This is a genomic window from Microbacterium murale (genome assembly GCF_014635185.1).
GTDB lineage: Bacteria > Actinomycetota > Actinomycetes > Actinomycetales > Microbacteriaceae > Microbacterium > Microbacterium murale.
The window spans coordinates 111321-167781 of the sequence record NZ_BMCM01000003.1; the positions used below are offsets into that span (position 1 = coordinate 111321).

The window sequence follows — 56461 nt, forward strand, 5'->3', positions numbered from 1 at the left end:
CGCAGCGCGCCGGCGACGCGGCCGTTCACCAGGACGTGGAGGATGATCGCGCCCTCTTCGCGCCACTCTGCTGCGATCGGGCGCTCTTCAGCGTTCTCCTGCTTGAGAAGGTGTGGGCCGCCGACCTGCACGACATCTCCGTCGACGACGACGCGCACGCCGATCGCGGGGGATGAGGAGAAATCGGATGCTGCCTGGACTCTGATGCCACGCGCCGCGGCAGCGCCGACGATGGCTTTGGCGAGCGGGTGCTCTGAGCCGCTTTCCGCTGCCGCCGCCAGCGCGAGCAGCTCGTCATCGGAGAGATCCGCGGCTGTGTGCACAGCAGTGACAGTGGGCGCTCCCTTGGTGAGGGTTCCAGTCTTGTCGAACAGGACGACGTCGACCGTGCGCATGCTCTCGAGTGCGAGACGGTCCTTGACGAGCACGCCGGCGCGCGCGGCACGCTCTGTCGCGATGGAGACGACCAGGGGGATGGCGAGCCCCAGGGCATGCGGGCAGGCGATCACGAGAACGGTGATCGTGCGGACGACCGCCTGATCGGGCATTCCGAGGGCCGACCACACCGCGGCTGTGATGGCGGCAGCGCCGAGCGCGAACCAGAACAGCCAGCCCGCGGCCCTGTCCGCGATCCGCTGCGCGCGCGACGAAGAGTTCTGCGCTTCAGTGACCAGCTGCTGTATGCCGGCGAGCGCCGTATCCGCGCCGACGGCAGTGATCTCGACGCGAAGACCCGAATCCGTCGCGACGGTGCCCGCGACGACCGGATCACCCGCTGTGCGGCGCACGGGGCGCGATTCCCCGGTGATCATGGACTCGTCCAGGTTCGCGGTGCCCTCGCGAATCGTCCCATCGGCCGGAAGGCGGGCGCCAGGGCGCACCATCACCAGGTCGCCTCGTCGCAGCTCATCCGGGGAGACCGTGGTGATGGTGTCGCCGTCGATACGCTCTGCCTCGTCGGGGAGTAGAGCGGCGAGCGAGTCGAGCGCCGATCGCGTCTGCGCCAGTGAACGCATCTCGACCCAATGACCGAGCAGCATGATGACGATCAGCAGGGCCAGCTCCCACCAGAACTCGAGTTCGTGATGAAGGATGCCGAGGGTCGCGCCCCACGAAGCGAAGAAGGCGACCGTGATCGCGAGTGCGATCAGCAGCATCATGCCCGGGGTGCGCGCGCGGAGCTCGGACGCGGCTCCGGTCAGGAACGGCGCGCCGCCCCAGGCGTACATGACTGTGCCGAGCACTGCGGCGATCCATGTCGTCCACTCGGGGAGTCGATAACCGAGCACCATGCCGAACATCGGCGATGTCGCGACGACAGGGATCGCGATGATGAGCATGATCCAGAACAGACGCCGGAACTGCCCGACGTGATCGGCGTGGTCGTGGTGGCCCTGCGCCGCGCGGGCGGCGTGCTCAGGGGCGACGTTCATGTGGTCGTGGTGACCTGCGTGCGTCATGATCTCATCCTTCCGAAGGGCTCGATCAACCACAACCAGATACCCCCAGGGGTATTCCCGAAGTTCGCCGCACGAAGAAGGGCCCGAGTCTCTCGACTCGGGCCCTCATCTCTTGGGGTGGCTAACGGGGCTTGAACCCGCGACCCCCGCGACCACAACGCGGTGCTCTACCAACTGAGCTATAGCCACCATGTGCCGGCCGGAGCAGGCAACCAGACGATTCTATTACACGTCCGAGGTGAACGACGACACGGTGCGCTCAGAGATCGCTCGGGCCTCATCACTCGAAGGTCCTGGCTCTGCCACGAACACCGCTTCGCGGTAATACTGCATTTCGCGGATCGACTCGAGGATGTCTGCCAGCGCGCGATGTCCGCCATCTTTGGCCGGTGCCTGGAAGAACACGCGCGGGTACCAGCGGCGTGAGAGTTCCTTGATGCTGGAGACGTCGACGTTGCGGTAGTGCAGCCACTGATCGATCTGCGGCATGTACTTCGCCAGGAACATGCGATCGGTGCCGATCGTGTTGCCCGCCAGGGGAGCCTTGCGCTCGAGTGGGACGAACCGTTTGATGTACTCGAGGGTCTGAGCCTCGGCATCCGCCAGCGAGACGCCGTCGGGAATCTCATTGATCAGACCTGACGACTCGTGCATCTTCGTGACGAAATCGTTCATGTTCGCCAATGCCGCGTCGGTCGGCTTGATGACGACCTGGAATCCCGCGTCGAGCGGTCGGAGCTCGAAGTCAGTGACGACGACGGCGATCTCGACGAGTTCATCCACCGAAAGATCGAGTCCCGTCATCTCGCAGTCGATCCAGACGAGTCGATCATTTTCGGACGCAGATACCATGCGCTCAGTCTACTGAGGGCATGGACACTGCGATTCCTTGGTCCCCCAGGCACGATTCGAACGTGCGACCGGCGACTTAGAAGATCGATGCTCTTCCGCTGAGCTACTGGGGGTCGACTTCTAGATTAGCGATACTTTGGCCCGGGGTACTCTCACTCGGCGACGGTTGGTTCTTTCGTCGAGCGCGCCACTCCCGCGCATATGCGTTGCGTCGCTGCCGACACGGTTCGCAGAGGCAACCTCTTCGTCCTTTCGACCCGCCACCATGTGGTGTGAGCGTTCGACGGGTCGGGGTGGCGGGGGCGATAGGTATGGGGATTCCCATTTTCAAGAGGTGTTTCCGGTGACCGGCGCGCTCCGAGGTGCGACGACGGTGGCAATTGGCGCACACGACTTCGCATTTGGCGATCTCGCTCTGGATCAACGACCAGGAGCGGGTTGAAGCGCTTACGGCGCGAGATATTTCAAACTTCTTGTCCGCACCTGGTAGGTGATCGAAGTCGAGGACTACGGGATCTGACTCGCCGCAGTCGGTGCACGAGTGAACGACGAGGTAGTCCATCATTCGTAAGAAGTTCAGATAACGGTGACGCGCCTGCATCGCCTTCAGACGTTCCCCCTTGCTGGGCACAGTTCACCCGTGGCGAAGCGCCTGTACCGCGTCGTCCGGTCGCCAGAATTCGCCCACGATGCGAAATGCGCCGGTCGCGAGATGCAGGCGCTCTGCGCGATATCGCAGTCCGAGCGGATCGGCGACGATGCGAAGGTGGCCGAGGATGCGGCCGGTGGTGTCTTGAACTCGCCACAGTTGTTCGGAGGCTCTGACGAGCTGCTCTCGTTTCGATTCGAGTTGCGGCGTGGCGTATCGCACCTCTGGCAGGTGCAGGATCTGTGTGTCGGACATCTGGTTCTCCTTCCGATTCGAACATATGACCGACCTCGGACATTGCGGTGACAGGAGCGGCAGCATCCTTTCCTCCACTGATCAGGCTTTCGTCCCTTCTCTCCACCGAACGCGGGTTCTGCGCTGCGCACGATGCGCGCGAAGGGGCACTCTGGGGCGATCCGGGCGCGTCCCGGGCACTTGATGGAAGAGGAGATTGACATGAACGACAACGTGACGATCCTGGGGCGCGTCGGCGCTGACCCGAAACGAAGCGAGACCGCGAACGGCGTCGCGGTGGTGAACTTCCGCGTCGCCAGCCCGCAGCGCCGCTTCGACTCGAAGACGCAGACCTGGATCGAGACGGGCACGAACTGGTACAACGTCTCCGCGTTCCGTCAGCTGGCCGATCATGTGAAGGCGTCGCTGCACCAGGGCGATGGCGTCATCGTGACCGGGAAGCTGAAACTGCGCGAGTGGGAGAACGCCGAACGCAAGGGGATGAGCGCCGACATCGACGCGGAGACCATCGGGCACGATCTGCGCTGGGGTGCCAGCGCCTTCGCGAAGGCGAGTCGTCCCTCGGCTGCTGTGCACGACTCTCCCGCGGTCGATGTCGACCTCGTGACTGGAGAGGTGCTCGGTGCCGAGCCTGATGCAGAAGTCGATGACGCCGACAGCCAGCATGCGTCCTCGACGGAGCCGGCGATGGCGCACGTCGGCGGACAGTGGTCGACCGAGGATTGACGCAACCGGACAGTCGCACTGCCTGAGCGCCGTCGCAACGCGGCGAGGCGGGGAGCACGACGGGACACCCTTAGAATCAGAGCGTGCCCCGTCGACTTCCCGCCGTCCGTCTGCGTGGCGCGACAGGAGCGGTGATCCTGATAGCGGGCCTCACGCTGGCGGGGTGCGCCCCTGAAGCGACCGAGACACCGACGACGAGTCCGTCGGCGAGCGTCGAGTCGACGCCATCAGCATCGGCGACCCCGGAAGGGCCGCTCCTCCAGCCGGATGGCTCCGCTGAGGACAACCTGCCGATCTTCTCCGCAGTCACCGAGCAGGTCTGGGCGTCGGAGAATCGCACGTCAGGTCGCGCGTATGTCGACGCCCTGGTGGCAGCCGGGTTCGACAGGAACGCGATGCAGGTGACGCAGGATCTGACGACGGTCGGCAACCCGGTCGAGAGTCTGCAGTTCTCGGTCAGCTGGGCAGGCGAGGAGTGCCTCGTCGGTCAGGTCGGGCCGTCCACGGGGGAACCAGTCACCGTGGTCGTCGACCAACTCGCTGAGGGACGCTGCCTGGTCGGCAACACCCGCCCGATCGACTGGTGATCCTGAGCCGGTAGGCTGGAGTGTCGATCTTCGACGCCTACAAAAGGAGCGGTTCTCAGTGGCTGAGTACATCTACTCGATGGTTCGTGCGCGTAAGGCGGTGGGCGACAAGCTCATCCTCGATGACGTGACGATGTCATTCCTCCCCGGGGCGAAGATCGGCATGGTCGGCCCGAACGGTGCTGGTAAGTCGACGATCCTCAAGATCATGGCCGGCCTCGACCAGCCGTCGAACGGTGAAGCGAAGCTGTCACCCGGGTTCACCGTCGGCATCCTGATGCAGGAGCCGGTGCTCGATGAGACGAAGTCGGTGCTCGAGAACATCCAGGACGGCGTAGCCATCAAGCCGAAGCTCGACCGGTTCAACGAGATCTCCGCTCAGATGGCAGATCCTGATGCCGATTTCGACACGCTGCTCGCGGAGATGGGCGTGCTGCAGGAGGAGATCGACGCGGCAGACGGCTGGGACCTCGACTCCCAGCTCGCCCAAGCCATGGATGCGCTGCGCACGCCCGATGGTGACGCTGCGATCGCGCCCCTGTCCGGCGGTGAGAAGCGCCGCGTGGCACTCGCCAAGCTCCTGCTGCAGAAGCCCGACCTGCTGCTCCTCGATGAGCCCACGAACCACCTCGACGCCGAGAGCGTTCTCTGGCTTGAGCAGCATCTGCAGGCCTACAAGGGTGCTGTCATCGCCATCACCCACGACCGGTACTTCCTCGACAACGTCGCCGAGTGGATCGCCGAGGTCGACCGCGGCCGTCTGATCGGCTACGAGGGCAACTACTCCACGTACCTGGAGAAGAAGGGCGAGCGCCTCGCCATCCAGGGCAAGAAGGATGCCAAGCTCGCCAAGCGCCTGAAGGACGAGCTCGAATGGGTGCGCTCCAGCGCCAAGGGCCGCCAGACGAAGTCGAAGGCGCGTCTGGCCCGCTACGAGGAGATGGCGACAGAGGCGGAGCGCACCAGGAAACTCGACTTCGAGGAGATCCAGATCCCCGCGGGTCCGCGTCTCGGCAGTGTCGTCATCGAGGCGAAGAACCTCAAGAAGGGCTTCGGCGATCGCACGTTGATCGATGGGCTGAGCTTCAGCCTTCCGCCCAACGGCATCGTCGGCATCATCGGCGCCAACGGCGTGGGGAAGACCACGCTGTTCAAGACCATCGTCGGGCTCGAGCCTCTCGACAGCGGAGATCTCAAGATCGGTGAGACGGTCAAGATCAGCTACGTCGACCAGTCCCGCTCCAACATCGACCCGGACAAGAACCTCTGGGAGGTCGTCTCCGACGGGCTCGACTTCATCACGGTCGGCAAGACGGAGATCCCCTCACGCGCCTACGTCTCGAAGTTCGGCTTCAAGGGACCGGACCAGCAGAAGAAGGCAGGCGTGCTCTCCGGTGGTGAGCGCAACCGTCTGAACCTCGCCCTGACCCTCAAGGAGGGCGGCAACCTGCTCCTCCTCGATGAGCCGACCAACGACCTGGACATCGAGACACTTGGTTCACTCGAGAACGCGCTTCTCGAGTTCCCCGGCTGCGCAGTGGTCATCACCCACGACAGGTGGTTCCTCGACCGCATCGCGACGCACATCCTCGCGTACGAGGGCACGGACGAGAACCCGGCCCAGTGGCACTGGTTCGAGGGCAACTTCGAGGCGTACGAGAAGAACAAGATCGAGCGCCTCGGCCCGGACGCTGCCAACCCGCACCGCTCCACTCACCGCAAGCTGACGCGTGACTGACGTCCCGATCGGTGCCACGGCGAGGCTTCACGTCCCCATCCACCTGCGGTGGGGCGATCTCGACGCGTTCAATCACGTCAACAACACCTCGATGCTCAAGCTGCTCGAGGAGGCGCGCGTACGCGCCTTCTGGAAGGCCGAGGAGGGGGAGACGGCTCCGCCCACGGCCGTGCTCAATTCCGGCATCGAGGCGGGGACGCTGACGCTGATCGCGAGGCAGGAGATCGAGTACCTCGCACCGGTGCCGTATCAGCGGCGCCCCCTCGAGGTGCAGATGTGGTTCGGCAAACTCGGCGGGTCCAGTCTCGAGGTCTGCTACGAGGTGTACAACGACCCAGCGAACGAGACGCGCGTGCTGTACGCGCGCTCCACCGCCGTCATCGTGCTCGTGGACGCCGTGTCCGGGCGCCCCACGCGCATCACGCCAGACATGCGTGAAGCCTGGACGCCGTACATCGGCGAGCCGATCACCTACGCGCACCGCTGACGTTCGCGCCGGCGGCATGACCAGCAGGTGGGTTCGATCAGGCGGCCGGAACCCTGATCATGATCTCCTGCGTCACGCTCGCGGCCAGGACGCCGTCCTGCGTGTAGATACGTCCGGTGGCGAGTCCGCGGCCGCCGCGGGCGTTCGGCGACTCCTGCACGTACAGCAACCACTCGTCGACGCGCGCGGGGCGGTGCCACCACATCGCATGATCGAGGCTGGCCACCTTGAGCCCGGGCGTCGCCCACGGCACGCCGTGGGCGCGCAGGATCGACTCCTGGATGCTCATGTCACTGAGATAGGCGAGCGCCGCCCGGTGAAGGCGGGGGTCCTCCGGCATCGGAGCGCGCATCCGCATCCACACCGCCTGCTGCGCCTTGCGTTCGCCGTCCGCCACAACATACAGCGGGGATTCGACGTGGCGCATGTCCACCGGACGGTCCGTCAGCATCCGCAGTGCCTGCGGGTGCACGCCCTCCACGCGCTCTTCATCTGCCGGGATGTCATCCGGCGCGGGAATGCCCTCGGGCATCGGCTGCGCGTGCTCGACTCCCGGCGCCTCGTCCTGAAACGACGCGATCATCGAGAAGATCGGCACGCCGTTCTGGTAGGCCTGCGAACGTCGTGTGGAGAAGGAGCGACCGTCATGGATGCGGTCGACCGCGATCGTGAGCCCCTGTGTCGAGTCGCCGGGGCGGAGGAAGTAGCCGTGCATGGAATGCACCGCACGATCCTCCGGCATGGTGCGTTCGGCTGCGATGAGGGACTGACCGAGCACCTGGCCGCCGTAGATGCGTCCGGTGGGCATGTCGTGCGAGCGCCCGGTGAAGATGTCTTCCTCGGTGCGCGCCTGCGTCTCGTCGAGATCCAGCACCTCGAGCAGGTTGTCGACGGATGCCTGAGCCTGTGCCGCTGCGCTCATAGCGCTCCTCCCTGCGACCGCACGGCCGCCTCGTTGGTAGTTTAGAACGCGTGCCCCCTCGTCTCGTTCTCTCCGATTCCGACACGGCCCGAGACGTTCTCACGTTCCTCGGCCGCGCGATGCAGGTCTCTGACGACGGCATCCGCCTCCAGGGCAGCAACGGCGTTCTCGCCTTGACGGCGTCTGCGCTGGCGCCCAAGGGGCTGTTCGATCAGACGCCGACGGTCCTCGCGATGCGGATCGTGCACGCCGACCCCGAACTGGAGTGCGACATCGTCGTCGACGAGCTCGCGCAGGATCAGGACGAGCGGATGCTGACGCTGCCGGAGACCGGGCGGTCACCTGCCTGGGCGGGGGTGGCGCCGCCGCGCGGCGGTTGGGAGCCTGCCGGGGATCTCGATTCCGCGACGATCGCTCGACGTGCCCAGTGGGGGATATCCGCCGTCGCCCGCGGTGCGACCCCTGGCGCGGGTGAAGAGGCCGTCAGGGCGCTCAGGGCGGCGATCTGGGGTGAGGCGGACGACGATCTCGGAGGTCTTGTGCGCGGCATCGCCTTCGCGGCGCACGCGTTCGGGTTCATCTCCGGCGAAGAGCAGATCCCGGTGACCACATCGGGACGATGGACACGCCTGGCATTCCGCCGCGGCCACGTGCTCGCCCGCGGCCCGATGGCCACCGGGTTGACCGCCGTCCGCAGCACGGGGACGCAGAACTAGATCGTCCGCGCCGCCGCCCGGCCGGCCTGCCGCCCCGAGAACAGGCACCCGCCGAGGAACGTGCCCTCCAGCGCTCGGTATCCGTGCACGCCGCCGCCGCCGAATCCGCTCGCCTCGCCTGCCGAGTAGAGACCGGGGATGGCGGATCCGTCGGCCGCCAGAGCGCGTCCGTCGAGATCCGTCTCGATCCCGCCGAGCGACTTGCGAGTGAGCACGTGCAGCTTCACCGCGATCATCGGCCCGGCGGAGGGATCCTGCAGCCGGTGCGGGCTCGCAGTGCGGATGAGCTTGTCCCCGCGGTAGGCACGCATGGATCGCAGCATCCCGATCTGCGCGTCCTTGGTGAAGTCGTTCCCGACCTCGCGGTCTCGGGCGATCACTTCGAGGCGCACGCGCTCCAGATCGAGCAGATCGTCCTCGTCGGCCCACTTCATCTGCTCGAGCAGCGAATCGAGGTCGTTCTCCACGATGAAGTCCTCACCTTCGTCGAGGAACGACTGCACAGGGCCGGTCGGTCCCTTCGCGAGTCGCGACTTCAGCAGCAGCGCGACGTCCTTGCCCGTGAGATCCGGGTTCTGCTCGCTGCCCGACAGCGCGAACTCCTTCTCGACGATCTGGCGTGACGTGACGAACCAGGAATGGTCGTGTCCGGTGGAGCGCAGGTGCTGCAGCGTGCCGAGCGTGTCGAAACCGGGAAACAGCGGCACAGGCAGGCGCTTGCCGGTCGCATCCAGCCAGAGCGACGATGGCCCTGGCAGGATTCGGATGCCGTGCGCCGGCCACACCGGATCCCAGTTCTTGATCCCTTCGACGTAGTGCCACATCCGATCCCCGTTGATGAGGTGCGCGCCCGCAGTGGCCGAGACGGCGTGCATCGACCCGTCGACGTACGCGGGGACTCCCGTGAGCATGTGCTCAGGTGGAGTACCCAGCCGGTCCGGCCACGCCGCACGCACCAGGGCATGATTGCCGCCGATGCCGCCGGAGGACACGATCGTCGCGCCGGCGGTGATCTCGAAGTCGCCGACGACCTCTCGTGACGTCGACACGCCCCGTGCGGCGGGGTCTTCGGCCAGTAAATGGCCCCTAGCCCCGACCACCGCGCCATCGGTGACGACCAGCTCGGTGACGCGATGGCGGGGGAGGATCGTGAGGGTGCCCGCTTCCTCTGCGCGATGCGCGGCATCCGCGAAGGGCGCGACGATGCCGGGACCGGTGCCCCAGGTGATGTGGAACCTCGGTACGGAGTTGCCCGGCCCGATCGCACCGTATCCACCGCGCTCCGCCCAGCCGACCACAGGGAAGAAACCGACGCCCCGTTCGCGCAGCCAGGCGCGCTTCTCGCCGGCCGCGAACTGCAGGTAGGCATCGGCCCATGCCCGAGGCCAGCGGTCCTCTTCGCGGTCGAAGCCCGCATTGCCGAACCAGTCCTGCGTGGCGAGCTCGAGGGAATCCTTGATGCCGAGCCGGCGCTGCTCCGGTGAGTCGATCAGGAAGAGTCCGCCGAACGACCACCACGCCTGTCCGCCGAGGTTCGAGCGCGGCTCCTGATCGATGAGGATCACGCGCCTGCCGGCGGCCGTGGCCTCTGCGGCGGCGACAAGACCTGCCAACCCCCATCCGATCACGAGAACGTCTGCGGAAGGGGGCGTGGTGGTCATGGGGTCTCCGTTGAATCCTGACTGCTGCTGCGGGTCTCGAGCGTCGATCGCCCCGCGGGTGCCGGACCGATGCCCGACGGCTCCATGGTGTTCACCATGGCATATGCGGCGCGCTCCAGGTAGTCCCAGAGCGTCGCGTCGTGCAGCGGCGGCAGTTGCACCTCGTCGAGCGACGTGCGCATGCAGCGGAGCCAGCGGTCGCGCGCGTCAGGATCGACGTGGAACGGCATATGACGCATCCGCAGACGTGGATGACCCCTCGTCTCGCTGTAAGTCGAAGGACCGCCCCAGTACTGCGCCAGGAAGAGTGTGAACCGCTCTGCGGCGGGCCCGAGATCCTCTTCGGGATACATCGGACGCAGCACGGCATCGAGGGCGACCTCACGGTAGAAGCCGTTGACGATCCTCTCGAACGTGGCATAGCCGCCGACCTCGTCGTAGAAACTCATGACTCGTCCTCAGGCTTGTTCTTCGATGCCGGCTTGGTGTCCTTCTTGCGCCAGATACCGCGAGAGACCGGCGGCACACCGGTCACGGCGTTGGGCTTGGTGGTGGGCGGGTTCGCCCCGCGCACGCGCCGCGCGCCCTCCGGCCCGGTCGGGACGACGGATTCGAGGCTGGGGATCGCGAGCCCCATCTCCTCGATCGCGCTCTTGAGCCGCATGCGAAGCTCGCGAGCGACATCATCCTTCGCGTTCGCACGGGTCTTCAAGACGACACGGATGACGAGGGCCTCACCGCTGATCGATTCGAGCCCCCACACCTCGGGCCGCTCAACGATGCGGGTGCGCCACTTGGGGTCCTTCGAGAGTCCCAGCGCGGCTTCCAGGAGCGCGGCCTCGACGTCTGGCACGACGGCGTCGACCGGTACGCCGAGATCGATGATCGCACGCGCCCAGCCCTGCGACATGTTCCCGATGCGCAGCATCTCGCCGTTGCGGACGTACCAGAGCGTGCCGTTGACGTCGCGCACCTGGGTGACGCGCACGCTCACGTGCTCGACGACGCCGCTCGCGAGGCCGGTGTCGACGACGTCGCCGATGCCGATCTGATCCTCGGCGACGATGAACAGACCGTTCAGCACGTCCTTGACGATGTTCTGCGCTCCGAAGCCCAAGCCCGCACCGATCGCGGCGGTGAGCAGAGTGAGGGAGCTGATGAGATCAGGGGCGATCACCGCCATCACCATCAGCAGCGTCACGATCACGACGGCGACGTTGATGATGTTGTGCAGGATGGTGCCGAGCGTGCGCGTGCGCTGGATCAGGCGCATGTCGGCGAGCGGGGACCGCTCGAGCGCCTGGGTGTCGTCGACGTTGGCCTTCGACTTGGCCGTGTCGACGATGCGGTGCACCACCCTGCGCACGACGAATCGCAGCGCGAACCCGATCAGCAGTGCGACGGCGACGATGATCGCGATGGTGATCGCCTTGCCGCCGATCACCTTGAGAATCTCGAGGAACGACTCCCACACCTCGTTCGCCGTGTCCGGCGCGGAGTCGGTCTCGAAGGGAAGCATCAGCACCCTCCGATCCTAGCGATCGGGCCTCTGCAACGGCTGGACGACAGCGTGGCAGAGGCCCGATCGAAGAGGTGCGTCAGTTGTGTTCCTCGTCGACCTCGGCGTCGCGCGACTGCGCGGCCAGGGCGCGCTCGACGTCGGCGAGCCCTTCGCTGACGAGGCGACGCAGGGCAGGAGCCGCTTCGGTGTTCGCAGAGAGCCAGGCCCGGGTCGCGTCACGCAGTTCGGCGTTCGCCAGCGCCGTCGGGTACAGTCCGACGATGAGGTAGCTGGCGATCTGGTAGGTGCGCGACTCCCATACCGGGAGCAGCATGTCGAAGTAGTCCGGTACGAATTCGCCGAGTACCGCCGTGCTGTTCGGGTGCCCGAAGCCGAGCGCTGCGGAGCGCACGAGCGTGTTCGGCAGGCTGTCGTCGTCGATGAGCGAGGCCCACGCCGCACGCTTGTCCGCCTGGGTCGGCAGGGCAGCACGGGCCTGAGCGGCGAACTCTCCACCCTTGGAGGTGTTGTCCGCGGCGAGGGCGGCGTCGATGGATGCGGCATCCGTCGCGCCGATCGTGGCGAGACCGACGAGCAGCTGCCAGGAGAGGTCGGTGTCGATCTCGAGACCGGGGAGCGTCTCCTCACCTGAGCGCAGACGGCCCACGATGCCCGCGTGTTCGGCGTTCACGAGCGTGTTCGCGAAGGCCGTGACGAACTGCAGCTGGCTGTCGCTGCCCGCCTCCGCGCCGTGTGCGAGATCCCACAGGCCGTCGGCGATCTTCAGACGCGCCGCGTCACGTTCGGACGGTGCGACATACAGAGTCGCCGCAGTGCGCAGCTGCGCGAGCGTGGTGCGCACGGTCGTCGACTCGGACTCCTGCCCGATGTTGCGCAGCACGAGTTCGATGTAGTCGGATGCCGTGCTCTCGGCGTCGCGGGTCTGATCCCAGGCCGCACCCCAGACGAGTGAGCGTGCGAGGGGATCCGCGATCGCGCCGAGATGATCGATCGCGGTGGCCAGTGAGCGCTCGTCGAGCCGGATCTTCGCGTACGCGAGGTCGTTGTCGTTGAGCAGCACGAGGTCGGGTCGCCCCCGGCCCTGCAGCTCGGGAACCTCGGTCCGATCGCCGTCGACGTCGATCTCGGCGTAATGCGTGCGAGTGAGGGCGCCGTCGATCAGGTCGTAGAAGCCGATGCCCAGGCGGTGCGGGCGGATCGTCGGGTAGTCGGCGGGTGCCGTCTGAGTGACGGCGAATCGCGTGATGACGCCGTCGGAGTCCTCGGCGATGACGGGGGAGAGCGTGTTCACGCCGGCGGTCTCGAGCCACTTCTTCGACCAGGTGCTGAGATCGCGGCCGCTGGTGGCCTCGAGCTCGGTGAGCAGGTCGGTCACCTCGGTGTTGCCCCACGCATGCTTCTGGAAGTACTGCCCGACACCGGCGAAGAACGCATCGATGCCGACCCAGGCCGCGAGCTGCTTGAGCACCGACCCTCCCTTGGCGTACGTGATGCCGTCGAAGTTGACCTGCACGTCCTCGAGATCGTTGATCTCGGCGACGATCGGGTGCGTGGAGGGCAGCTGATCCTGGCGGTAGGCCCAGGTCTTCTCCATGGCGTTGAACGTGGTCCAGGCCTCGGTCCACTCGGTGGCCTCTGCCGTCGCGATGGTCGACGCCCACTCGGCGAACGACTCGTTCAGCCACAGGTCGTTCCACCACTTCATGGTGACGAGGTCGCCGAACCACATGTGCGCGAGCTCGTGCAGGATCGTGACGACCCGGCGCTCCTTGACGGCATCCGTCACCTTGCTGCGGAAGACGTAGGTCTCGGTGAACGTGACGGCGCCCGCGTTCTCCATCGCACCCGCGTTGAATTCGGGCACGAACAGCTGGTCGTACTTCGCGAACGGGTACGGAACGCCGAACTTCTCCTCGTAGTACGCGAAGCCCTCGCGGGTCTTGTCGAAGATGTAGTCGGCGTCGAGGTGCTGCCACAGGCTCTTGCGGCCGTAGACGCCGAGCGGGATGACGTCACCCGAGGCGCTGGTCAACTCGGAGAACGTGGACTCGTACGGCCCAGCGACGATGGCGGTGATGTACGAGGAGATGCGCGGCGTGGGCTCGAAGCCCCACGTCGCAGTCGCGTTCTCGTCGTGATTGATGGGCTCGGGTGTGGGGGAATTGGAGACCACCTTCCACGCCTCGGGCGCGGTGATCGTGAACTGGAACGTCGCCTTCAGATCCGGCTGCTCGAACACCGCGAAGACGCGGCGCGCGTCGGGCACCTCGAACTGCGAGTAGAGGTACACCTCACCGTCGACCGGATCCACGAAGCGGTGCAGGCCTTCGCCGGTGTTGGTGTAGAGGCAGTCGGCGTCGACGACGAGGACGTTCTCCTCCTGCAGACCGGACAGCGCGATGCGCGAGTCGTCGAAGACCTCGCTGGGGTCGAGCTGCTCGCCGTTGAGCGAGATCTCACGCACATCCCGCGCGATCAGGTCGATGAAGGTGAAACTTCCAGGAGTCGCACGGAAGCGCACGACGCTGCGGGAACCGAAGACCTCTTCGCCCTTCGTCAGATCGAGCGAGATCCCGTAGGACTGCGTGTCGATGAGAGCGCGTCGCTCCTGAGCTTCGATTCGGGTGAGATTCTCTCCAGGCACAGCTGATTCTCCCAGGGGTTCGGGGTCGGCACCGAGATCCGACGCGGCTGGCGCCGACGGCAACCATGACAGCCTACGCCAGGACCCGGGCGTTGTCGGCGCGCAGTGGTGGAAAGATGGAGGTGTGACTGCATCCGCTCCTGACGTCGTTCCCTTCGCATCCGCCGCTGCCGCAGACGGCCCCGAGTTCGTCGAGACGCCGGTGGCGTACGACGCCCTGGTGCTGGCCAGCTTCGGTGGGCCGGAAGGGCAGGACGACGTGATCCCGTTCCTGCGCAACGTGACGAGAGGCCGCGGGATCCCGGACGAGCGGCTCGAAGAGGTGGCGCACCACTATCGACACTTCGGCGGAATCAGCCCCATCAACGCGCAGAACCGTGAGCTCAAGGCCGCACTCGAGGCGGAGCTTGCCGGTCGCGGCATAGATCTTCCGGTCTACTGGGGCAACCGCAACTGGGAGCCGTACCTCGACGACGCGTTCACCGCAGCCGCCGATGACGGGCATTCGACGCTACTGGTGCTGGCCACCAGCGCATACAGCTCGTATTCCAGCGACCGGCAGTACCGCGAGGACATCGCCCGTGCGATCACGGACGCGGGCCTCGAAGATCGTGTGACCGCTGACAAGGTGCGTCTTTACTTCGACCACCCCGGCTTCGTGCAGCCCTTCCAGGAGGGCGTGGATGCCGCGGTCGCCGGGTTCCTCGAGCAGGGGATCACGGCATCCGATATCCACGTGCTGTTCTCGACCCACTCGATCCCGACCGCAGACGCCGAGCGCTCAGGCCCGCGGGATGTCGACTGGGGCGAGGGCGGCGCGTACGTCGCGCAGCACCGCGCCGTCGCGGCGCACATCATCGAGAACCTGGCCGCGGTCACCGGTGGTGCGACGGTTCCGTGGCAGCTGGTGTTCCAGTCGCGCTCCGGTCCTCCCACGCAGCCGTGGCTGGAGCCGGACGTCAACGACGTGATCGCCGAACTGCCTGCCGCCGGCGCGAAGGCCGTCGTGATCGTGCCGCTCGGATTCGTCAGCGACCACATGGAGGTCATGTGGGATCTGGACACCGAGGCCATGGAATCCGCCGCCGAGGCGGGCCTGCCCGCGACGCGCACACAGACGCCAGGGGTGCATCCCGCGTTCGTCGCTGGTCTGGTCGATCTCGTGAACGAGCGCATCGAGGGGATGCCGGCATCCGAGCGCCCGCACCTGACCGACCTCGGACCCTGGTACGACGTGTCGCGCGCAGGGGACTGCGAGAACGTGCGGCTGGGCTTCAAGCCGGCTGCCGCCGGTCTCGTACCCTGACGCGGGCGGTCGCGCTGACGCTTCTAGGATGGTGAGCATGCGCATCCATATCGCCACCGACCACGCGGGACTGGAATTCTCCACGAAGCTGCAGGACCACCTGCGAGCCGCGAACCACGAGGTCATCGACCACGGTCCGCTCGAGTACGACGCTGTCGACGACTATCCGGCGTTCTGCATCCGTGCGGCGCAGGGCGTCGTCGCCGATCAGACGGCGGGCGTCGAGGCGCTCGGCATCGTCTTCGGCGGCTCGGGCAACGGCGAACAGATCGCCGCGAACAAGGTGCAGGGCATCCGCGCCGCTCTCGTATGGAATCTGTCCACCGCCGAGCTCGCGCGTGAGCACAACGATGCCAACGTGATCTCGATCGGTGCGCGCCAGCACACCTTCGAAGAGGTCACTTCGTTCATCGACCGCTTCATCTCCACGCCGTTCTCCGATGAGGAGCGCCACGTGCGCCGGATCGGCCAGATCGCGGATTTCGAACGCGACGGCTCGCTTCTGCCCGACCCGCGCCAGCTGCCCGACACGCAGGCCTGAGATGCCAGAGGGTCACTCCGTCCACCGGATCGCTCGGCAGTTCGAGCGCAACTTCGTCGGCAAGCAGATGCGGGCATCGAGCCCTCAGGGGCGGTTCGCCGAGGGAGCGGCGATGCTCGACGGCCGCGAAGCCGTGAGCGTCAAGGCCGTCGGCAAGCAGATGTTCCTCGAGGCCGAGGGCGACCTCTGGCTGCGCGTGCACCTCGGCCTCTACGGCGCATGGGACTTCGCCGGCGAGATCCTGATCGATCCGACCATCGCCTCGGCGAACGGGCGGATGGGGCAGACCAATCAGCGAGGCACCGATCTGGATGCCCCGATCGTGGACGCCCCGATCCTGGATGCCGCGGGTGAGAACTCGCTGGCCTCGATCGGAGCACCGAGGCGGGCACGCGTGCATGTGCGGATGTCCGAGCAGACCAAGGGCCTCGCGGATGAGGGATCCGAGTGGCCCCCGCCCATCGTCGGTCAGGTGCGCCTGCGCCTGATGACCGACATCACCGCGGCAGATCTGCGCGGACCGACGGCGTGCGAGCTCCAGACCCCGGACGAGATGCTCGCGAGCGTGGCCAAACTCGGCCCCGACCCCCTCGTGGGCGACCCGATCGAGAATGAGGAGCGCTTCGTCCAGGCCGTGCGCAAGAAGAAGGCGCCCATCGCGCTGCTGCTGATGGATCAGTCGGTGGTCAGCGGCATCGGCAACGTGTACCGCGCGGAGATGCTCTATCGGGCGCGCCTCAACCCGCACACCCCTGGCCGAGACGTGCCGGAGGAGATCGTGCGGCAGCTCTGGCACGACTGGGTGAGGCTGCTGGCCATCGGCGTCGAGACCGGCCAGATGATGACCATGGACGACCTGTCGCCGACCGACTATCGCGCCGCCATGGCGAGTCGCGATGACCGGCACTGGGTCTATCACCGTGCCGGCCTGCCGTGCCGGGTCTGCGGTACCGAGATCGCGCTCGAAGAACTCGGCGCGCGCAAGCTCTACTGGTGTCCGAGGTGCCAGGCCTGACTAGTGTGGTCCTTCAAACAAGGGACACCTAGACGGGAGACGTGATGGACCTCACAGGCTTGCAGAGTGCGCTGGAGACATTCAGTGGTTGGATCTGGGGGCCGTGGTTCCTCATCCCGCTTCTGCTCGGCACCGGACTGTATCTCACGATCCGTCTCGGTGGACTGCAGTTCATCCGTCTCGGCTCGGCGCTGCGCCTGGGCCTCTTCACCCGAAAGGACCCTGGCTCCGAAGGCGACATCTCTCAGTTCCAGGCGCTGACGACCGCCCTTGCGGCCACGGTCGGTACCGGAAACATCGTCGGCGTCGCCACCGCCATCGGCATCGGCGGACCAGGAGCACTGTTCTGGATGTGGGTGACGGGTCTGCTCGGCATGGCGTCGAAGTACTCCGAGGCCTTCCTCGGCGTTCGCTTTCGCGTCACCGACTCGGCCGGAGAGAAGAACGGCGGACCGCAGCAGTATCTCGAGCGCGGGATTCGCGGCTGGTTCGGCAAGACGCTCGCGCTGTTCTTCTCGATCGCTGCGGTGATCGCCTGCTTCGGGATCGGCAACATGACCCAGGGCAACTCGATCGCGACGAACCTCGAATCGAGCTTCAACGTTCCGACATGGGTCACCGGAATCGTGCTGACCGCGTTCGCGCTGGTCGTGCTGGTCGGCGGCATCAAGTCGATCGGCCGCGTCACCGCCGGTCTCGTGCCGATCATGATCGTCTTCTACGTACTCGGCGCCATCTACATCCTGATCGCGAACGTCGGTGCGCTTCCCGCCGCGTTCGCGCAGATCTTCACCGAGGCGTTCACTGGCACCAGCGCCATCGGTGGGTTCGCTGGTTCGGCGATCATCATCGCCGTGCAGTTCGGCGTCGCCCGCGGCATCTTCTCCAATGAATCGGGCATGGGCTCGGCGGCCATCGCGGCCGCCGCAGCGCAGACCAGCCACCCCGTCCGCCAGGGCCTCGTGTCCATGACGCAGACCTTCATCGACACGATCATCGTCGTGAGCTGCACCGGCCTCGTCATCATCGCCACCGGCACCTGGAACCAGATCGACCCGGAGACCGGCGAGCAGATCAGCCCGGCCCTGATGACCGGCGAGGCGTTCTCGCACGGGCTCCCGGGGGACTGGGGTCACATCATCGTCACGCTCGGCCTGGTGATGTTCGCTGGGTCCACGATCCTCGGCTGGTCGTACTACGGAGAGCGCAACGTCGAGCGCCTGTTCGGACGACGCGCGGTGATGCCGTTCCGCATCATCTTCTCGCTGGTCGTGTTCATCGGCTGCACCGTGCAGCTCGGCGTGGTCTGGGCGTTCTCCGACGCCATGAACGGCTTGATGGCCTTCCCGAACCTGATCGGACTGCTCGTGCTGTCCGGGCTGGTGGCGCGGGAGACCAGACAGTACCTCAAGCACGACCCGAAGCTGCGGGCGAGCCGCGAGGAGGTCGACGCGTTCATGGCGGGCACACCGGGGTGGGAGGAATGGAAGACCGAGGGGGTCGGGTCGCCCGCACTGCCCGGTCGGAAGGACTGATGCCGCGCGCGGCCGTAGGCTGAGAACATGCGTCAGAATCCCAGTTTCACGCTCGCCGATGTCGCGGAGATGCGGCGCGTCATCGAGCAGAATCCGTGGGCGACGATCGTCAGCGCCGCCGCCGACGGGCAGGTCGCGTCGCACTACGTGATGATGCTCGACGAGGACCGCGACGACCTCACCATCGTGGGGCACGTCGGCCGGCCTGACGACCTGATCCACGGCATGGGCGAGCGTGAGCTGCTGGTCGTGTTCCAGGGCCCGCACGGCTACGTGTCGCCCGGTTGGTATGGGCCGGACACCCAGGCCGTGCCGACCTGGAACTACATCGCGGTGCACCTCGCGGGTGTGCCCGAGATCCTCAGCGACGACGAGAACCTGAGAGTTCTCGACCGGCTCGTCGAACGCTTCGAAGCGCGCAAGTCGGACCCGCGATTCATGTGGGAACGGCCGAACGACGAGGCCTTCGTGCGCAGGCTCGCGGCAGGCACGGTCGGATTCCGTCTGACGCCGACGCGGGTGGTGGCCAAGCGCAAGCTCAGTCAGAACAAGGATGCCGCGACCGTCGAGCGCGTCATCGCCGAGCTGCAGGGCGACGGCGTCTATGCGAATCCCGCGCTGGCCGGCGAGATGCGCCGGGCTCAGGACGCGCGCCCCGGTCGAACGGCATGACGGAGGTCGGCGCCGACGTCGCGGTGATCCGGAACGCGCGGATCGCGGGCCCAGGGCGTGAGTTCCTCGTCGATGACGAGCCTGTCGACATCCACATCGATGGCGGCCGGATCGTCGACATCGCCCCCGCCGGTGCCCTGCCCGCACGTGGCGGGGTCATCGACGCCGACGGCGCATGGGTCGTTCCGGGCCTGTGGGACAACCACGTTCACACCGTGCAATGGGCTCTGGCCTCCGAACGGGAACAGCTGGGCGCCGCTGTCTCAGCCGTCGATGCGGCCTCGCGGATGTCGGACGTCGCCCCGCTGGCAGACGGCCGCCGCGTGGGCACGGGGTTCCGTGACGCGTTCTGGGCGGATGCACCCTCGCTCGAGGTCCTCGACACCGCCACGGGAGACGTGCCGACGTACCTCATCAACGCCGACGTGCACAGCGTGTGGCTGAACTCCGCCGCGCTGGCTCGCGAGGGATTCATCTCTGCCGACGGCGTGCTGCGTGAAGAGGACGCCTTCGAGATCTCGAAGCGCGTGAACGCGGTGGAGCCCGCGCACGGCGACCATGCGGTGCGTTTCGCAGGCGTGGCCGCCGCAGCCAGGGGAGTGACGGGGATCGTCGACTTCGACATGGCCTGGAACGCGGATGCCTGGGCGCGCCGCGCCCGCGCGGGATTCGGCACGCAGCGGGTGGAGTTCGCGGTGTACCCGGCGGATCTCGCACGCGCCATCACAAGTGGCCTTCGCACCGGTGAGGTGCTGCCCCAGACCCACGGCCTCGTTCGCGTCGGACCACTCAAGATCATCTCGGACGGGTCGCTCGGCACCCGCACCGCGGCGTGCTCGCACGCCTACCCGGACGACACTGCGGACTTCGGCGTGCTGAACATCCCGCCCGCCGGCCTGATCGGTCTTCTGACGGATGCGGTCGGTTCGGGGCTCGCCGTGGCCATTCACGCGATCGGCGACCGCGCCGTGTCGTCGGCATTGGACGCGGTGACCGTGACCGGCGCATCCGGAACGATCGAGCACGCGCAGCTGGTGCGCCATGCCGACCTCGCCCGTCTCGCCCGTCTCGGCCTCGCCGCCAGCGTGCAGCCGGTGCATGCGCTCGACGATCGTGATCTGGTGGACGCGTACTGGGCGGCTCAGACGGCTGTCGGGTACCCGATGGCGTCACTGCTGCGCGCGGGCGCCGAGCTGAGGCTGGGCTCCGACGCGCCTGTGGCGCCGCTGGATCCATGGCAGGCCATCGCGGCGGCGGTGCATCGGACGAACGACGAGCGCGAGCCGTGGCATCCCGAAGAACGGCTGAGCGTCGGTGAGGCGCTCGATGCGAGCGTGCGCAGCGCCGTCCGTCCTGGCGAGCCTGCGGATCTGGTGCTGTGCGGTGCTGATCCGCATGACGCGGGCTCGTCGACGTTGCGCACGATGCCGGTGCTGGCGACGCTGCTCGGCGGACGGATCACCCACCTGAAGTGATCGCGGTGCATGCGTCACCCCTTGGCGGTGCGCGTGATCGCGGCGTGCGCACGATACCGTTGTAGCCGTGAACTCCACAGCGCAGACTCCGCCTCTCACCCGGTCCCAGCGTCGTCGTGACCGCTCACCGGAGCATGCGGCATCCTCGCGGTTCATCCCGCACGTGCAGGGGCTCAGGGCGATCGCCGTCCTCTTCGTCGTGCTGTACCACTTCTGGCCCGCCCGTCTCAGCGGCGGTTACGTCGGCGTCGACATCTTCTTCGTCATCTCCGGCTTCCTGATCACCGCGCATCTGGCGAGGGAGCTCACCTCCACAGGAACGGTCAAGCTCGGACAGTTCTGGGCGCGCCGAGCGCGCCGTCTGCTTCCCGCGTCACTACTCGTGCTGCTGTTCTGCGCGATCGTCGCGGCGATCCCGTTCCTCACACCGACCTCGGCACTGCCCGCCGAGGTCAAAGAGATCATCGCCTCCACGTTCTACGTGGAGAACTGGTACCTGGTGTTCAACTCCGCCGACTATCTGGCGCACGCCGGAGACCCGACGACCGTGCAGCATTACTGGTCGCTCTCGCTGGAGGAGCAGTTCTACGTGCTGTGGCCGCTCATCATGCTGCTCGCGGCGTGGATCGCGGTCAAATGGTTCCGCGGCGATCGGCTGCGGGCCGCGGCGATCGCGATCGGCGCCGTCTCGGTCGCGTCGTTCATCTTCTGCGTGGTGTACACGATCACGGATCCGGCGCCGGCGTACTTCATCACCATGGGGCGGATGTGGCAGTTCGGCGTCGGCGCGGTCATCGCGCTCGTGCCGATGCTGCGCATTCGCAATGCCGCACTGAGCTTCGTGCTCGGCTGGGCGGGAATCATCGCGCTGCTGTACACCGCCTTCCGTTTCGACGGTCAGACCCCGTTCCCCGGATATGCGGCGCTGCTGCCGACTCTGGGCGCCGCGGCCGTCATCATGGCGTCGAACACCGACCGCTGGTGGTATCCGACCAGACTGCTGTCCATCCCGCCGATGCGCTTCACCGGCGACATCTCCTACAGCCTGTATCTCTGGCACTGGCCGCTGATCATCATCGCGCCCTCCGTGCCGTTCTGGGGTCTCACGATCTACCACCGCGTCGCGCTGCTGGTCATCTGCTTCGTTCTCGCATGGCTCACCAAGCGGTTCGTCGAGGATCCGGCTCGCTCTTGGAAGCCGCTCACCACTCGCCCGCCGAAGGTCACACTGTGGTCTGCGCTTGCGGCCATGCTGCTGGTCGGTGCGGTCGCGGCAGGAGGCTGGGCGATCAACGCCCCGGCGTATCAGCAGGGCGTGCAGGCGATCGAAGACGTGCGCGAGAATCCGCCTGCGTGCTTCGGTGCGGCATCGGTGCTGGACGAGTCGTGCGCAGGCACCGAGCTCGACACGATCCTTCCGGCTCCCGGGTTCGCCGGCGTCGATCGCCCATCGGATGAGCAGTGCTTCATCCAGCTGAACGACTCGCGGCCCAAGTCGTGCGAGTTCGGCTCTGACGACGCGGACGCACCCCAGGTGGCGCTGGTCGGAGACAGCCACGCGTTCCAACTGCTGCCGACGTTCCAGGGCATCGCCGAGCGGGAGGGCTGGCACCTCACGACGTACTTCAAGGGCGCCTGCCCGTGGAACGCCACGCCGCTGGCGACGGGCGGCTCTTTCGGCGCCGCATGCTCCGACTGGCGAGCGGGGGTGGACGCGCAGCTCGCGGACCGCGACTTCGATGTCGTGTTCACATCTGCGATCTCGAACACGCCCTACTCGTCGGCCGGGTTCGAATCCGCGCACGATGCCGCGGTGGCCGGTTACCAGAAGGCGTGGTCGACCATGACAGACCGTGGCATCCCCGTGGTCACCGTCGTTGACAACCCGGTCTTCGAGACCGATCCGAACAAGTGTCTGCGCACTCGTGATCAGACGGAATGCACGGGCGCTCGTGCAGATGTACTGCTCGAGGACGACCCGCTGCGCGACGCGGCTGCAGGCGCAGACGATGTGACGCTGCTCGACTTCACCGATGTCTTCTGCGATGAGGACACCTGCAAGACGGTCATCGGCGGCGCGAACGTGTATCGCGACCAGGATCACCTGACGGTGACGTTCGTCGACACGCTGGCTCCTCAGTACACCCAGGCGTTGAAGGATGCGATGGCGGCCGCGGGCTGATCCGCCGCATTCTCATCCAGACACGCAGAAGGGCACCGGACGGATCCGGTGCCCTTCTGCGTGTGCGCTGTTGTTACTCGGCGACGTGCGCGACGAGGAACCAACGGTCCTTCTCGAGGCCGCGCATGATCTCGATCGCCACGTCCTGGCTGGTGAGGTCGATCTCGTCGAGACCGTCGATCGCGGCCTTGGTGTCGACGAGGATCGCATCGATGTCAGCGACGATGTGGCGGATCAGCTCGGCCGACTGCGTGAATCCCGCAGGCACTGCAGACGCGCCGGCCTTCGAGGCGACGGCGCTGAGGCGCGCATCGATCGGGAGACCGAGAGCGACGATGCGCTCCGCTGCGGTGTCGGCGAAGGCTCCGGCGTTCGCGACGACGGAGTCGAGCAGTTCGTGGACGCCGATGAAGTTGGCGCCGCGCACGTGCCAGTGCGCCTGCTTGCCGTTGACCGTCAGAGCCTGCAGCCCGAGTACGACGGGGGAGAGGAACTGTGCCGCGGCCGCGGCGACCGTCGGGTCACTGGCGGTGGTGGAGATGGTCTGTGCCTTGCTCATGTTTCTGCCTCCAGAACGGCGAATTCGAACCTGATGCAGACAACGCTACTCAGCCTGAAACATTCCGCAAGCAAGCTGAGGCTCGGCTCACTTCCGCGGAATGACGCGGAAGTGAGGATAGTCTCGCCTCATGAGCATCTCGACGTCAGCATCCGTCCTCGCACTTCAGAACAAGACGCCGCACATCGCCGATGACTCTTTCGTCGCCGACGGCGCGCGCATCGTCGGCGAGGTCACTCTCGAAGCCGGTGCGAGCGTCTGGTACAACGCGGTGCTGCGTGCCGATTCAGCGGCGATCACGGTCGGGGCCGGAAGCAACGTGCAGGACAACGTCTCGGTGCACGTCGACAGCGGACATCCCGTCGTCATCGGCGCGAACGTGTCGATCGGTCACAACGCCGTCGTGCACGGCTGCACGATCGGCGACGGCTCGCTGATCGGGATGGGCTCGGTGATCCTCAGCGGTGCGGTGATCGGCAAGGGGTGCCTGATCGCCGGCGGCGCGGTCATCCTCGGCGGCACCGAGGTTCCGGACGGATCACTGGTGGCCGGAGTGCCGGCGAAGGTGCGCCGTGAACTGAGCGACGAGGAGCGTGCCGGCCTCATCGCGAACGCCGAGATCTATCACTCGCACCTCGAGACGCACCGGAGTGCCACAGCACTCTGACGCCGACGTGCACCGCTAGGCTGTTAACCCTGCGGGGCGGTGGCCAAGTTGGTTAAGGCAGCGGGCTCATAACCCGACGATTCGTGGGTTCAAGTCCCACCCGCCCTACCGAGGACCCCGACGCGCTACGGCGTGGGCGATCCGCCGTTGACGTTGAGCGTCTCACCGGCGACGTAACTGGACTCGGCAGATGCGAGGAAGACGTACGCCGGTGCGAGTTCAGCGGGCTCGCCCATGCGACCGAGTGGAGTCTGCGTGCCGAACTCGGCGATCTTCTCCTGCGGCTGTCCGTCCGTGACCTGAAGGGGCGTCCAGATCGGGCCCGGTGCGACTGCGTTGACCCTGATGCCCTTCGGAGCCAGCTGCTGCGCGAGCGCCTTCGTGAAGGTGTTGATCGAGGCTTTCGTCGTGGCGTAGTCGACCAGGATCTCCGACGGCGTGTACGCCTGGATCGACGTCGTATTGATGATCGTCGACCCCGGCTTCATGTGCGGCAGTGCAGCCTTGGTGATCCAGAACATCGCGTACACGTTGGTCTTGAACGTGTCGTCGAACTGTTCGTCGCTCAAGGTCGTGAGATCTTCGTTGAAGTTCTGTTTGCCGCCGTTGTTCACCAGGATGTCGATGCCACCGAGAGCCTGCACCGCCCTGTCGACGAGGTCACGGCAGTAGGCGTCATCCCGCAGATCCCCTGGCACGGTGAACGCCTGTCGTCCAGCCTCCTGGATCAGTCCCGCGATCCGCTGAGCATCCTTCTCTTCGCTCGGAAGATAGGACAACACCACGTCTGCGCCCTCGCGAGCGAAGGCGATCGCGGTAGCCGCTCCGATCCCGGAATCGGCGCCCGTGATCAGCGCCTTGCGTCCCTTCAAGCGATCGGTGCCCCGGTAGGTTGCCTCGCCGAGATCCGCCTTCGGAGTGAGCTCCGCATCGAGCCCCGGCTCGGGCTGGTGCTGCTTCTGGGGCTCTTTCTCGCTGTAGAGCGCGGTCGGGTCTGCGAATGTGTACTGGTCCTTCGACATGGGATCTCCTCCGGTTCGTCCTGTCGAACATAGGGACAAGGTCCGTTTCGTTCGAGGGGGTTGCGCCGGGACCGGGTCTTGCTCAAGGCTCCTCCCCATGAGTGATGACGCCCCGGTCTCTGCATCCACGCCGCTCGCCGACTGGCTGGCGGAACTCGCGCAACCCACCGGTGCACCGGGCGGCGGCGCTGCCTCGGCGGTGTTGCTCGCGACGTCTGCAGCCCTGCTGCGGATGGTCGCCGAGTACACACCCGACGACGCGCGTGCGTCGGAATGCGCGGAGCGGCTCGCGAGCCGGCGCACCGAGGTTCTGGATGCCGCGCACACTGACGGTCTTCGTTCAGCGGAACTGGGCGCCGCGCTGAACCGGTCTGCCGATGATCCCGATCGCGACGTCCGCGTGCGCGACGCCGCGTGCGCCGCGGCTCGCGCTTCGCAGCTGATCGGACATGTGGGTCATGCTCTGGTGTCCGAGTTGCGGTTGCTCTCGCAGATATCGAAGCCCCCGCTCGCGGCCGACGTCGCGGTCGCCGCCGCGGCACTGGCCGCAGGCATCTCCGGCGCCGCGATCAATCTGCGCGCCGACCTGCAGCTGGCGCGCAGGCACGGTGCGGCTTCGACTGCGGTCACCGAGTTCCAGGCTGAGGTGCGGTCCCTCGGGATCGCCCGATCTGCCGCTGCGGACATCTCCGAGCAGGTTGCGGAGATCCTCGACCGCTGACACGTCGCCCGCTGACGTCACAGCGGACGCGCGGTGATCGCCTCATTCCCCAGGTCCTTGCGCGCGGTGCGCAGGCACTTCGTGCAGAGCAGCTCAACTGTGCGCGGATGGTTCTCGCCGCACGTGCAGTCGATCGTCACACGCCACTTGGCGCGGCGCCCGCACGCGGCATACGCCTCTTCGTCACCATGGTCGCATTCGCACTCCAGCGGCACGTCGGCGTCCCATCCGAGTGAGATGTCCTCGAATGCCTGGTCGACCGGATCAGCGGCCTTCGGCGTGGCCGGTGCATCGGTATGAGTCTTCTGTCGCATCACATCACGTTCCCGATGTAGGAGTATTTCACGAACACCTCGGCGGCGATACCCGATTCCTCCAGCACGCCCTGCAGCGCGCTCATCATGTAGTTCGAATCCCAGCCCATGTAGAGGAAGTTCTCGTCGTCCAGAGCATCCCACTGCCCCTTCCACGCCATCTCGTCGTAGATGGGGCCGCCGTGGCTCCTGCTGTACGCGAGTGCAGAGGGCCGGGCGTCGGTCCATGCCCGGCGGAAGACCCGGTTGAAGAGCGCGCGGACGTCCTTCACCTCCCAGTGCTCGCCGCGGTACTCGACGTAGTCGAACTCCCGGTCCCAGCCCGCCGGCCAGCCGCGCCGCCGCACAGCGTCGAGCACGGGGGTGAGGGCGTCGTCGTCTATCTCGGGGAGTGCCGGGCGGGCCCAGATGCGCACCAGCTGCTCGGTGAGCCGCACCGTGCGCGCCGCGATGGCCGCTGTGCCCCAGGATTCCGTGTTCACGAGCGCGCGCGTCTCCTCGACCGCGCTGCGTGCATACGCATCCCGCCGCTTGTCGTCGTAGGAGGCACCGAAGACGCGTTCCGTGAGGGACTGCTCGAGCAGAGTGAGGTTGCCGAGCGTCGGCGCGAGCGCCCTGTGGCTGTTGCGTTCGTCCTCCGAGTAGTCGATCCAGGGCCGCGTGCCGTCGCCGGACCAGGCGTCGCTGGGCACGAGCGGAACGATGTGCTCGACGTCGTGGTCTGACGTGTCCTCGACCTGTTCGAGCCGGCCGAGCACGTACGCCGCGTGCGGGAGCTCGGCATACTTCAGCACCGCGCTGACCCGTTCGTCGGACGGAGTGATGCGCGCGAACGCCCGCATCAGCGCATCGCGGCCCTCGGAGCGCGCGCGGCAGAGCCGTGCGATCAATCGCTCAGCGGGCAGGCCGACCAGTGCACGCCGCAGATAGAGTGCCTGAATCCACTCCAGCGTCTCGATCAGCTCCGCGCGCGGGATGAGGCCGCGCGCATGGTCGCTGTACGCGCTCATGGCCAGGGGATATGCCGCGCGTCCGAACGTGTTGATGTACTCGAGCTGCGTCCGGATCTCGGCATCCTTCTCGGATGACGGATCGAGCAGGATGCCGTAGATCTCGGCGTAGTGTCGCCAGATGTCTGCATCCGCCTGCAGGTGCTCCACGTCGACGCGCGGGAACGAATGCCGGAACGCGCTGTACACGCCGTGCTCGCCGTTCGCGGCGACCTCTCTGCCGGTGGTCATCACGAGGTAGTGGCGCCAGAACGCCCCGATGGTCTCGCCGGTGTGGCGTTCGATCGGCAGCCAGTAGCGCTCTTCGACGTCGAGCTGCTCCGCGTGGGTGAGTCCCATCAGGATGTAGTTGTGGATCAGCTCATGGTCGCGCAGCGGCTCGCCGGTGGAGTTGAGGCTCTCGAAGATCTGCTGCGCGTTCGCCTCGGGTCCCAGCGTGATCGACACGTGCTCGATCCGTTGCAGTCCCCGCCAGATCGTCGGAGCCTCGTCGGCATGCACCTGGCTGCGGAAGAATGCGTAGTTGTCATCGAAGCGCGATTCGCGGTCGGCGTCGCCACGCTGATCGAGCACCACTGATTCGTAAAGCTCCGCCCACGCGTGGTGAGGGCGCAGCTTGGTGCGAGAGGAGTCGTCCGCACGCACCAGCACCCGTTCGAGATCTGCGGCCATGGCGGGGTCGGAATCGCGAACCGCGTGATGCAGAGCGGCGACGAGCAGCATGAGCGTCGTGATGCGCTGCTGTCCGTCGATGAGGATCAGATCGACCTCTGAGGCATCCTGTGCCGAGAGGATGGAGCCGATGAAGTGGCGGTGCGTCTCCCCTTCGCTGGCGACGGCCCGGATGTCGGAGAGCAGGCGCTCGCATCCGCCGATGTCCCAGCGGTACTGACGCTGGTAGACCGGAACGACGATCGTCGTGTCCGGAGCAGAGAGCCACTCGATCGTGTTGACGGCGGTCGCTTCGACATTCGTGGCGGTTGCCATGTTCTTCGCTCTTGCTCCTCACGGCGGTGCGATCCCGCGCCCCGCCGTCAAAGAGTCTAGTCGCCGCCGAATCGCCGACGGCGGGCCACGCTGGTGCCGCAGAACACGCTGTTAGGCTTGCCTTATCAGGGCCTGTTAAAACGTGCTGGCCCCCGATGAAAGGACATGACCTAGATCATGGGATACATCAAATCCGCTGCACTCGAGGAAAAGGGCTTCGTCGTCCTGGACAGCTACAACCAGGACCTCGATCCCAAAGAGTGGCTGGACATCGAGTACAACGACTGGAAGTCGTCGGGTGACACCCGGTTCGCTCCGCTCGCCAGCGCCTTCGGCGACATCGAGTGCAACGGCTTCTGGAACCACAAGCCGCCGCGCACCGACAAAGACGGCGTGTGGATCGACTCACAGGTCGCCAAGGCCCCGAACCTCACGCGTCGCGCGCAGGAGCCGGGTGCCAACGTCGGTCGCTGCCGAGTGATCGAGCTGCAGCCCACGCCGTACGGCGAATGCCTCTACAACCTCCACCAGGACGACAACAACCGTCTGAACCCCGATGGCACAGGCTGGGTCGTCCGCGGATTCTTCAACCTGACCGATGACAAGGACAGCTTCTTCGTCCTGCGCGAGAACCGCACCGACCCGGCAGGCGAGGTGCGAATCGCCCTTCCGGCCGGCGCGCAGCTCATCATCGACACGCAGCGTCTGTGGCACGCCGCGACCCACGTCGGCTCCGAGCCCCGGTACAACCTCATCACGTCGTGGACGTCGGGCCCCGAGCTCGACGCCTACATCGAGAAGTACAACGGCACCGACCAGATCGAGAACTTCGACGTCCCTCAGGACGTTCTCGAGGCCGGTTATGCCGAGCAGGCGCGCAAGGATGCTGCACGCGCCGCGTACTACGCGGCCAAGGGCCAGCAGGTCAAGCAGGCGATGAGCGAGGCGTAATCCGCTCATCAGCATCTCGTTGAACGCCCCGGCCGGAAGGTCGGGGCGTTCTTCATAATCACACGCTTGTGATTTCCGTCTGTCTGGGCGATAATCAGCGTATAACCGCATATTCTCGCCACACTTCGTTGGCTCAGGTCGTTGGGGAAGACGCACCTGAAGAAACGGAGAGATCATGGCGACGGCTTACGCACGCGGAGTGGTGTATATCCACTCTGCACCTCGCGCGCTTTGCCCGCACCTGGAATGGGCGGTCGGACGCGCTATCGGTCGTGCGGTGAACTTCGAGTGGGCCGAACAGCCCGTGCTCGAAGGCTCTCGTCGTGCCGAGTTCTACTGGGACGGCCCAGTGGGCACCGGCGCTGCTCTCGCGACCGCGATCCGCGGCTGGGAGCATCTTCGTTTCGAGGTGACCGAGGATCCGACACCGCGCAGCGACGGCGGTCGATGGTTGCACACCCCTGATCTCGGCATCCACTATGCGCAGGCCGACGCGGCCGGCAACATCGTCATCGGCGAGGATCGCATCCGCTACGCCATGGAGATCGCGGCTGGAAGCGCGCTCGAGCTGCAACGTGAGCTCGATGTCGCCCTCGGGTCGGCCTGGGATGAAGAGCTCGAGCCGTTCCGGCATGCCAGCGACGATTCCACCGTCGTGTGGCTTCACAAGGTCGGATAGCCTCCGGCCTCCCGTAGACCCGGGGCGCAGGAGGCGTCAGTATCGGATGCCGGTGAATCATCCCGGACTCCGAGAACGCGAATCCCGCCCCCCGCACGACGAAGGCCTCGCTCCGAGGAATCGGACGCGAGGCCTTCGTCGTGTTCACCAGTCAGTTCGGGTCGCACTTTCTGCCGTTATCGACGCGCGAAAGCGACAGGAATTGCGACCTGAACGCGGCTCAGTCCTCGTATGACGCGAACGCGGCGACGGCGTTGTGGCCGCCGAAGCCGAACGAGTTGCTGATCGCCAGCTGCGGACCGTCGCCCAGCGGCTGCGCGTCGCCGGAGACGAGCAGCGGGATCTCCGGGTCCTGCGTTGTGAGGTTGATGGTCGGGGGAGCGATGCGGTTCTGGATGGCGAGGATCGTGAAGATCGCCTCGAGTGCACCGGTGCCGCCGAGCAGGTGGCCGGTGGATGCTTTGGTCGCCGAGACCGGGATGTCGTGCACGCGGTCGCCGATGACGCTCTTCAGCGCGGCGTACTCGTTCGGATCGCCGACCGGCGTCGAGGTCGCGTGCGCGTTCACGTGGGTGATCTCATCCGGCGTACGACCGGCGGCTTCGAGCGCGAGCGTGACCGCACGCGCCGCACCCTCTGGTGCGTTGGCTGTGATGTGGAACGCGTCTGCCGTGACGCCGCCGCCGACGAGCTCGGCATAGATCTTGGCGCCGCGCGCCTTGGCGTGCTCTTCGGTCTCGAGGATGAGCACTGCCGCGCCTTCACCCATCACGAAGCCGTCACGGTCTTCCGAGTACGGGCGCGAAGCGGTGGCTGGGTCGTCGTTGCGACGAGAGAGCGCCTGCATCGACGCGAACGACGCGATCGTGATCGGGTGGATGGCCGATTCGGTGCCGCCGGCGATGACGACATCCGCGAGCCCTGCCTGCAGGTGCTCGTAGGCGTTGACCAGAGACTCAGTGCTGGATGCGCAGGCGGAGGCGACGGTGCGGGCGAAGGCGCGCGCGGTGAAGTGGAGGGAGAGATTGCCGGCGGCCGAGTTGGGCATGAGCATCGGTACCGTCATCGGCATGACGCGGCGGGGGCCCTTCTCGCGAAGGGTGTCCCACGCGTCGAGCAGGGTCCACACGCCGCCGATGCCGGTCGCGAAGTCGACGCCGAGGCGTTCTGGATCGACATCGGGCGAGCCGGCGTCCTCCCATGCCTCCATGGCCGCGATCAGCGCGAACTGGGAGGAAGGGTCGAGCCGCTTTGCGACCGGACGCGCGAGGACCTCTTCCGGACGCACGATCGCCTCGGCGGCGAACGTCACGGGGAGCTGGAGTTCTTCGACCCACTCGTGTTCGAGGGTGCGGCCCCCGGACATACCGGCCAGCAGGTTGGTCCAGTTCTCCGGAGCCGTGCCGCCGATTGCGGAAGTGGCGCCGATACCGGTGACGACGATGCGCTTGGTCATTGGGTGTGGTTCCTGTCGAAGGGGACGAGAGCGGTCTCTGGAGAGGGAAGGCAGAGGATGCCACGCCTCGCGGCTCGCGAGGGTGGCATCCGTCAGGTCTTACGCCTGGCCGGCGACGATGAAGTTCACGGCGTCACCGACGGTCTTGAGGTTCTTGACCTCGTCGTCGGGGATGGTGACGCCGAACTTCTCTTCTGCGTTGACGACGATCGTCATCATCGAGATCGAGTCGATGTCGAGGTCGTCGGTGAAGGACTTGTCGAGCGCGACCTCGGAGCCGTCGATGCCGGTCTCGTCGGTGATGAGCTCGGAGAGGCCGGCGAGGACCTCATCGTTGGTGAAAGCCATGTGGTTTTCCTCTTTCTTGCGGGTTGTATTCGGAACCGATGAACAGTTTAGGAGGTCGACGGACGTGATCAGGGAAGGACGACGACCTGCGCGGCGAACACCAGACCGGCGCCGAAGCCGATCTGCAGCGCGAGTCCGCCGGAGAGTTCAGGATGCTCGACCATCAGACGGTGGCTCGCGAGCGGGATGGACGCCGCCGAGGTGTTGCCGGTGGTCTCGATGTCACGGGCGATCACCGTGGTCTCGGGCAGCTTCAGCTGCTTCGCGAATTCGTCGATGATGCGCATGTTGGCCTGATGCGGGATGAAGGCGGCGAGGTCTGCCGCCTCGATGCCGGCGACTTCGAGCGCCTCACGCGCGACCTTCGCCATCTCCCAGACGGCCCAGCGGAACACCGTCGGTCCCTCCTGACGGAGCGTCGGCCACGGCACCTCGCCGTCGCGGAACTGGGTGAGCGTGCCGTTCATGCCGACGGCATCCGCCTTCGAACCGTCCGAACCCCACACGGCCGGCGCGATGCCCGGCGTCTCGCTGGGACCGATCAGTGCCGCGCCTGCACCGTCGCCGAGCAGGAATGAGATGCTGCGATCGGCTGGGTCGACGACGTCGGAGAGCTTCTCCGTCCCGATCACGAGGGCGTAGCGAGCTGCACCGGCACGGATCAGGGCGTCGGCCTGCGCGATCGCGTAGGCGTAGCCGGCGCACGCGGCGTTGACGTCGTATGCCGCAGCGGGGTTCGAGCCGACGCGGTCGGCGACGATCGCAGACACGGAAGGTGACTGCTTCGGATTGCTGATGGTCGCCACGATCACGAGGTCGACCTCGGATGCTGCGACACCGGACTTCTCGATGGCCTCGGCGGCCGCGATGGTGGCGAGATCGATCGCGTCGGTCTCCTTGACCGCTCGTGCACGGGTGATGATGCCGGTGCGCTGGCGGATCCACTCGTCACTGGAATCGATCGGTCCGATGAGGTCGTCGTTCGGGACCGCGTTCTCACCGCGCGCAGCGCCGAAAGACAGGATCCGGGTGAACTGCGGGCCGGTGGCCTGCTTCAGGGTGGCGCTCATGCGGCTGCTCCGTTCAGCAGCTCAGCCGCTGCGTCGAGGTCTTCTGGTGTCTTGACGGCCACGACGGGCGTGCCGCGCAGGCCCCGCTTGGCGAGACCGGCGAGGGCTCCTGCCGGGGCGAGTTCGATGAGGCCGGTGATCTCGTTGTCGGCGAAGGAGCGCATGCAGAGGTCCCAGCGCACGGGCGAGGAGACCTGGTTGACGATCAGGTCGAGGGCCGTGGCGCCGGACGTGACGATCGAGCCGTCCTTGTTGGTCCAGAGCGTGATCTGCGGGTCGTTCGGGGCGATCTCGCCGACGGCTGCGCGCAGCGCTTCGACGGCGGGCTCCATGTACGAGGTGTGGAAGGCGCCGGCGACCTGCAGCGGGATCACGCGGGTTCCCTTGACGGGCTCCTCGGCCAGTGCGGCCAAAGCGGGAAGGGCGCCCGCGACCACGATCTGGCCGCCGCCGTTGTAGTTGGCCGGTGAGAGCTCGAGCTCGGCGAGGCGGTCGAGCACGGCCTGTTCGTCACCGCCGATCACGGCGCTCATCCCGGTCGGTGCCTGTGCCGCGGCATCCGCCATCGCACGTCCGCGGACGCCGACGAGACGCATCGCCTGCTCTGCGGAGAGGACGCCGGCGCCGACGAGTGCGGCGAGTTCGCCGACCGAGTGCCCTGCAGTGCCGTCCGGGGCGCGTCCGGCGCGCTCGGCGAGTGCAGCGGACGCGATCAGTGAGGCTGCGACGATGAGCGGCTGCGCGATGCGCGTGTCGCGGATCGTGTCGGCGTCGGACTGCGTGCCATGCAGGACGAGATCGACTTGGGCGGCCTCGGAATAGGCGGCGAGGCTGTCGGCGACGCCGTCCAGTTCGAGCCAGGGGGAGAGGAAGCCGGGGGTCTGTGAGCCCTGTCCAGGGCAGCAGGCGACAATCACCTACTCAGTCTGCCAACGTTCACGCCAGAACGGTGGATGAACCATCACAAGATTCCGAGATTCCCTTGTGTGTGGCGTACAGCATTCGTCGGCGAGTCAGCGTGCGCGGCGGTTGGTCGGCCGGCGACGCACCGGGTCCGTGGCGCCGATCGAGCCGATGATGAGTGCTGTCTGCAGGATGAGAGCCTCGCGGGGGCCGGTCGCATCCCACCCGATGACCTCGCTCACGCGCTTGAGCCGGTAGCGGACCGTGTTCGGGTGCACGAACAACTCTCGCGCCGTCGCTTCGAGCGAGCGGCCGTTGTCGAGGTAGCTCCAGAGCGTGGTGACGAGGTCTGTCGAATGCGCCTGCAGGGGACGGTAGATGCGCTCGATGAGTGTCTGCTTCGCCAGCGGGTCACCGGCGAGCGCACGTTCCGGCAGAAGATCGTCGGCTTCGACCGGACGCGGAGCCGTGCGCCATGCGCGGGCGACGGCGAACCCTGCGAGGGCGGCGCGTGCGCTCTGTCCGGCATCCACGAGTGCCGCGACCGGCGGGCCGAGCACGACGTAACCGGGGCCGAACGACGGCTCGAGACGCGCCGCGATGTCTTCGAAGGCGAGTTCATCCGCGACGTCTTCGCGGCCGGGGACACGGGCACGCCCGAGGACGAGGACGAGCCGCGAGCCCTGCACGCCGATGAGCACGTCGACCGCGAGCTTGCGTGCGGTGCGGCGCACGTGATCGACGTCGAACTGCGGGGGAGTCGTACCGACCAGCACGCAGACCTCACCATGGCCGTGCCAGCCGAGCGCGGCGATGCGGCTGGGCAGCTCCTCATCGGCCTCGCCGGTGAGGATGGAATCGACCACCAGTGCTTCGAGCCGTGCGTCCCACAGACCACGTGCCTCGGCGGCGCGGGCGTACACGTCGGCGGCGGCGAAGGCGACTTCGCGCGAGTAGAGCAGAATCGCTTCGCGAAGGGCTTCGCCCTTACCCGCGACCCGCTCCTCCGTGACCTCGACGGTCACCCGGATGAGCTGCAGGGTCTGGGTCAGGCTCACGCTGCGCAGGAGTTCGCGCGGGGCGGCGGCGAAGATGTCCGCCGCGATCCACGGCGTGGAGGTCGGATCGTCGAACCACTGGATGAACGACGTGATGCCCGCCTGGGCCACCAGCCCGACCGCAGAGCGGCGGGCCGGTGGCATGTCGGCGTACCAGGGCAGCGTGTCATCGAGACGCTGGATGGTCGCCGTGGCGAGATCGCCGGAGATCCGGCGCAGCCAGGCGAGCGTCGTCGTCTTGTCCATCGATGCCACAGGCGATCCGGTCACACCGGGCTCAGCTCTCGCCGCCGGCGTTTCCGCTCGTGCCGGCGTTGACGTTGTGCAGGTCGTACTTCGAGATCGCCTGTGCGATCACGGAGCGCTCGACCTGCCCCTTGTCTGCGAGACCCTGGAGCGCGCGGACCACCATGGAGGGGCCGTCGATCTTGAAGAAGCGACGTGCCGCTGCACGGGTGTCGGCGAAACCGAAGCCGTCCGCGCCGAGCGTGTAGTAGTCGCCCGGAACCCACTGACGGATCTGATCCTGCACGGCGTGCATGAAGTCGCTGGTCGCGACGAACGGACCCTCGGCTCCCTGCAGCTTCTGCGTGACGTAGGCGACCTGCGGCTCTTCCTCGGGGTGCAGGAAGTTGTGCTCGTCGGCGGCGAGACCGTCGCGGCGCAACTCGGTCCAACTGGTGACGGACCAGACATCGGCGGCCACGCCCCAGTCCTTCGCGAGGAGTTCCTGGGCCTCGAGTGCCCACGGCACGCCGACGCCGGATGCGAGCAGCTGCACGCGAGGTCCGTCGCCCTGGCCCTCGGAGACGCGATGCAGACCCTTGAGGATGCCCTCGACGTCGACGTCCTCCGGCTCAGCGGGCTGCTTGAACGGCTCGTTGTAGACCGTGAGGTAGTACATGACGTCGGGGTCGGGGTGCGATCCGCCGTACATGCGCTCGATGCCGGCCTGCACGATGTGCGCGACCTCGTAGCCGTAGGCCGGGTCGTACGTGACCGTGGCCGGGTTGGTCGACGCGAGCAGCGGCGAGTGGCCGTCAGCGTGCTGCGTGCCCTCGCCGGTCAGCGTCGTACGGCCGGCCGTCGCGCCGATCACGAAGCCGCGCGCCATCTGGTCGGCGGCTGCCCAGAAGGCATCGCCGGTGCGCTGGTAGCCGAACATCGAGTAGAAGATGTAGATCGGGATCAGCGGCTCGCCGTGCGTCGAGTACGCCGTGCCGGTGGCGGTGAACGCCGCGGTGGCACCGGCCTCGTTGATGCCGACGTGCATGATCTGACCCTGCGGGCTCTCCTTGTAGGCGAGGAGCAGTTCGCGGTCGACGGCGGTGTAGTTCTGGCCGTTCGGGTTGTAGATCTTCGCGGTCGGGAAGTAGGCGTCCATACCGAACGTGCGCGCCTCATCAGGGATGATCGGCACGACCCGCTCGCCGAAGCCCTTGACCTTCATGAGGTCCTTGAGCATGCGGACGAACGCCATCGTCGTGGCGACCTCCTGGTTGCCGGAGCCCTTCTTGGGGAACGCGTAGTCCTTGTCCTCGGGGAGCGTGAGCCCCACGTGGGTGGTGCGCCGCTCAGGCAGGAAGCCACCGAGCTCGTGACGGCGGTCCAGCATGTACTGGATCGTCTCGTCCTTGGCTCCGGGGTGGAAGTACGGCGGCTGGTACGGGTTCTCCTCGAGCTGCGCGTCCGTGATCGGGATCTGCATGGTGTCGCGGAAGAGCTTGAGGTCTTCCAGCGTCATCTTCTTCATCTGGTGCGTCGCGTTGCGACCCTCGAAGTGCGGGCCGAGGCCGTAGCCCTTGACAGTCTTCGCGAGGATGACGGTCGGCTGGCCCTTGTGCTCCATGGCGGCCTTGTACGCGGCGTACACCTTGCGGTAGTCGTGGCCACCGCGGCGCAGCTTCCAGATCTGGTCGTCGGTGTAGTCCTTGACCAGGGCGGCGGTGCGCTCATCGCGACCGAAGAAGTTCTCGCGCACGAAGGCGCCGCTCTCGGCCTTGTAGGTCTGGTAGTCGCCGTCGGGGGTGACGTTCATGAGGTTCAGCAGCGCGCCCTCGGTGTCGCGGGCGAGCAGGTCGTCCCACTCGCGGCCCCAGACGACCTTGATGACGTTCCAGCCGGCGCCGCGGAAGTACGACTCCAGCTCCTGGATGATCTTGCCGTTGCCGCGCACCGGTCCGTCGAGGCGCTGCAGGTTGCAGTTGATCACGAAGGTCAGGTTGTCGAGGCCCTCGTTCGCGGCGACCTGGAGCTGACCGCGAGACTCGACCTCGTCCATCTCGCCGTCGCCGAGGAATGCCCACACGTGGGAGTCGGCGACACTCTTGATGCCGCGGTTCTCGAGGTACTTGTTCGCCATCGCCTGGTAGACCGCGTTGATCGGGCCGAGGCCCATCGAGACGGTCGGGAACTGCCAGAAGTCGCGCATCATGCGCGGGTGCGGGTACGACGGGATGCCGTTCGGCGCGCCGGACTTCTCCTGGCGGAACGCATCGAGCTGCGACTCGCTCAGGCGCCCCTCGAGGAAGGCGCGGGCGTACATGCCGGGGGAGGCGTGACCCTGGTAGAAGATCTGGTCTCCGCCAGACGAGTCGTCCTGCCCGCGGAAGAAGTGGTTGTGACCGACCTCGTAGAGCGAGGCTGCCGAGGCATATGTCGAGATGTGCCCGCCGACGCCGATGCCTGGTCGCTGTGCCCGGTGCACCGTGATCGCGGCGTTCCAGCGGATCCAGTGGCGGTAGCGGCGCTCGAGTTCTTCGTCGCCGGGGAAGTCCGGCTCGTTCTCGGACGCGATGGTGTTGATGTAGTCGGTGGTCGGAACCATCGGCACGTTGAGGTGCAGCTCTTTCGAGCGCTTGAGCATGCTGAGCATGATCTCGCGCCCGCGGCCGTGACCCTTGGAATCGACCAGCCCGTCAAGTGACTGCTGCCACTCGCCGGTCTCCTCCGGATCGCTGTCGAGGGGGCCCTGGGAGTACGGATCCTGGTCGTGAACGGTCACAAGGAGCCTTTCGTCAAGCTGGCAGGTCTTGCCAAGGAAACGGGAAGCGACGCGGGGAGCCTTGTCGGCTCGGCACAACGCGCGCCGCATTCAGCCTAGCCCTCTTCACAGACTGCGTCGCGCATCCGAGGCATGGATAGACTGGATGCACCAGGGCCTTTAGCTCAGCTGGTAGAGCGCCACGTTTACACCGTGGATGTCGTCGGTTCGATCCCGGCAGGGCCCACTCCATGGTCATTCTCCGCGACGCGGATGAGCACCTTCCCGATCGCGCCCTGCTGCACCGCGTCGTGCGCAGCGGCGGTCTCCTCTAGCGGAAACCAGGTGAGGGGAAGGCCCGCCGCCTCTCCGACGGGAAGCGCGTCGTCCTCCAGCGCGGCCGTGATGTCTGCGACCGCGGCGGCGAGAGCATCCTCACCGACCGTGTAGAGCAGCAGCCCCTGCCACCGCACGTTCTTCGCGAACGTGGCGATGATCGGGATGGTGATCCTGTCGCCCTTGTCATTCGCGTAGAACGCGATCGAACCGTGGTTCGCGACCACGGCGACGTCCAGTGCCGCGTTCATGGCGGGGGAGACCTCGACGATGTGGTCGACGCCCGAGGGTGCGACGTCCAGAATCCGCTCGGCCAATCGATCGTCGGGATAGCGGAACACGTGGTGCGCGCCCGCTGCTCGGGCGAGGACCTCCTTCTCCTCGCCGCTCACGGTCGTGAGAACCGTCGCTCCCGCCCAGACGGCGAGCTGGATCGCCGCATGCCCAACGGCGCCTGCCCCGCCCTGCACGAGAACGATGCGGCCGGACAGCGCGCCGGGGGAGAGCCGCGACGGGCCGAACTCGTGCACGGTCAGCGCGCGATGCGCGGTCATCGCCGGAACACCGAGGCTCGCGGCGACGTCGAAGCCGATGCCATCAGGAAGCCGGACTGCGCGCGTGGCGGGGACGATCGTGACGTCCTGCGCAGTACCGGTCGGCCGTTCATGCGCCGCAAGGTAGACCCACACCCGATCTCCGACCCGCAGGCTCGCGACATCGTCGCCGACGGCATCGACGACGCCGGCGCCGTCCTGATTCGGCACGATCTGATCGAACGGCATCGGCGTGCCCGATGAGGCGCGAGCCTTCCAATCGGTCGGATTGACGCCGGATGCGTGAATGCGGACGCGCACCTCGCCGGGACCCGGCTGTCCTGCCTCGCGCTCGATCAACGTGAGCGTCTCGGAGCCGCCCTTGCCCGTGTACACGATTGCTCTCATGTCGGATGCAAGGCGGAGGCGCGTGCGGGTATTCCGCGCCTATGCGGTCAGCCGAGTTCGGTGAGAGCCGCGCGCAGACGATCGAGCGCCGCTGCCGTCAGGGGCGCCAGCTCTTCGCCTTCCCCGGAAGACCAGGCAGCGAACGCCTCTTTGAACGCGAGCACGCCGAGTTCGGCGGCCGTCGCTGCCACCGGTTCGCTGACGCCTCGGTTTCGCAGCGCTTCGCTCATCGCTGCGGCCATTCCGACCTTCTTGAGCACGGCCCGTTCCTGCAGCTCGCTGCTGGTGGCGATCACGGCTTCGAGCCGTGGACCCAGTTCGCGGTTGAAGGGAGTCATCGCTGCGGCAGCACTCGCGAGCCCGGCGGCGACGGCAGCAAGTGGCGTCGCATCCGCCGGTGCTGTCGTGATTCCCTCGGCGAACAGCGCCGACAGCGTCTCCTGCCCTGCAGCGAGCACCTCTCGCTTGTCGGTGAAGTGCCGGAAGAACGTGCTGCGGGTGAGTCCGGCGCGGTCTGCGATCTGCGCGACTGTCGTCTCGTCGTATCCCTGCTCGGAGAACAGGTGCAGCGCGGCGGAGACGAATCGCTCCCGCGCATCGGGCTTCCAGCGTGGCATGACCCCATGCTATCTGATGAGACACATGTCGCATCAAAGTGCTACCGTGATGAGACAACAGTCGCATCACCTTCCAGGACAAGGAGCAACTCATGCATGTCTTCATCACCGGAGCATCCGGCGGAATCGGCCAGGTCGTCACGGAAGAGCTCGTGGCGCATGGCCATGAGGTCACCGGACTGGCTCGCTCTGACGCGTCCGCGCAGAAGATCCGTGCAGCCGGAGGCACACCGCTGAAAGGCGACCTCGGCGACCTCGACGTGCTCACCGCTGCTGCCCGAGCCGCCGATGGCGTGATCCATCTCGCCTTCAGCAACGACTTCACCGATCTTGCGCGGAGCATCGCCGAAGAGGGTGCCGCGATGGATGCCATCGGTTCTGCTCTCGTGGGAACCGGCAAGCCGTTCTCCATCGTCTCGGGCACGCCCGTCGCGAGCGGCCGAGCCGCCACCGAGCAGGATCCGATGTCGACAGTCGGCCCCGTCGGCGGGCGCGGCATCAATGCCGACCGGATTCTCGGGCTCGCGTCGCAGGGCGTGCGCACATCGGCCGTGCGGCTGCCCCGTTCCGTGCACGAGCGTCACGTCGCATACGGCTTTGCGGGGATGCTGATTCAGGCCGCGCAGCGATCGGGTGTCTCGCCGTACGTCGGCGACGGCAGTCAGCGCTGGCCGGCCGTGCACCGCCGCGACGCCGCATCGCTGTTCCGGCTCATGATCGAGTCGGGCGAGTCTGGCACGGCCGTGAACGCCGTCGGCGACGAGGGCGACTCGATGCTGGCGATCGCCACGGTGATCGGAGAGCAGCTCGGGGTTCCCGTCCAGCAGGTGCCCGCTGAGATGTTCGGCCCGCTCGGAGAGATCTTCGCGACGGATCAACCGGCATCGAGTGCCTGGACGCGAAAGACCTATGGATGGGAGCCCACTCGCCCGAGTCTTCTTGACGATCTCGCCGCAGGCGACTACCCGGCGCTCGACGTGCGCTGAGGCGAAGGCCGGACCCGGCTTGCGGCGTGTGGGTCTACGGCGGGTCGCCAACCGTCGTCCTGCCTGATGGCGCCCAGGATCAGACGACTGATCTCCTTCAACTGCGTCAACTGCGCCGTCGTCAGTGGGTCGATGACCAGTCTGCGCACTGTGTTCACGTGCCCGGGACTCGCCTGCTCGACCTTGGCCAGCCCGGCATCCGTGAGGATCGCGAGCGTGAAGCGACCGTCGGCCGGGTCGGGGGTCCTGCGCATCCAGCCGCGCTTCTCCAGACGTGCGGCCGCGCGCGAAAGCCGTGACAACGAGCTGTTGGCGTAGCCGGCGAGCACACTCATGCGGAGGGTCGCCTCCGGAGCGTCGGCGAGGGCGTACAGGATTCCGTACTCGAAGTGCGACACCTCCGAATCACCGAGCAACTGTGCGTCGAGTGCGGTCGGCAGCCATTCCAGGAGCGTGGCCAGAGACGACCAGGTCGCCAACTCATCGCCATCGAGAACCGCGGGGCGGGAAGGATCGGACATGCCAGCAGGCTATCCGATTGACTTGCGCAGTCAAGTCAAATAGTGCAACATGACTTGACTGAGAAAGTTAAAGGAGTGTCATGGAGCTGAAACTGAGCGGCAGAAGAGCGTTCGTGAGCGGGTCGACGCAGGGGATCGGATACGCGATCGCGAAGGGGCTGCTCGCCGAAGGGGCCTCCGTCGTCATCAACGGACGAAGGGGGGAGAAGGTCGACGCGGCGGTTCTCCGACTGAAGGCGGGGGATGCCGACGCACCCGTCTCGGGACTCGTCGCCGATTTCGAAGACCCACGTCAGACGGCACAGTTGATCGAGGAGCTCGGAGACGTCGACATCCTGGTCAACAACGTCGGACTCTTCGGACTTGCCTCCTTCGGCGACATCGGCGATGACGACTGGCAGCGGTATTTCGACATCAACGTCATGAGCGGGGTGCGACTCTCCCGAAACGCGTTGCCGCGCATGCTCGAGAACGGCTGGGGGCGGATCCTCTTCATCGGCAGCGAGTCCGGAGTCAACATCCCCGCAGACATGGTGCACTACGGCGTCACGAAGGCCGCGATGCTGGCGCTGAGCAACGGTCTCGCGAAACTCACCCGCGGCACAGAAGTGACAGTGAACACGATCCTGGGCGGCCCGACATACTCCGATGGCGTCGCCGACACCGTGACCACGCTGTCGCAGGCGCAGGGAATCCCGGCGGACGCGTTGAAGACGGCCATCATCGGCGAGAACAGGACGTCGCTGCTCGAGCGATTCATCGAGCCCGAAGAGATCGCCAACCTCGCGCTCTACCTGTCGAGCCCGCTGTCGTCTGCGACGAACGGTGCGGCGCTGCGGGCAGATGGCGGCGTGCTAACGACCACCACCTGACTACAGGGTCGCCGCCGTTCAGGACTCCTCGTGACTCCTCGGGTCGGCGTCGAAGAGGCGACCGTCGGGTCGACCCAGAGCAGTGATCGCGGCGACCTCGGCGTCATCGAGGAGGACGGATGCCGCGGCGAGGTTCGCGCGCTGGTGCTCCAGCGACGATGCCTTCGGAATCGCGACGCTCTGCCGTGCGACATGCCAGGCGAGCACAGCCTGCGCCGGCGAGATCTCGTGTGCCGCGGCGACCTCGACGATCACCGGCTCCTCCAGCAGCGCCTTCGCGCGGCCGATCGGGCTCCAGGCTTCGGTGATGATGCCGTGCTCCAGGTGATAGGCGAGCTGCTCCTCCTGCGGGAAGTACGGGTGCAGTTCGATCTGATTCACCACAGGGCGCACGCCGGTCTCGTGCTCGAGCCGTTCGAGGTGCTCCGGCAGGAAGTTCGACACACCGATCTGTCGCACGACGCCGCGCCGCTGCGCCTCCACGAGTTCTGCCCATGCCTGCACATACTCGTCCTGACTGGGGTTCGGCCAGTGGATGAGATGCAGATCGGTGGCATCGAGCCCGAGTCGGAATCGGCTCTCCTCGATGCTCGTGCGCGCCTTCTCTGTGGGGTGGTGGCGGCCGGGCAGCTTCGTGGTGACGATGACTTCTGCGCGATCCGTCGCGGCATCCGCCACGCCACGGCCCACGGTGCCCTCGTTCTCGTAATTGAACGCGGAGTCGACCAGGCGATAGCCGGCATCGATGCCTGCTGCGATCGCCGCCGCGCCCTCGGCGCCGTTGAGGCGGTACGTTCCCAGCCCGATGGCGGGGAGGGTGAAGCCGTTGTGAGCTGTGCGCGTGGGTAGAGCGGTCATCGTGGTCTCCTTCGAGGTCTGGAATCAGCGTACGCGGCACAATGGACTCATGCGATGTCCCTGCTTGTCCGGCGACACATTCGAGTCGTGCTGCGGTCCGGTGCTCGCCGGAGAGGCGACCGCGCCGACTGCAGAGCGCCTGATGCGGTCGAGATTCACGGCGTTCGCGGTCGGTGATTCGCCATACCTGCTGCGTTCATGGCATCCGTCGACCAGGCCGGGTGATCTCGAACTCGACACCGACATCCGCTGGACGCGACTCGACATCCTCGAGACCGAGGCCGGCGGTCCGTTCGACACGAGTGGGTTCGTGGCGTTCGAGGCGTTCTATCGGGAGCGCGGAGTGCAAGCCTCGCTGAAGGAACGCAGCCGCTTCGTACGCGAGGTCGGGATCTGGTCGTACGTAGACGGCGCGCCCGTCGGATGACACGATCGTCGGATGTCCACGGCCGCGGGTAAGTTGGAGACGTGAACGCCACCCCCGAGCACCAGCGCATCCTTCTCGACGTCGCCGACCTGGATCGCCGTATCCAGCAGGCCGAGCGTGCGCGCACCACGCCGGCGCAGGGTCCACGCATCAATGAGCTCGTGAAAGAGCGCCAGGAGCAGCTTCGCGAGCTGACCATCCTGACCGGTGCGCGTGACGACGCTCGTACGGAGCTCGCCCGGTTGGAATCCGATGTGAAGCTCGTCGAACAGCGCCGCACCCGTGATTCGGAGCGGCTGGCCGCCAGCACGAACTCGAAGGACGCGCAGGCGCTTGAGCATGAGCTCGCGAGCCTCGCCAAGCGCGTGAGCGACCTGGAGGACATGGAGCTCGAGGTCATGTCGCGCGTGGAAGACGCTGAGGCTGCCGTCGCCACGCAGCAGGCACTCATCGACGTGACCACGGCAGAGGGAACCGAGCTCACCACGCAGGCGAAGGCCGCGGTGGCTGCGGCGACGACCGAGGGCGAGCACCTCACACGTGATCGTGCGGCGATCACCGCAGACCTCCCCGCCGATCTGCTCGCCGACTACGAGCGCCGCGCATCACGCGGCATCGGCGTGGGCCTGTTACTCCGCGGCACCTGCGAGGGCTGCCGCATAATGCTGTCGGGAACGCACCTGAACGAGGTCCGGCGGGCCGCGCCCGACGCGGTGCTGTCGTGCCCCGAGTGCGGCGCCATCCTGGTGCGCACCGACGAATCAGGCCTGTGAAGGCGGCGTCCGCATCGGACGCGAGAACTCTGCTGGCCTCTGTCGGCGGCGGTGACTTCTTCGCCATCGAGCTCGACCCCGATGGCGAAGAGCGAGAACGTGTCGAACTCGCGGGTTCTGACCTCGTCGACTGGGTGCGCGACATCGAGCAGCACAGATCGCCGCGTTGGGTGATCCGCAGCGCGAGGGAGCTGTATCCCCGGTTGCTGGCGGCCGGCGTGTTCCTGACGAGGGCGCATGACCTGCTGCTGTGCCATGCGATCCTTCGAGACACCGACCGCGTGGCGCGCCCGCTCGTACCTTCAGAGGACTGGCTTCCGCGCGAACCGGATGCCGGCGAACCGGCGCTGTTCGACCTGCTCGCGCGACCCTCCGGCGATTCCGTGGACGACCTCCTTGAGCAGTACCGCGAGCAGTGCCGCGTGATCGCCGCCGACAAGACGGCGCGACTGCCGCTGCTGTGCGCGGCCGAATCCGCCGGCGGGCTGATCGCCGAGGAGATGCGAGCGGGCGGAGTGCCGTGGGATGCCGACGCGCACGACCGCATCCTCGTCGATGTGCTCGGTCCTCGGGCACCGGGCGGCGGACTGCCCACACGCATGGCCGAACTCGCCGAGAAGGTGCGTTTCCATCTCGGCGACCCGCAGCTCCATCTGGACAGCCACATGAAGCTGCTCCGTGCGCTGCACCGCGTCGGGGTGAACGTCGAATCGACGAGTCAGTGGGAACTGAGCGAGGTGGCGCACCCGGTGATCGAGCCGCTGCTCGCGTACAAGAAGCTCTCGCGCCTTCTGAGCGCGAACGGCTGGGCGTGGCTGTCGGATTGGGTGCACGACGGTCGGTTCCGGCCCGTGTACATCCCCGGAGGCGTCGTCACCGGCCGCTGGGCGTCGTCGGGTGGGGGAGCGCTGCAGATCCCGCGGATCCTCCGGCCGGCGGTGCAGGCGGACGACGGCTGGATGCTGGTCGTCGCGGATGTCGCGCAACTCGAACCGCGCATGCTGGCGGCCATGGCAGGAGACAAGGCGATGGCAGAGGCGGCGCGCGGCCGCGATCTCTACGCCGGTGTCGTCGCATCCGGGGCGGTGGCCACGCGAGAAGAGGCGAAGTACGCGGTGCTCGGGGCGATGTACGGAGCGACGACCGGCGACAGCGGTCGGCTGGTTCCGCGGCTGCGCAAGGTCTATCCGCGCGCGATGCGCCTCGTGGACGATGCGGCGCGCACGGGCGAGGACGGCGGGGTGGTGTCGACGAACCTCGGCCGTTCCTCGCCTCGCCCCGATGCGGCGTGGCAGGCGGCGCAGAGCGAGGCCAGCGGCGCCGACGCCGATCCGGTCGAGGTGAAGCGCGCACGGCAGAGTGCGCGCGAGCGCGGCCGTTTCACGCGCAACTTCGTCGTGCAGGGCACCGCCGCCGAATGGGCGTTGATCTGGCTGGCGGAGATCAGACACAGGTTGCGGGGGCTTCCTGAAGCGGAGACGCCGGCCACGGCATCCGGTCCGTTCGCACGCAACGCGCACCTGGCCTTCTTCCTCCACGACGAGGTCATCCTGCATGTGCCGGCCGAGTCGGCGGATGCCGCGGCCGAAGCCGTGCGTCAGGCCGCTGCCGTGGCCACCCGTCGTCTGTTCGGCGACTTCCCGATCGATGTGCCGCTTGACCTGCGAATCGTGCAGACCGCGGAGAAGTAGACTGAGAGGGCGAATGGGTCGGCTGGACGGCCGCGTTGCGGGAGACCGCACCGAGGAACGTCCGGGCTCCACAGGGCAGGATGGTGGGTAACACCCACCCGGAGCAATCCGCGAGACAGTGCCACAGAGAGCAGACCGCCGTTCGGCCTCCGGGTCGTGCGGTAAGGGTGAAAGGGTGGTGTAAGAGACCACCGGGGGTCATGGTGACATGACCCGCCAGGTAAACCTCGTCCGGAGCAAGGTCAGACAGAGGATGTTGACGCGGCTCGCCGAGTCCTCGGGTAGACCGCTGGAGCGGCACGGCAACGTGTCGCCGAGAGAGATGGCCGTCGAAGGGATCCCTCGAGAGAGGCCCCGGAACAGAACCCGGCGTACAGGCCGGCCCATTCCACCACGTCGAAGGGCTCGGCGACCGTGACAGGTCGCCGAGCCCTTCGTGGGTTCTGTGTGGGGATCAGTCGGCTGCGAGCGAGGCGGCGCCGATGATTCCCGACGAGTTGCGGTGGATGGCCGGGATGATGGGCGTGTTCAGCTCGAGCAGCGGGATGAACTTCTCCGGGTGCTTGGACACTCCTCCGCCGACGACGAAGAGGTCGGGGCTGAACAGGAACTCGACGTGCGAGAAGAACACCTGAAGGCGCGCCGACCAGTCCTCCCAGGAGAGCTTCTCGCGCTCCATCGCCGAGTATGCCGTCCACGTCTCGATGGAGGCGTCCTTGATGGTCGTGCCGTTGTAGAGCAGGTGTCCGAGCTCTGTGTTCGGCAGCAGCACGCCGTCGTAGAGGAACGCCGAGCCGATGCCGGTGCCGAGGGTGGCGAGGATCGTGAGGCCGCTGACGTCTCGCGCAGCACCGTGTCGCACCTCGGCGACGCCGGCAGCATCCGCGTCGTTCACGAACGTGATGTGGCGGCCGAGACCGTCTTCGAAGAACTTCTCGGCTTCGAAGCCGATCCACTCCTCGGAGACGTTGGCTGCGGACAGGGTCTTGCCGTTCTTCACGATCGCGGGGAACGCCACGCCGAGAGGCAGATCGGAATCCCGTACTTCGAGTGTGTCGAGCACCTCGTTGACGGCCTTGAGGACGTCTTCAGGCGATGCGCCCTTGGGGGTGTCCACCCGGACGCGATCCGAATCGAGCGCACCCTTCTTGAGGTTGACAATGCCTGCTTTGATGCCTGTGCCGCCGATGTCGACGCCGATCGCTTTTGCCATGCTCAATAGCCTAGCGAGCGCCCGGGACGACAGTAGGATCGTGACAGAAGCTTACGAAGGGAGCTGCCATGTCTCACGGTGAAGATTCATACATGTCCAGCGGGGAGCGCAAGTACTGGTACAACACCAATACGGGCCAGGTCGAGCACGGCTACGAGTCGCCCGCTGTCTACCGCGTCGGCCCCTTCGACACAGCAGAGGCTGCAGCCAACGCGCTCGAGACGATTCGTGCGCGCTCTGAAGCGTGGGCTGTGGAAGAAGCCATCGACGAGGACTGGCGCAAGGCGACCGACGTACGCAAGGCGACTGACGTGGATGGGAAGCACTAGGCATATGGGCATGGACAAGCAGCGAGACTTCGTGCTGCGCACGATCGAAGAACGTGGTGTGAAGTTCGTCCGGCTCTGGTTCACCGACGTGATCGGCACGCTGAAGTCCGTGGCCATCGCGCCGGCCGAGGTCGAGGGCGCGTTCGCCGAGGGGATCGGGTTCGACGGCTCGGCGATCGAGGGCCTCACGCGAACCTACGAGTCGGATCTGCTCGCGCAGCCCGACCCGACGACATTCCAGACGCTGCCGTGGCGGGGCGAGGTCGACCCGACCGCCCGCATGTTCTGCGATCTCACCACTCCGGACGGCCAGCCCGCCGTCGCAGACCCGCGGCACGTGCTCAAGCGCACGCTCGCCAAGGCCGCCGACGCCGGATTCACGTTCTACACTCACCCCGAGATCGAGTTCTACCTGCTCAAGTCCTCGGTGATCGGACCCGAGGGTCCCGTGCCCGTCGACTCCGCAGGATACTTCGACAACGTGCCCGGCGGGACGGCTCACGATTTCCGCCGACGCTCGGTGCGGATGCTGGAAGACCTGGGTATCTCGGTCGAGTACAGCCACCACGAAGGCGGACCGGGTCAGAACGAGATCGACCTGCGCTACGCGGACGCGCTCACCATGGCTGACAACATCATGACGTTCCGCACGGTCGTCAAGGAGGTCGCGATCGAGCAGGGCGTCTACGCGACGTTCATGCCGAAGCCGATGAGCGACCAGCCCGGTAGCGGGATGCACACGCACATGTCGCTGTTCGAGGGCGACCAGAACGCCTTCTGGGAGGAAGGCGCCCAGTACCAGCTCTCCAAGACAGGTCGGCATTTCATCGCCGGCCTCCTCAAGCACGCCAACGAGATCGCCGCGGTCACCAATCAGTTCGTGAACTCGTACAAGCGACTGTGGGGCGGTGACGAAGCGCCCAGCTTCGTGACATGGGGCCACACCAACCGCTCCGCCCTCATCCGCGTGCCGATGTACAAGCCGCACAAGAGCCAGTCCTCGCGTGTCGAGTACCGGGGCCTCGACTCGGCCGCCAACCCGTATCTCGCTTACGCGCTGCTGCTCGCCGCAGGTCTCAAGGGCATCGAGGAGGAGTACGAGCTGCCGCCAGAGGCCGAGAACAACGTGTGGTCGCTGAGCGATGCGGAGCGCCGTGCGCTCGGTTACTCCTCACTGCCGGCCAGCCTGGACCATGCCCTCGAGTACATGGAGTCATCGGAGCTCGTCGCCGAGACGCTCGGCGAGCAGGTCTTCAACTACGTGCTGCTCAACAAGCGCAAGGAGTGGGAAGCCTACCGCGGTCAGGTCACCCCGTTCGAGCTGAAGAGCAACCTCGAGCTGCTCTGAGCCGATGGCTCGATCGGACTCCACCTCTTCGCTGTCGTCACTGGCACGGGTCGGCTTCACCGGCCTGAGTGCTGCCGCCGAGGTGCTCGACGAGCTGTCGACGCTGACCGGCATCGAACGCTCGACACTCGTCGATGGCGTGGTCGCTGCGGACCCAGACGGTGCAGCCGGTGGGATGCTCAGGGTCGCGCGCCGCGACCCTGACGCGCTGAGGCGCGTGCTGCGCGATGAAGATGCCAGGGGCATCTGCTGGCGCGTCTTCGGCGCGTCGACCGGTCTGGCCGACTTCTTCCTCCGCCATCCCGACCAGCTCTCCGTGCTCACCGAGATCGGACCGCTCGTGCCGAGCGCAGCGACGCTGCAGGAGCGCCTGCTCGACTCGGTGGGTGCGAAGGAAGGTTTCGCGGAGACCGCGGACGATTCCGCGCTGGTCGCCCTGCGGATCGCATATCGCCGCTCGCTGGCTGAGATCGCCGCGGTCGACCTGTCAGCACCCGAACCCGCGTTGCGGATCGCTGCGGTGTCCGCTGCGCTTGCGGATGCCGCGGGCGCAGCACTGGAAGCATCGCTCGCTGTCGCCCGCACCAGGGTCGCCCTCACCCGCCCGCGCGAGGAGGTCGCTCTCACCCGGCTGGCGATCATCGGGATGGGCAAGGCGGGCGCTCGCGAACTCAACTACGTGAGCGACGTCGATGTGATCTTCGTAGGCGGCACGGCAGACGAAGAGCGCCTCGAAGAGGGACGCTCCATCGACATCGCCACGAAGCTGGCGATCGAGACGATGCGCGGGCTGGAGGGCATCGAGGTCGAACCACCGCTGTGGGAGGTCGACGCGAACCTTCGTCCGGAGGGCAAGCAGGGCGCGCTGGTGCGCTCTCTCGGCTCGCACCTGGCCTACTACGACCGGTGGGCGAAGAGCTGGGAGTTCCAGGCCCTGCTCAAGGCGCGTCCGCTCGCCGGAGACGCGAGCCTGGGCGACGCGTACATCGAGGCCGTGCAGCCGAAGATCTGGTCGAGTGCCGCTCGCGAGAACTTCGTCGACAGCGTTCAGCGGATGCGTGAGCGCGTCACGGAGCACATCGGTCCCGAAGACGCCACCCACCAGATCAAGCTCGGCGTCGGTGGGTTGCGGGACATCGAGTTCACCGTGCAGCTTCTGCAGCTCGTGCACGGCCTCACCGATCCGAGCCTGCGCACGCGAGGGACACTGGAGAGCCTGGACGCTCTCGTAGCGGGCGGCTACATCGGCCGGGAGGATGCCGCGACCTTCGCTTCCGATTACCGGACGCTCCGGCTGCTGGAGCACAGGCAGCAGTTGCGCGAGCTGTCCCGCACGCATCTCATGCCGAGAACACCCGACGGATTGCGCATCCTCGCCAGGGCCACCGGACTCGCCGACACCGGCGACGGCATCTGGGCGCTCTGGGAGAGCGTGCGCCGTGAGGTGCGCGACATCCACACCCGCCTGTTCTACCGACCGCTGCTGAGCGCTGTCGCCGCGCTGCCGGAAGAAGAGCGCACGCTCTCGACAGCGCAGGCTCATGACCGGCTCGCCGCCATCGGTTTCCGTGACGCCGCAGGGGCTCTGCGCCATATCGGCGCGCTCACCTCCGGGATCAGCCGCAAGGTCACGATCCAACGTCATCTCATGCCGATCATGGTGCGCTGGTTCGCCGACGGCAGCGACCCCGACTACGCGCTGCTCGCCTTCCGGAGGATCAGCGAGAGGCTGGGGGACACGTCCTGGTTCCTCCGGATGCTGCGCGACTCCTCAGGCGCGGCCGAGAGCCTCACGCGGCTGCTGTCGGCATCGCGGTACATCGGCGAGCTCATGGAGTGGATCCCGGAGTCGGTCGCGTGGCTGGACACCCCAGAGCGGCTTCGCCCACGCGCCGCATCGCAGCTCTACGAAGAGGCGAGGGCGATACAGACGAGGCACAAGTCCGTCGGGCCCGCCCTGAAGGCGGTTCGCGCGCTGCGGCGGCGCGAGCTGCTTCGCACGGCGATGGGCGCCGTGCTCGATGTGCTGACGATCGAAGAGATCGCGACCTCTCTCACCGCGATCACCGACGCGACCATTCAGGCAGGTCTCCGCGCAGTACGGCGGGAGGTGGTGCCTCCTGAGGACGACGATCTCGACTTCGCCGTCATCGGAATGGGGCGCTTCGGCGGCGCGGAACTGGGCTTCGGATCGGATGCCGACATCCTCTACGTGTATGACGCGAACGGGATCGATCCGCAGCGCGCTCAGACCCTGTCGACGCAACTGGTCTCCGGCCTCCGCGAACATCTGACCGACCACCGTGTGCCCCTCGATCTTGACGCCGACCTGCGTCCTGAGGGACGCCAGGGCCCTGTGGTGCGATCGATCGCGGCGTACACCGAGTACTACCGGCGCTGGTCTGTGTCGTGGGAGGCGCAGGCGCTGCTTCGCGCGCGCGGCGTCGCAGGCAGTGCACAGCTGATCACGAAGTTCATGGCATTGGCGGACAGCATCCGCTATCCGGAACAGGTCGACCAGCAGGGGCTGCGCGAGATCAAGCGGATCAAGGCCCGTGTCGAAGGGGAGCGGCTTCCCCAGGGCGCCGATCCGCATAGACACCTCAAACTGGGCCCCGGGTCGCTCAGCGACGTCGAGTGGCTGGTTCAGCTCGTGCAGCTGCAGCACGCTCACGCCGTGCCGGCGCTGCGCACGACATCGACCCTGGACGCACTTCACGCTGCGGTGGATGCGGAGCTGGTGCCGGCCGACGATGCGGAGAAGCTGCGCGAGGCGTGGCTGCTGGCGAGCAGGCTGCGTTCAGCGATCACGCTGCGCACGGGGCACACCGCGGACATGCTCCCGGCCGACCGTCGTGAACTCGACGCACTCGGCCACCTGCTCGGCTACCCCGACGGCTCGGCCACGGCCGTGGAGGAGGACTATCTCGGCGTCACCAGACGCGCTCGACGAGCGTTCGAGAACCTCTTCTACGGCTGAGTTGCGCTATCTCCGCCGCTGGCTCAGGCTGAGCACATGACAGCGACCAAGATCGGCATCATCTGGAACCCCTCGAAGATCGATGCGGACGTACTGCGTTCGGCGGTCGCTGAAGCGCTGGACGGCGACGTGCAGTGGTGGGAGACGAGCGAAGAGGACCCCGGACTCGGGATGGCGAAGGATGCCGTCACCGCCGGATGCGGAACAGTCATCGCGGTCGGTGGAGACGGCACGGTGCGTGCGGTCGCCGAGGCGCTGGCCGGCACCGAGGTCGTGCTCGGCATCGTGCCTCAGGGGACCGGCAACCTGCTCGCCCGCAACCTCGAGGTGCCGTTGGACGACATCCCGGCGGCATTGGCACGGATCAGCGCGGACGAGCCCCAGACGGTCGATCTCGGCTGGGTGAGCGTGAACGGCGAGGAACGCGCATTCACCGTGATGGTCGGTTTCGGTATCGACGCGCAGATGCTCGTCGAGACGGACGACGATCTGAAGGACCGTGCCGGCTGGCTCGCCTACGTCGAAGCGATGGGGCGTGCCATGGCCGGCACCGAGATGACGGGTATCACGCTCGCGCTCGACGGGGGAGATGCCCAGGAGGTGCGCGGTCACACCCTGCTGATCGGCAACTGCGGCATGGTGCAGGGCGGCGTGCGCCTGCTGCCGGACGCCAAGCTGGATGACGGGCTGCTCGACCTGCTGCTGGTGAGCGCCGACGGCGCACTGCAGTGGCTCGACACCGTCCGCTCCGTCGTCTGGGACAACGGCATCCGTCGCCTGCTGACCCGTGATGAGACGGCAGTGAGCACCGAGTCCACGCGTCACCTGACTGCGGAGCGCATCAGCGTCGAGCTTGAGCAGCCGCTGGCGTTCGAGGTCGACGGCGAAGAACTCGGCGACGTGTCATCGTTCGAGGTGCGCGTACAGGCAGGGGCACTGCGAGTGCACTGAGCGGCTCATTCCTCCTCCACGCGGACGAGGTTCTCGAGCACCAGCTCGCCAGTGGCATTGGTCGCATGCATCATGTCTTCGAGTCGCTTCGAGTTGATCGATGGCAGCTCAGCGCTGTCGAACATGAAGACCAGGGGTACCGCGGGGTGGATCCAGGCGCTCATCCGGCCGTTGGGACCGCCGCCGATGGGAAGCCACGTCATCATGAAGCTCTCCTGCCGACGCAGCTTCGTCGCCACGACGACCTTCAGGTGCGCCAGTGTCTCGTCTTCGATGCCGATGGCCTCAGCGGTGTGGTCGTATTTGAGTCTGCCCATACTGCACCTTAACGCGCACCCGTGAACATCAGAAGAGCCCATTCCGCGATGGTGCGGAATGGGCTCTTCTGAATGTGCTGAACGGTGTCAGACCCCGTAGTACAGCTCGAACTCGAACGGGTGCGGACGCTGCGCCATCGGCAGGATCTCGTTCTCGATCTTGTACGAGATCCAGGTCTCGATGAGTTCAGGTGTGAAGACGCCGCCCTCGAGCAGGAACTGGTGGTCGTCGCGGAGCGCGTCGAGCGAGTCCAGCAGCGAGTTCGGCACCTGCGGGATGTTCTTGGCCTCCTCGGGCGGAAGCTCGTAGAGGTCCTTGTCGACCGGCTCGTGCGGCTCGATGCGGTTCTTGATCCCGTCGAGGCCCGCCATCAGCTGTGCGGCGAACGCGAGGTACGGGTTACCCGAGGCATCCGGAGCGCGGAACTCGATGCGCTTCGCCTTCGGGTTCGAGCCGGTGATCGGGATGCGGATCGCTGCCGAGCGGTTGCCGGCGGAGTAGACCAGGTTGACCGGAGCCTCGAAGCCCTTGACCAGACGGTGGTAGCTGTTCAGCGTCGGGTTCGTGAAGGCCAGCAGCGCCGGCGCGTGTGCGAGGATGCCGCCGATGTACCAGCGGGCGATGTCGCTGAGCTGGCCGTAGCCTGCCTCGTCGTAGAACAGCGGCTTGCCGTCGCTCCACAGCGACTGGTGCGTGTGCATGCCAGATCCGTTGTCGCCGTAGAGCGGCTTCGGCATGAACGTCGCCGACTTGCCCCACTCTTCTGCGGTGTTCTTGACGATGTACTTGAACTTCAGGATGTCGTCGGCCGCGTGCACCATCGTGTCGAAGCGGTAGTTGATCTCCTGCTGACCGCCGGTGCCGACCTCGTGGTGCGAACGCTCGAGGATGAATCCGGCTTCGATCAGCTTGAGCGTGATGTCATCGCGGAGGTCCGCCGTCTTGTCGACGGGGGCCACGGGGAAGTATCCGCCCTTGTACGGCGTCTTGTTGCCGAGGTTGCCGCCTTCTTCTTCGCGACCCGTGTTCCAGGCGCCCTCTTCGGAGTCGACGCTGTAGAAGCTCGAGTTCGAGGTCACCGAATAACGGACGTCGTCGAAGATGTAGAACTCCGCCTCCGGGGCGAAGAACGCCGTGTCGGCGATGCCGGTCGAGACGAGGTACTTCTCCGCCTTCTTGGCGACCTGACGCGGGTCCTTCGAGTAGATCTCGCCGGTGCGCGGGTTGTAGATGTCGAAGAGCATCACGAGGGTGCTCGCCTCGCGGAACGGGTCGACGTACGCGGTCGTGACGTCGGGGATGAGCTGCATATCGGATTCGTGGATGCTGGCGAATCCGCGGATGGACGAGCCGTCGAACAGCTGGCCGTCAGTGAAGAATGCCTCGTCGACCGTCGACGCGGGGATGTTGAAGTGCTGCTGGACACCGGGCAGATCAGTGAAACGGATGTCAAGGAACTTGACGTCGTTCTCCTTGATATAGCTCAGAACCTCGGACGAATCGGTGAACATTTATCACTCCAGATGATGCGGATCGGGGCCTTGAAGGCTGCAAGCAGGCTATGGCCGAGGGGTTACCCGGCCATGTCCTCTATGTTTCCGCCATGTTACAGACCGCCGATAGACTGGACTTGTGACGGATGCTGAGAACACGTACCCCGGCGAACGTCTCGGGCTCCCCGTGAGCGGTACGCGCAGCATCGCGAGAGTCGGCAAGCGCATCGGTGCTCTCGTCATCGACTGGGCAGCGGCCGTCGTCATCTCCATCGCGTTCTTCCAGTACGACTCCATCGCCACGCTGGTGATCTTCGCCGTCGTGCAGATCGTCTTCATCCCCACCATCGGCGGCAGCCCTGGGCACCGAATCCTCGGTATGCGCCTGGTGATGCTCGGCGGCGGCTGGGTCGGCCTATGGCGGCCGATCGTGCGCACGTTGCTTCTGGTGCTCGTGATCCCCGCCGTCATCTGGGATCCGGACCAGCGCGGTCTGCACGACAAGGCCGTCGGCACGATCCTGATCCGGGCCTGAGGGCCTGCGTTCCGGCCCCTGAGCTTGTCGAAGGGTCAGTGTCGCCCGCGATTGCGCCGGCGGGTCTCCTTCGGCGCACGACCGCCGAGGAACGACCGGGCGGGGTCGACGATGAAGCCGCGTCGTAGCGCCTCCCGACCGATCAGCATCCGGAAGCCCATCTCGTCGCGGTTGCTCAGTGTGACCTCCGAGACCACGAGCTGATCGACGATGCGGATCGCCAGCAGCACGACGAGCCGGTGCTGCGCGTGTCCTGAGGAACTGCGCACCGCACGTCTGTCGTGGACGGGACACTCGACGATCGTGGCATCCGCATTGGTGTGCTGCCAGGGGTTCACCCTGAATCGCACCCACGCCTCGCCCTCGCGCTCGAACTCCTCGACGTCGAATGCGTGCAATGACGACGTGCGCGCGCCGGTGTCGATCTTTGCCTTGATCCAGTCGACGCCGGCGTCGGGCAGGCTCACCCATTCACGCCACCCCGTAAGAGTGTTTGAATGAGATGTCTTCGTCACTCGATACATCTTGGCAGGAAACATACGTGAAGCTCGCAGTTCTCTCCCGCGCTCCGCAGGCGTACTCGACGCAGCGCCTCCGCGCGGCCGCTCTTCAGCGCGGTCACAACGTCAAGGTGCTGAACACGCTGAAGTTCGCGATTGATCTGACCGCTGACGAACCCGACCTGCATTACCGCGGCCGTCCGCTGAGCGACTACGACGCGATCCTGCCCCGCATCGGCAGCTCGATCACCTACTTCGGCACGGCCGTGGTGCGCCAGTTCGAGCAGATGGACGTCTACACGCCGAACACCGCGAACGGCATCTCCAGTGCCCGCGACAAGCTCCGCGCGAATCAGATCCTCTCGCGGCACAACATCGCGATGCCGGCAACCGCGTTCGTGCGCAACCGCGCCGACGTGCGACCTGCCATCGAACGCGTCGGCGGTGCCCCCGTGGTCATCAAGCTCCTGGAGGGCACGCAGGGCATCGGCGTGATCCTCGCCCCGCAGGTGAAGGTCGCCGAGGCGATCATCGAGACGCTGCACTCCACGAAGCAGAACGTCCTCATTCAGAAGTTCATCGCCGAGAGCAGAGGCCGTGACATCCGCGCGCTCGTCGTCGGCGACCGTGTCGTCGCCGCCATGCGCCGCGTTGCCGCCGGCGATGAGTTCCGCTCCAACGTGCATCGCGGAGGCAGTGTCGAACCGGTGCAGCTCGACCCGGCGTACGAGCAGGTCGCGGTGCGATCTGCGCAGATCATGGGACTGCGGGTCGCGGGTGTCGACATGCTCGAGGGCGACGACGGGCCGCTCGTCATGGAGGTCAATTCCTCGCCCGGCCTTCAGGGCATCGAGCAGGCGACGAATCTGGACGTCGCGGGCGCCATCATCGACCACATCGCGGATCGGGTCGCGTTCCCCGAGATCGATGTCCGTCAGCGCCTGACCGTCTCGACGGGCTACGGCGTGGCCGAGCTGCTCGTGCACAACGCCGCCGAGCTCGTCGGCAAGACTCTGGGGGAATCAGGTCTGTGGGAGCGCGACATCACGGTGCTGACGCTGCACCGCGGGGTCAGCGTGATCCCCAATCCGCGCAAGCA

The 56461-nt window shown here is 66.6% G+C and carries 53 protein-coding genes, 4 tRNA genes and 1 other RNA gene (2 of these 58 only partly in view); 30 read left to right on the forward strand and 28 right to left on the reverse strand.

Features of this window, described 5'->3' with window-relative positions; all coding sequences use genetic code 11:
* From IEV67_RS10100 to IEV67_RS10120, 5 genes are all read right to left on the reverse strand, one after another.
* Positions 1–1460 carry the 5' portion of a heavy metal translocating P-type ATPase gene (locus tag IEV67_RS10100; protein WP_188436465.1) on the reverse strand. Its footprint begins 580 nt before the window's first position, so 1460 of the gene's 2040 nt are visible here — the first part of the coding sequence; the start codon lies at positions 1458–1460; its stop codon lies off the left edge, out of view.
* Between the two features lie 113 nt (positions 1461–1573).
* Positions 1574–1649, reverse strand: a tRNA-His gene (locus IEV67_RS10105).
* A 36-nt stretch (positions 1650–1685) separates the two neighbouring features.
* Positions 1686–2312 (reverse strand): oligoribonuclease, encoded by a 627-nt coding sequence (gene orn, locus IEV67_RS10110; RefSeq protein WP_188436466.1) that lies wholly within the window; start codon positions 2310–2312, stop codon positions 1686–1688.
* A gap of 38 nt (positions 2313–2350) precedes the next feature.
* Positions 2351–2425: transfer RNA gene (locus tag IEV67_RS10115), tRNA-Arg, on the reverse strand.
* A gap of 521 nt (positions 2426–2946) precedes the next feature.
* Positions 2947–3216: a hypothetical protein gene (locus IEV67_RS10120; RefSeq protein WP_188436467.1), complete on the reverse strand. Its 270-nt coding sequence runs from the start codon at positions 3214–3216 to the stop codon at positions 2947–2949.
* Positions 3217–3417: 201 nt separating this feature from the next.
* Here IEV67_RS10120 and IEV67_RS10125 point away from each other — a divergent pair, with 201 nt between their 5' ends.
* The 4 genes from IEV67_RS10125 (at position 3418) to IEV67_RS10140 (ending at position 6754) form a co-directional block, all read left to right on the forward strand.
* Positions 3418–3942: a single-stranded DNA-binding protein gene (locus tag IEV67_RS10125; RefSeq protein ID WP_188436468.1), complete on the forward strand. Its 525-nt coding sequence runs from the start codon at positions 3418–3420 to the stop codon at positions 3940–3942.
* 83 nt (positions 3943–4025) lie between these two features.
* Positions 4026–4529 (forward strand): DUF6993 domain-containing protein, encoded by a 504-nt coding sequence (locus IEV67_RS10130; protein ID WP_188436469.1) that lies wholly within the window; start codon positions 4026–4028, stop codon positions 4527–4529.
* 58 nt (positions 4530–4587) lie between these two features.
* The gene (ettA, locus tag IEV67_RS10135) at positions 4588–6267 is read left to right on the forward strand and encodes an energy-dependent translational throttle protein EttA (protein WP_188436470.1); all 1680 of its coding nucleotides are present in this window, start codon (positions 4588–4590) and stop codon (positions 6265–6267) included.
* A complete protein-coding gene (locus IEV67_RS10140; RefSeq protein ID WP_229703015.1) occupies positions 6260–6754 on the forward strand; it encodes an acyl-CoA thioesterase in 495 nt (164 codons plus the stop codon). Before ettA ends, IEV67_RS10140 begins: the two co-directional genes overlap by 8 nt.
* Before the next feature lie 37 nt (positions 6755–6791).
* On the opposite strand, the gene IEV67_RS10145 is transcribed toward IEV67_RS10140, so the two are convergent.
* Positions 6792–7676 (reverse strand): acyl-CoA thioesterase, encoded by an 885-nt coding sequence (locus IEV67_RS10145; protein WP_188436471.1) that lies wholly within the window; start codon positions 7674–7676, stop codon positions 6792–6794.
* 50 nt (positions 7677–7726) lie between these two features.
* Here IEV67_RS10145 and IEV67_RS10150 point away from each other — a divergent pair, with 50 nt between their 5' ends.
* Entirely contained in the window at positions 7727–8392 is a 666-nt protein-coding gene (locus IEV67_RS10150) for a DUF8185 domain-containing protein (RefSeq protein WP_188436472.1), read from the forward strand.
* Here IEV67_RS10150 and IEV67_RS10155 read toward each other — a convergent pair.
* The 4 genes from IEV67_RS10155 to pepN form a co-directional block, all read right to left on the reverse strand.
* Positions 8389–10053: an FAD-binding dehydrogenase gene (locus IEV67_RS10155; protein WP_188436473.1), complete on the reverse strand. Its 1665-nt coding sequence runs from the start codon at positions 10051–10053 to the stop codon at positions 8389–8391. The genes IEV67_RS10150 and IEV67_RS10155 overlap by 4 nt on opposite strands.
* Positions 10050–10502: a globin gene (locus tag IEV67_RS10160; protein WP_188436474.1), complete on the reverse strand. Its 453-nt coding sequence runs from the start codon at positions 10500–10502 to the stop codon at positions 10050–10052. The genes IEV67_RS10155 and IEV67_RS10160 overlap by 4 nt, the downstream gene beginning before the upstream one ends.
* Complete coding sequence (locus IEV67_RS10165) at positions 10499–11572, reverse strand: mechanosensitive ion channel family protein (RefSeq protein ID WP_188436868.1); 1074 nt, start codon at positions 11570–11572, stop codon at positions 10499–10501. Before IEV67_RS10165 ends, IEV67_RS10160 begins: the two co-directional genes overlap by 4 nt.
* A gap of 79 nt (positions 11573–11651) precedes the next feature.
* A complete protein-coding gene (gene pepN, locus IEV67_RS10170) occupies positions 11652–14219 on the reverse strand; it encodes an aminopeptidase N (protein ID WP_188436475.1) in 2568 nt (855 codons plus the stop codon).
* A gap of 124 nt (positions 14220–14343) precedes the next feature.
* Between pepN and IEV67_RS10175 the strand changes: the two genes are divergently transcribed.
* From IEV67_RS10175 to IEV67_RS10205, 7 genes are all read left to right on the forward strand, one after another.
* Complete coding sequence (locus IEV67_RS10175) at positions 14344–15525, forward strand: ferrochelatase (protein ID WP_188436476.1); 1182 nt, start codon at positions 14344–14346, stop codon at positions 15523–15525.
* A 37-nt stretch (positions 15526–15562) separates the two neighbouring features.
* Entirely contained in the window at positions 15563–16066 is a 504-nt protein-coding gene (locus IEV67_RS10180; RefSeq protein WP_188436477.1) for a ribose-5-phosphate isomerase, read from the forward strand.
* A gap of 1 nt (position 16067) precedes the next feature.
* Entirely contained in the window at positions 16068–17081 is a 1014-nt protein-coding gene (locus IEV67_RS10185) for an Fpg/Nei family DNA glycosylase (protein ID WP_188436478.1), read from the forward strand.
* Positions 17082–17125: 44 nt separating this feature from the next.
* Entirely contained in the window at positions 17126–18616 is a 1491-nt protein-coding gene (locus IEV67_RS10190) for an amino acid carrier protein (RefSeq protein WP_188436869.1), read from the forward strand.
* Positions 18617–18643: 27 nt separating this feature from the next.
* Entirely contained in the window at positions 18644–19288 is a 645-nt protein-coding gene (locus tag IEV67_RS10195) for an FMN-binding negative transcriptional regulator (protein WP_188436479.1), read from the forward strand.
* Complete coding sequence (locus IEV67_RS10200; RefSeq protein WP_188436480.1) at positions 19285–20763, forward strand: amidohydrolase; 1479 nt, start codon at positions 19285–19287, stop codon at positions 20761–20763. Before IEV67_RS10195 ends, IEV67_RS10200 begins: the two co-directional genes overlap by 4 nt.
* A 67-nt stretch (positions 20764–20830) precedes the next feature.
* Entirely contained in the window at positions 20831–22945 is a 2115-nt protein-coding gene (locus tag IEV67_RS10205) for an acyltransferase family protein (RefSeq protein ID WP_188436481.1), read from the forward strand.
* A gap of 73 nt (positions 22946–23018) precedes the next feature.
* Here IEV67_RS10205 and IEV67_RS10210 read toward each other — a convergent pair whose 3' ends face one another.
* Positions 23019–23504: a Dps family protein gene (locus IEV67_RS10210; RefSeq protein ID WP_188436482.1), complete on the reverse strand. Its 486-nt coding sequence runs from the start codon at positions 23502–23504 to the stop codon at positions 23019–23021.
* A gap of 130 nt (positions 23505–23634) precedes the next feature.
* Here IEV67_RS10210 and IEV67_RS10215 point away from each other — a divergent pair, with 130 nt between their 5' ends.
* Positions 23635–24171, forward strand: coding sequence for a gamma carbonic anhydrase family protein (locus IEV67_RS10215; RefSeq protein ID WP_188436483.1), 537 nt, complete (start codon positions 23635–23637; stop codon positions 24169–24171).
* 33 nt (positions 24172–24204) lie between these two features.
* Positions 24205–24279, forward strand: a tRNA-Ile gene (locus IEV67_RS10220).
* 17 nt (positions 24280–24296) lie between these two features.
* Here IEV67_RS10220 and IEV67_RS10225 read toward each other — a convergent pair.
* Positions 24297–25193: a glucose 1-dehydrogenase gene (locus tag IEV67_RS10225; protein ID WP_188436484.1), complete on the reverse strand. Its 897-nt coding sequence runs from the start codon at positions 25191–25193 to the stop codon at positions 24297–24299.
* 97 nt (positions 25194–25290) lie between these two features.
* On the opposite strand from IEV67_RS10225, the gene IEV67_RS10230 reads away from it, so the two are divergent.
* Positions 25291–25914: a cyclodeaminase/cyclohydrolase family protein gene (locus IEV67_RS10230; RefSeq protein ID WP_188436485.1), complete on the forward strand. Its 624-nt coding sequence runs from the start codon at positions 25291–25293 to the stop codon at positions 25912–25914.
* Between the two features lie 17 nt (positions 25915–25931).
* Here IEV67_RS10230 and IEV67_RS10235 read toward each other — a convergent pair whose 3' ends face one another.
* Together IEV67_RS10235 and IEV67_RS10240 are read right to left on the reverse strand one after the other, a co-directional pair.
* Positions 25932–26228, reverse strand: coding sequence for a hypothetical protein (locus IEV67_RS10235; RefSeq protein ID WP_033107174.1), 297 nt, complete (start codon positions 26226–26228; stop codon positions 25932–25934).
* Positions 26228–28225 (reverse strand): DUF262 domain-containing protein, encoded by a 1998-nt coding sequence (locus IEV67_RS10240; protein WP_188436486.1) that lies wholly within the window; start codon positions 28223–28225, stop codon positions 26228–26230. Before IEV67_RS10240 ends, IEV67_RS10235 begins: the two co-directional genes overlap by 1 nt.
* 177 nt (positions 28226–28402) lie before the next feature.
* Here IEV67_RS10240 and IEV67_RS10245 point away from each other — a divergent pair, with 177 nt between their 5' ends.
* Together IEV67_RS10245 and IEV67_RS10250 are read left to right on the forward strand one after the other, a co-directional pair.
* Positions 28403–29176, forward strand: coding sequence for a hypothetical protein (locus tag IEV67_RS10245; RefSeq protein ID WP_188436487.1), 774 nt, complete (start codon positions 28403–28405; stop codon positions 29174–29176).
* A 175-nt stretch (positions 29177–29351) separates the two neighbouring features.
* On the forward strand, positions 29352–29855 hold the full coding sequence (locus IEV67_RS10250) for a DUF3145 domain-containing protein (RefSeq protein ID WP_033107171.1): 504 nt from the start codon (positions 29352–29354) through the stop codon (positions 29853–29855).
* Positions 29856–30075: 220 nt separating this feature from the next.
* Here the strand turns inward: IEV67_RS10250 and IEV67_RS10255 are convergent, their stop codons facing one another.
* From IEV67_RS10255 to aceE, 6 genes are all read right to left on the reverse strand, one after another.
* Entirely contained in the window at positions 30076–31311 is a 1236-nt protein-coding gene (locus IEV67_RS10255; protein WP_188436488.1) for a beta-ketoacyl-[acyl-carrier-protein] synthase family protein, read from the reverse strand.
* Positions 31312–31410: 99 nt separating this feature from the next.
* Positions 31411–31659 carry an acyl carrier protein gene (locus IEV67_RS10260; RefSeq protein WP_188436489.1) on the reverse strand — a complete coding sequence of 83 codons (249 nt, stop codon included), beginning with the start codon at positions 31657–31659 and terminating at the stop codon, positions 31411–31413.
* Positions 31660–31727: 68 nt separating this feature from the next.
* Positions 31728–32729: a beta-ketoacyl-ACP synthase III gene (locus IEV67_RS10265; RefSeq protein ID WP_188436490.1), complete on the reverse strand. Its 1002-nt coding sequence runs from the start codon at positions 32727–32729 to the stop codon at positions 31728–31730.
* Positions 32726–33646, reverse strand: coding sequence for an ACP S-malonyltransferase (locus IEV67_RS10270; RefSeq protein ID WP_188436491.1), 921 nt, complete (start codon positions 33644–33646; stop codon positions 32726–32728). Before IEV67_RS10270 ends, IEV67_RS10265 begins: the two co-directional genes overlap by 4 nt.
* A 96-nt stretch (positions 33647–33742) precedes the next feature.
* Positions 33743–34936 (reverse strand): PucR family transcriptional regulator, encoded by a 1194-nt coding sequence (locus IEV67_RS10275; RefSeq protein ID WP_152594915.1) that lies wholly within the window; start codon positions 34934–34936, stop codon positions 33743–33745.
* Between the two features lie 31 nt (positions 34937–34967).
* Positions 34968–37694 carry a pyruvate dehydrogenase (acetyl-transferring), homodimeric type gene (gene aceE, locus IEV67_RS10280; RefSeq protein WP_188436492.1) on the reverse strand — a complete coding sequence of 909 codons (2727 nt, stop codon included), beginning with the start codon at positions 37692–37694 and terminating at the stop codon, positions 34968–34970.
* A 153-nt stretch (positions 37695–37847) separates the two neighbouring features.
* Here aceE and IEV67_RS10285 point away from each other — a divergent pair.
* Positions 37848–37920, forward strand: a tRNA-Val gene (locus tag IEV67_RS10285).
* Here IEV67_RS10285 and IEV67_RS10290 read toward each other — a convergent pair.
* The gene (locus IEV67_RS10290) at positions 37880–38950 is read right to left on the reverse strand and encodes an NADPH:quinone reductase (protein WP_188436870.1); all 1071 of its coding nucleotides are present in this window, start codon (positions 38948–38950) and stop codon (positions 37880–37882) included. The genes IEV67_RS10285 and IEV67_RS10290 overlap by 41 nt on opposite strands.
* Positions 38951–38997: 47 nt before the next feature.
* Positions 38998–39567, reverse strand: coding sequence for a TetR/AcrR family transcriptional regulator (locus IEV67_RS10295; RefSeq protein ID WP_188436493.1), 570 nt, complete (start codon positions 39565–39567; stop codon positions 38998–39000).
* A gap of 92 nt (positions 39568–39659) precedes the next feature.
* On the opposite strand from IEV67_RS10295, the gene IEV67_RS10300 reads away from it, so the two are divergent.
* Positions 39660–40553, forward strand: coding sequence for an SDR family oxidoreductase (locus tag IEV67_RS10300; RefSeq protein ID WP_188436494.1), 894 nt, complete (start codon positions 39660–39662; stop codon positions 40551–40553).
* Here the strand turns inward: IEV67_RS10300 and IEV67_RS10305 are convergent.
* Positions 40529–41074 (reverse strand): MarR family winged helix-turn-helix transcriptional regulator, encoded by a 546-nt coding sequence (locus IEV67_RS10305; RefSeq protein WP_188436495.1) that lies wholly within the window; start codon positions 41072–41074, stop codon positions 40529–40531. The two genes, IEV67_RS10300 and IEV67_RS10305, sit on opposite strands and share 25 nt — an antisense overlap.
* Positions 41075–41154: 80 nt before the next feature.
* Between IEV67_RS10305 and IEV67_RS10310 the strand changes: the two genes are divergently transcribed.
* Positions 41155–41946 (forward strand): SDR family NAD(P)-dependent oxidoreductase, encoded by a 792-nt coding sequence (locus IEV67_RS10310; protein WP_188436496.1) that lies wholly within the window; start codon positions 41155–41157, stop codon positions 41944–41946.
* 18 nt (positions 41947–41964) lie between these two features.
* Here the strand turns inward: IEV67_RS10310 and IEV67_RS10315 are convergent, their stop codons facing one another.
* Positions 41965–42804, reverse strand: coding sequence for an aldo/keto reductase (locus IEV67_RS10315; RefSeq protein WP_188436497.1), 840 nt, complete (start codon positions 42802–42804; stop codon positions 41965–41967).
* A 49-nt stretch (positions 42805–42853) separates the two neighbouring features.
* Here IEV67_RS10315 and IEV67_RS10320 point away from each other — a divergent pair, with 49 nt between their 5' ends.
* The 4 genes from IEV67_RS10320 (at position 42854) to rnpB (ending at position 46085) form a co-directional block, all read left to right on the forward strand.
* A complete protein-coding gene (locus tag IEV67_RS10320) occupies positions 42854–43231 on the forward strand; it encodes a YchJ family protein (RefSeq protein ID WP_188436498.1) in 378 nt (125 codons plus the stop codon).
* A 41-nt stretch (positions 43232–43272) separates the two neighbouring features.
* Entirely contained in the window at positions 43273–44004 is a 732-nt protein-coding gene (locus tag IEV67_RS10325) for a zinc ribbon domain-containing protein (RefSeq protein ID WP_188436499.1), read from the forward strand.
* Positions 44001–45695 carry a bifunctional 3'-5' exonuclease/DNA polymerase gene (locus tag IEV67_RS10330; RefSeq protein WP_229703017.1) on the forward strand — a complete coding sequence of 565 codons (1695 nt, stop codon included), beginning with the start codon at positions 44001–44003 and terminating at the stop codon, positions 45693–45695. Before IEV67_RS10325 ends, IEV67_RS10330 begins: the two co-directional genes overlap by 4 nt.
* 14 nt (positions 45696–45709) lie before the next feature.
* Positions 45710–46085, forward strand: an RNA gene (gene rnpB, locus IEV67_RS10335) — RNase P RNA component class A.
* Between the two features lie 64 nt (positions 46086–46149).
* On the opposite strand, the gene ppgK is transcribed toward rnpB, so the two are convergent.
* Positions 46150–46908 carry a polyphosphate--glucose phosphotransferase gene (gene ppgK, locus IEV67_RS10340; RefSeq protein ID WP_188436500.1) on the reverse strand — a complete coding sequence of 253 codons (759 nt, stop codon included), beginning with the start codon at positions 46906–46908 and terminating at the stop codon, positions 46150–46152.
* Between the two features lie 92 nt (positions 46909–47000).
* Between ppgK and IEV67_RS10345 the strand changes: the two genes are divergently transcribed.
* From IEV67_RS10345 to IEV67_RS10360, 4 genes are read left to right on the forward strand one after another with little or no spacing between them, the layout of a single operon-like run.
* Positions 47001–47237, forward strand: a complete 237-nt coding sequence (locus tag IEV67_RS10345; RefSeq protein ID WP_188436872.1) for an SPOR domain-containing protein — start codon at positions 47001–47003, stop codon at positions 47235–47237.
* 10 nt (positions 47238–47247) lie between these two features.
* Positions 47248–48585: a glutamine synthetase family protein gene (locus IEV67_RS10350; protein WP_033107158.1), complete on the forward strand. Its 1338-nt coding sequence runs from the start codon at positions 47248–47250 to the stop codon at positions 48583–48585.
* 4 nt (positions 48586–48589) lie between these two features.
* A complete protein-coding gene (locus IEV67_RS10355; RefSeq protein ID WP_188436501.1) occupies positions 48590–51565 on the forward strand; it encodes a bifunctional [glutamine synthetase] adenylyltransferase/[glutamine synthetase]-adenylyl-L-tyrosine phosphorylase in 2976 nt (991 codons plus the stop codon).
* Between the two features lie 36 nt (positions 51566–51601).
* Positions 51602–52516: a diacylglycerol/lipid kinase family protein gene (locus IEV67_RS10360; protein WP_188436502.1), complete on the forward strand. Its 915-nt coding sequence runs from the start codon at positions 51602–51604 to the stop codon at positions 52514–52516.
* Positions 52517–52521: 5 nt separating this feature from the next.
* Here the strand turns inward: IEV67_RS10360 and IEV67_RS10365 are convergent, their stop codons facing one another.
* Together IEV67_RS10365 and glnA are read right to left on the reverse strand one after the other, a co-directional pair.
* Positions 52522–52833, reverse strand: coding sequence for a DUF7882 family protein (locus IEV67_RS10365; RefSeq protein ID WP_188436503.1), 312 nt, complete (start codon positions 52831–52833; stop codon positions 52522–52524).
* A gap of 87 nt (positions 52834–52920) precedes the next feature.
* On the reverse strand, positions 52921–54345 hold the full coding sequence (glnA, locus tag IEV67_RS10370; RefSeq protein WP_188436504.1) for a type I glutamate--ammonia ligase: 1425 nt from the start codon (positions 54343–54345) through the stop codon (positions 52921–52923).
* 121 nt (positions 54346–54466) lie between these two features.
* Here glnA and IEV67_RS10375 point away from each other — a divergent pair, with 121 nt between their 5' ends.
* Entirely contained in the window at positions 54467–54862 is a 396-nt protein-coding gene (locus tag IEV67_RS10375) for an RDD family protein (protein ID WP_188436505.1), read from the forward strand.
* 35 nt (positions 54863–54897) lie between these two features.
* On the opposite strand, the gene IEV67_RS10380 is transcribed toward IEV67_RS10375, so the two are convergent.
* Positions 54898–55386, reverse strand: a complete 489-nt coding sequence (locus IEV67_RS10380; protein WP_188436506.1) for an ATP-dependent zinc protease family protein — start codon at positions 55384–55386, stop codon at positions 54898–54900.
* Between the two features lie 17 nt (positions 55387–55403).
* Between IEV67_RS10380 and IEV67_RS10385 the strand changes: the two genes are divergently transcribed.
* Positions 55404–56461, forward strand: partial view of a RimK family alpha-L-glutamate ligase gene (locus IEV67_RS10385; RefSeq protein WP_188436507.1) — the 5' portion only. Its footprint extends 127 nt past the window's final position; the window shows 1058 of its 1185 coding nt (coding positions 1–1058); the start codon lies at positions 55404–55406; its stop codon lies off the right edge, out of view.

Coding starts and splice junctions, on each gene's coding strand:
- orn (WP_188436466.1), bottom strand. CDS start 2,312: ATGGTATCTGCGTCCGAAAATGATCGACTCGTCTGGATCGACTGCGAG.
- IEV67_RS10120 (WP_188436467.1), bottom strand. CDS start 3,216: ATGTCCGACACACAGATCCTGCACCTGCCAGAGGTGCGATACGCCACG.
- IEV67_RS10125 (WP_188436468.1), top strand. CDS start 3,418: ATGAACGACAACGTGACGATCCTGGGGCGCGTCGGCGCTGACCCGAAA.
- IEV67_RS10145 (WP_188436471.1), bottom strand. CDS start 7,676: ATGAGCGCAGCGGCACAGGCTCAGGCATCCGTCGACAACCTGCTCGAG.
- IEV67_RS10155 (WP_188436473.1), bottom strand. CDS start 10,053: ATGACCACCACGCCCCCTTCCGCAGACGTTCTCGTGATCGGATGGGGG.
- IEV67_RS10160 (WP_188436474.1), bottom strand. CDS start 10,502: ATGAGTTTCTACGACGAGGTCGGCGGCTATGCCACGTTCGAGAGGATC.
- IEV67_RS10165 (WP_188436868.1), bottom strand. CDS start 11,572: ATGCTTCCCTTCGAGACCGACTCCGCGCCGGACACGGCGAACGAGGTG.
- IEV67_RS10180 (WP_188436477.1), top strand. CDS start 15,563: ATGCGCATCCATATCGCCACCGACCACGCGGGACTGGAATTCTCCACG.
- IEV67_RS10185 (WP_188436478.1), top strand. CDS start 16,068: ATGCCAGAGGGTCACTCCGTCCACCGGATCGCTCGGCAGTTCGAGCGC.
- IEV67_RS10190 (WP_188436869.1), top strand. CDS start 17,126: ATGGACCTCACAGGCTTGCAGAGTGCGCTGGAGACATTCAGTGGTTGG.
- IEV67_RS10195 (WP_188436479.1), top strand. CDS start 18,644: ATGCGTCAGAATCCCAGTTTCACGCTCGCCGATGTCGCGGAGATGCGG.
- IEV67_RS10200 (WP_188436480.1), top strand. CDS start 19,285: ATGACGGAGGTCGGCGCCGACGTCGCGGTGATCCGGAACGCGCGGATC.
- IEV67_RS10210 (WP_188436482.1), bottom strand. CDS start 23,504: ATGAGCAAGGCACAGACCATCTCCACCACCGCCAGTGACCCGACGGTC.
- IEV67_RS10215 (WP_188436483.1), top strand. CDS start 23,635: ATGAGCATCTCGACGTCAGCATCCGTCCTCGCACTTCAGAACAAGACG.
- IEV67_RS10225 (WP_188436484.1), bottom strand. CDS start 25,193: ATGTCGAAGGACCAGTACACATTCGCAGACCCGACCGCGCTCTACAGC.
- IEV67_RS10230 (WP_188436485.1), top strand. CDS start 25,291: ATGAGTGATGACGCCCCGGTCTCTGCATCCACGCCGCTCGCCGACTGG.
- IEV67_RS10235 (WP_033107174.1), bottom strand. CDS start 26,228: ATGCGACAGAAGACTCATACCGATGCACCGGCCACGCCGAAGGCCGCT.
- IEV67_RS10240 (WP_188436486.1), bottom strand. CDS start 28,225: ATGGCAACCGCCACGAATGTCGAAGCGACCGCCGTCAACACGATCGAG.
- IEV67_RS10245 (WP_188436487.1), top strand. CDS start 28,403: ATGGGATACATCAAATCCGCTGCACTCGAGGAAAAGGGCTTCGTCGTC.
- IEV67_RS10250 (WP_033107171.1), top strand. CDS start 29,352: ATGGCGACGGCTTACGCACGCGGAGTGGTGTATATCCACTCTGCACCT.
- IEV67_RS10255 (WP_188436488.1), bottom strand. CDS start 31,311: ATGACCAAGCGCATCGTCGTCACCGGTATCGGCGCCACTTCCGCAATC.
- IEV67_RS10260 (WP_188436489.1), bottom strand. CDS start 31,659: ATGGCTTTCACCAACGATGAGGTCCTCGCCGGCCTCTCCGAGCTCATC.
- IEV67_RS10265 (WP_188436490.1), bottom strand. CDS start 32,729: ATGAGCGCCACCCTGAAGCAGGCCACCGGCCCGCAGTTCACCCGGATC.
- IEV67_RS10275 (WP_152594915.1), bottom strand. CDS start 34,936: ATGGACAAGACGACGACGCTCGCCTGGCTGCGCCGGATCTCCGGCGAT.
- IEV67_RS10290 (WP_188436870.1), bottom strand. CDS start 38,950: ATGAGAGCAATCGTGTACACGGGCAAGGGCGGCTCCGAGACGCTCACG.
- IEV67_RS10295 (WP_188436493.1), bottom strand. CDS start 39,567: ATGCCACGCTGGAAGCCCGATGCGCGGGAGCGATTCGTCTCCGCCGCG.
- IEV67_RS10300 (WP_188436494.1), top strand. CDS start 39,660: ATGCATGTCTTCATCACCGGAGCATCCGGCGGAATCGGCCAGGTCGTC.
- IEV67_RS10305 (WP_188436495.1), bottom strand. CDS start 41,074: ATGTCCGATCCTTCCCGCCCCGCGGTTCTCGATGGCGATGAGTTGGCG.
- IEV67_RS10310 (WP_188436496.1), top strand. CDS start 41,155: ATGGAGCTGAAACTGAGCGGCAGAAGAGCGTTCGTGAGCGGGTCGACG.
- IEV67_RS10315 (WP_188436497.1), bottom strand. CDS start 42,804: ATGACCGCTCTACCCACGCGCACAGCTCACAACGGCTTCACCCTCCCC.
- IEV67_RS10320 (WP_188436498.1), top strand. CDS start 42,854: ATGCGATGTCCCTGCTTGTCCGGCGACACATTCGAGTCGTGCTGCGGT.
- ppgK (WP_188436500.1), bottom strand. CDS start 46,908: ATGGCAAAAGCGATCGGCGTCGACATCGGCGGCACAGGCATCAAAGCA.
- IEV67_RS10345 (WP_188436872.1), top strand. CDS start 47,001: ATGTCCAGCGGGGAGCGCAAGTACTGGTACAACACCAATACGGGCCAG.
- IEV67_RS10350 (WP_033107158.1), top strand. CDS start 47,248: ATGGACAAGCAGCGAGACTTCGTGCTGCGCACGATCGAAGAACGTGGT.
- IEV67_RS10355 (WP_188436501.1), top strand. CDS start 48,590: ATGGCTCGATCGGACTCCACCTCTTCGCTGTCGTCACTGGCACGGGTC.
- IEV67_RS10360 (WP_188436502.1), top strand. CDS start 51,602: ATGACAGCGACCAAGATCGGCATCATCTGGAACCCCTCGAAGATCGAT.
- IEV67_RS10365 (WP_188436503.1), bottom strand. CDS start 52,833: ATGGGCAGACTCAAATACGACCACACCGCTGAGGCCATCGGCATCGAA.
- glnA (WP_188436504.1), bottom strand. CDS start 54,345: ATGTTCACCGATTCGTCCGAGGTTCTGAGCTATATCAAGGAGAACGAC.
- IEV67_RS10380 (WP_188436506.1), bottom strand. CDS start 55,386: ATGTATCGAGTGACGAAGACATCTCATTCAAACACTCTTACGGGGTGG.